Genomic DNA, 57,671 nt, shown 5'->3' with positions numbered 1-57,671 from the left:
TGCGTGTCGATGACTTTCTTTTTAAGGGTGAACAGGTTCTTTTGAAAGGTTTCGGTCGCGTCCAAAAACTCGATAAGTCGGCTGGCCACGGCGTTAAAAGCGCGGGCAATCACGCGGGTGGCGGCATCGGCGCGCAATTCCAACAAGGCGTCGAGGTTGCTGAAGATGACGTTCTTGATGAAGCGGTCTTTTTCTCGGCTCAAAAAACCGTGCAGGTCTTTGTGGATGAAGTAGTCAGCGTCTTGCCCTACGTAAAAGCGGTTGAGGTTTTTGTCGATTAGCAGCAGGGCTTGGGCGGTGGCATCGTCTTCCAGCGCTTTTTGTCGTTCAGGGGCGTTTTTGCCCATTGCTTTGAAGGCGTCTTGTTTGGACAGCGCTTCCAAGTAAGTGTCGACTGACAAGCGCAACTGGTTGATGCCTTTGACCTGCCCGCCTTCGGTTTTGTCGTGGTCGCGCCCCAAGTCTTTGAAGATGGGCTTGACGCCATCGGTGCTCTTTTGCCAGAGGTAGCGCTGGATGTCGGCACTGCCCGCTTCATGGCCCATGAGTGCCTGCATGACTTGCGGGTAAATCTCGGCCTTGGGTGTACCAGCCTTGGCCAGCTGAAAGCTCACCACACATTCGCCGTCTTGCTCGGCCACGCCGACCAGCTTGTAAAGCTTGATGTCTGCGTCTTTGTTGTTGTTTTGGGCGGTGGCTTCGCCATCGCCACCGGCCTGCAAACGAAACACCAGCTTCTTGCCCAGCACGTCCATCCGCACTTCTGGGAAGCTGTTGGCGGTTTTGATGTAGTAGCAGTCCTTGTGTTTGTAGTGAAACATCGTGTCCGTGCCGTCGTAGTCGGCCTCGTAGGGCACTTTGAAGGCGCTGTTGGCGCGGCTGTTGTAGCCAAAATCGCCGTTTTGGTAATACAGCTCAAAGAAGTTCAGCAGGTAGTTGTAGAGCTGGGCCTCCAGATGACTGGCACTGTGCTGCTGAGATTGCAGCCAGCGGTCCAGTCGCTCCATGGTCAACGTGAGTTTGTCGTCTTCTTCTGCTTGCTCAATGGCCTTGCGCAACACATCGTGCAACTTGGCGTCTTGCACATGGCCCAACACGTTGTCCCAGGCCTTGCGGGGCTTCGGCCCAAGGTGTTCGCAACGGTTGGCCAGCCATTGGCGTTCGTCTGCATCATCAGCCGAACGAATGGCGTCCAGCTCACGGGTGACGATGCTGCGCAAATCCTGCGGTCCATTGCCATTGATGAATTGCTCAATGTAAGTGCGTTTGAGGCGCAGGACCTTGAACAAGCCAAAGTCCAACTCGTTGTGGTCAAACTGGAACATTTCGCCCAGAAATGTTTGGAATTGGCTGAATGGGGTTTTTTCTTGTGTCATCTTTTTCTCTTCAATTGATTCAAGGCGCGATCAATCGCACCGTAGGAAAGTAGCTCGCATACCGCCGCACATCCCGCGTCAGCACGGGCAAGCCCGCCACCGCAGCATGTGCGCCAATAAAAAAGTCGGCCAGCACATTGGTTTTGGTGCCACCTTGCCTGCGGTATTGCACAAAGGCTTTGCCCGCCAAAAACAGCGCGGGCTTGGGTGTCTCGATCACCGGGATTTGCAAGTCAGCCAGCGTGGCGTCCAGCGCCTCCACGGTGCTGAAGGTCAGCGACAGTTCGGCGTAGATCACGGGGTTGATGACCAGGCGGTGGATTTGCGCCTGGGCGCGAAGTTGCGCAATGGACCAGTCGGCCCATGTGGGATCGTTTTCAAGCACGTCCACCAGGACGTTGGTGTCGACCAGCATGCGAAGTGACGGCTCAACCACGCAGCAAGGCCATCAGGTCTTGCGTTTTCCAGGCCACGTCGGCTTTGCCTCGGGCGGCTTCAAAGCGGTCAGGCTGGGGCTTGGCCTTGCGGGTGGCCTTGCCGCTGTCGGCTTTGTGCAGCACCACTTCGCCGTTGCGGTTGACGGCAAAGTCGATGGCGCTGCCTGGGGTCAAACCCATGGCATCGCGGATGGGCTTGGGGATGGTGACTTGGCCTTTGATGGTGAGGGTGGTGCTCATGCGAACTCCTGAAAGTCTTACTTGATTTTATGTCAGTAATACTGTCTTCAGAAGAAAGCCCGGCACGGTCACCCCGCTTGTTCGAAAGGTCTGCCCAATCCCTTGCCCATTCTTGAAGCTTGGGTCAGTCAATCAATGCGGGTTGTGCCAGCCGCGCATCCTCTGACAACAAATCAATCAAGTCCCGCGCAAAGTTGGGCAGTTCGTCGAAGTTGCGCACGCAAATTTGCATGGAACGGATGGCCCAGGCGTCTGACAGCGGCACCAGGCGGATGGCCATGCTGCGGGCGTGGCGGCGGGCAGCCGATTCGGGCAGCACGCCCACGCCCACACCGGCTTCGATCATGCGGCAGGCCGACTCGAAGCTGCTGACCTGAATGCGCACCTTGAGCGGCTTGTTGAGCTGCTCGCATTCGCGGTTCAAGAACCCATGCAGCGCGCTGGCTTCGTGCAGGCCCACATGGTCAAACTCCAGCGCGTCGATCAGCGGCATGCTGGGCAAGTCCGCCACAGGGTGCAGATGCGGCACCACCAGCACCAGGCTGTCGGAGCGATAAGGCAGGGTTTGCAGGTTTTCAGTGCGGACTGATCCGGCCACGATGCCGATGTCGGTCTTGCCGTCCATCACGGCGCGCACGATTTCGTTGGACAGTTTTTCTTGCAGATCGATGTTCACGTCCGGGTGCGTGGCCAGGTAGCGCTTGAGCACCTCGGGCAAGAACTCGCCCAGGGCGGTGGTGTTGGCGTACACGCGCAGGTGGCCTTTGATGCCGCTGGCGTATTCCTGCAAGTCGCCGCGCAGGTGTTCGATCTGGCCCAGCACCAACCTCGCCCGGTGCACAAAGGCTTGCCCCGGTGGCGTGAGCGTCACGCCCTGGCTGTGGCGGTTGAGCAGCTTGGCGCCGATGCTTTCTTCAAGGTTTTTGATGCGCGTGCTGGCCGCAGGCAGCGAGATGTGCGAAGCCTCAGCCCCCTTGGTGAGGCTGTTGGCTTCGGCCACCCGCACCATGAGACGCAAATCCACCAGATCGAAATGAACAGACATGGGGGGATTGTGCCAGTGGGGTGGGGTGGAGCGGCGACGCGGATGGGGGGTTTGGGTAGGAGCCCACCCCGTGGGCGATTCTCCGCATACCGCCACACCAAATCATCGCCCACAGGGGTGGGCTCCTACAGGGTCAGCAAAATCTGACGCGCCAGCAGCAGCACCGGCGGGTCGACCATCTTGCCGTCCACGCTGAACGCGCCGCCTTGGGCTTGCACCTCGGCCGCCAGCACGCGCTCGGCCCAGGCGCATTCGGCTTCGGTCGGGGCCAGGGCCTGGTGCACGCCCGCCACCTGCGCAGGGTGGATGCACAACTTGGCGCCAAAGCCAAAGCGGAGGCTGCGCTGCGCGTCGCGCGCCAGCACCTCGGCGTCGGTGGTGGCGGTGGTCACGCCGTCCACCGGGGCGGGCAAGCCTGCACGGCGCGAGGCCACGACCAACGCCACACGGATGGGGGCGAGTTCGGCTTCATCGGGTCCGCAGCTGAGCCCCAAATCGGCCTGCAAATCAATGTGCCCCAGCCCCAAGCGCAAGACGCCTTGTGCGCGGGCTGTGGCATCCAACTGCCCCACGCCTTCGGCGCTTTCAATCAAAGGCAAGACCGGCACGCCGCTGGCCATGAAAGCGTGTTCGACTTGCTGTGGGTTTTCGGCCTTGGGCAGCATGACCGCGCCCAGGCCAGGCAAGCCGCCCAGCGCAGCCAAGTCAGCTGCGTGCCAGGGCGTGCCGGCCGGGTTGACGCGCACCAAGAGGCGTGCGCGCTCGGCCGCGTCAAAGCCCGACCAGGCGCTGAGCAGTGCCGTGCGTGCCGCGTCTTTGGCGTCCAGCGGCACTGCGTCTTCGAGGTCGATGATCACCGCATCTGCGCCGCTGGCCAAGGCCTTGGCAAAGCGCTCGGGGCGGTTGCCGGGCACAAACAAAAAACTGCGCGCGAGTGCAAGTGCCGAAGACTGTGCCTGTGTCAGCGGCGATGGCAGCCCGTGGGTGGGAGCCTGGGCGGCTTCTTGTGCAGACACTGGCCCGCTCATGACAGCAAAGCCCCCACCTTGGGCCAAGTGGCCACTTGCCAGAGCGCGTCCACGCTTTGGCGCATGGCTTCGGGCGTGGCACCGCCGCTGAAGGCAGCCAAGCGCAGGGCCTTGTCGGTGATCTCCTGACGCGAGAGCGTGTTGCCCGGGTCGCCCTTGGGCTCGTCCACGCGGCCGTGCAGCACGCGGCCGTCGGTGGTGGTGACGGTGACTTTACCGATCCAGCGTTTGGGGTAGGCGGTGTCCACTTCGGCGTCGAGCACCATGCTGACTTTGTCGCGCAGGGCCTGCGTTGGCTGGCTCAAAAAGTCGCGGTCGAATTCGGTCAGGCCTGCGTGGCCGTGCTGCGCCACCAGCGCCAGCACCGTGCCCATGGAGAACTTGCTCTGGTGCACCGTGGTGGGTTGCACCACCGGGCCGAGCACGTCGATCGCGCCTTGGTGCACATGGGTCACCACTTGGGCCAGGTCGTCGAGCTTCAGGCCATTCGTCTGCATGACATGCAGCAGCGCATCGGCCGCCGGGTGGGTGTGGCGGCAGCTGGCGTGGTACTTGAACGAGGTCTCGGCCGTGGCCCATCGCGTACCCAAGCCGTCCACCAAGCGGCTCGGGTCGGCGTCGCTCGACATGCCCACAGCCATGCCCTGCGGGCCTTCCAAAATTTCTGCAGCGCCCGTGAAGCCGTCTTGGGCCAAGTAGGCTGACATGAGGCCCGCTGCGGCCGCGTGCGCGGTGTGCAGTTGCTTGCTGTCGGCGGCGGTGCGCAAGAACTCCCACAAGCCCGCCGACTGCGTGCCGGCCGAGCCCAGCGCGTGCTGCATTTGCTGTGCGTTCAGGCCCAGCAGGTGGCCCACGGACGCTGCTGCGGCCAGCGTGCCTGCGGTGCCGGTGGTGTGGAACACGCGGTAGTGCGAGCGCCCCAAAAATTCACCCACACGGATGCCGACTTCGTAGCCGACCACCGATGCGGCCAGCAGTTGCTGGCCGCTCGCGCCCAGGGCTTGGGCCACCGCCACAGCAGGCGAAAACACCACCGTGGCCGGGTGGAACACCGAGCCGTTGTGCACATCGTCTTGCTCGGCCACATGCGAGGCGGCCGCGTTGGCCATGGCGGCCAAATACGGCGTGGTGCGTGCGCCGTTGATGATGACTTCGGACGGGCCTTGTGCAGGACCCATGGCCTGCGCAAAGCGGGTGATGGTCTCCACCGGGCGCGAGCCGTGCCCGGCCACGGCCGAGCCGAACCAATCGACCAGCAGGTCTTCGATCTTGCGGACCACCGGCTCGGGAATGTCCTCGAAGCGAAGGCCTGCGGCAAAGGCGGCGAGTTGGGCGGTGTTGGATGTCGTGTTGTGGGTCATGGCTGTCTCCTTGTGTTTTGTCTCAAATGGCTTGGCTGATCCCTGTCGGGGCTAAAGCCGCCGACCTACGGAAAACCACAGGCCTCGCCCTGTAGGTCGGTAGCTTTAGCTCCGACGTTTGTGGGCTTCGGCACAGAGTCAATGTCGGGGCTGAAGCCGCCGACCTACGGAAAACCACAGGCCTTGCCTTGTAGGTCGGTAGCTTGAGCTCCGACGTTTGTGGACTCCGGCACAGAGTCAATGTCGGGGCTGAAGCCGCCGACCTACGGGGGGGATTCATAGACCGCTTAACTCAAATGGCCTTTGCATCGCGCAAGGCCTGCACCGCCGCATGGTCCAGCCCCAGCTCGCGCAAGATGGCTTCGGTGTGCTCACCCACGGCGGGTACGGGGTCCATGCGGTAGTCGTAGCGGTTGTTGCGCCCGGGCGGCAGCAGGGCGGGGATGTCGCCCGCAGGTGAGCCCACCTTGTGCCAGCGCTCGCGCGCCTTGAGCTGCGGGTGCGCCCAGACACCGGCCATGTCGTTCATGCGGGCGTTGGCAATTTGCGCCTGGTCCAGCCGCGCCTCGACCTCGGACGTGGTCATGGGGGCAAACACGCCCAAGATGATTTGCTTGAGCTGCGCTCGGTTGACGTTGCGCAAGGCGTTGGTGCAAAAACGCGGATCGTTGGCCAGAGCGGCATCGCCCAGCACCACTTCGCAAAACACTTTCCACTCGCGTTCGTTTTGCAGGCCCAACATCACGGTGCCACCGTCGCCCGCCGCAAACGGGCCATAGGGATAGATGCTGGCGTGTGAGGCTGCGCTGCGTGGCGGCGGAGTGGCACCGTCGTAGGCGTAGTACAGCGGGTAACCCATCCACTCGGCCAGCGCTTCGAGCATGGACACGTCGATGTGGCTGCCCTGGCCGGTTTTGCCGCGCAGCACCAGGGCCGACAGGATGTTGGTGTAGGCGTACATACCGGCCGCAATGTCCGCAATCGAGTTGCCGGTTTTCGACGGGTCTTCGGGCGTGCCCGTGATGGACAACATGCCCGCCTCGCTCTGAATCAAGAGGTCGTAGGCTTTTTTGTCGCGGTAGGGGCCGTCTTCGCCGTAGCCCGAGATGTCGCACACGATCAACTTCGGGTGTTTGGGGCTGAGCGCCTCGAACGACAAACCCATGCGTGCAGCCGCGCCGGGCGCGAGGTTTTGCACCAGCACGTCGGCGCTTTGCAGCAGGCTGTTCAGCACGGCCATCGCGTCGGGGTTTTTGAGGTCCAGCGTCAGGCTTTCTTTAGAGCGGTTGGTCCACACAAAGTGCGAGGACTGGCCGCAAACCCGCGTGTCGTAGGCGCGGGCAAAGTCGCCTGCGCCGGGGCGTTCGATCTTGATGACGCGTGCGCCCAGGTCGGCCAGTTGCCGCGTACAAAACGGCGCGGCGATCGCGTGTTCGAGAGAGACGACGGTGATGCCGTCCAGAGGTCTTGTCATGTCGATCCAGCCTCAAGATGATGGAATATGGTGAAGTGCGTTTCTTGCACACCGGTGCGCGCGTCCCCATAGGAGCCCACCCCTGTGGGCGATGGTTTGCAGGGCGTGTGCCACGCCTTATCGCCCACGGGGTGGGCTCCTACATGAAGAGGCGGCATGCGGTGTTCTTGCAAAACTTCTAAGCGTTGGATCGATGTTCGTGCATGGGTGCGATTGACAATGCAAAGACCTGGCCACCCGTAGGAGCCCACCCCTGTGGGCGATGGTTTGCAGGGCGTGTGCCACGCCTTATCGCCCACGGCGTGGGCTCCTACATGAAGAGGCGGCATGCGGTGTTCTTGCAAAACTTCTAAGCGTTGGATCGATGTTCGTGCATGGGTGCGATTGACAATGCAAAGACCTGGCCACCCGTAGGAGCCCACCCCTGTGGGCGATGGTTTGCAGGGCGTGTGCCACGCCTTATCGCCCACGGGGTGGGCTCCTACAAATTCAATGTTGTTCATCGGCAGCGGCTGAGCACTCGTACTTAGAACGAACGTGGCAGCCCGAGGATGTGCTCGGCCACGTAGCTGAAGATCATGTTGGTCGAGACCGGGGCCACCTGGTACAGGCGCGTTTCGCGGAACTTGCGCTCGATGTCGTACTCGCAAGCAAAACCAAAGCCACCGTGCGTTTGCAGGCAAACGTTGGCCGCTTCCCAGCTGGCCTTGGCCGCGAGGTACTTGGCCATATTGGCTTCGGCCCCGGCGTTTTGCATGGCGTCGATTTTTTCGCAGGCCTTCCAGCGCATCAGGTTGGCCGCTTCCAGCTCAATGAAAGCGTCGGCAATCGGGAACTGCACGCCCTGGTTTTGGCCGATGGGGCGGCCGAACACCACACGGTCTTTGGCGTATTTCGTGGCGCGGTCGATGAACCAGTAGCCGTCGCCAATGCACTCGGCGGCGATCAGGGTGCGCTCGGCGTTCAGGCCGTCGAGCAAAGTCTTGAAGCCTTTGCCTTCTTCGCCCAAGAGCGCGTCTTCGGGGATTTCTAGGTTGTCAAAAAACAGCTCGTTGGTCTCGTGGTTGACCATGTTCAGGATGGGCCGCACGGTCAGACCGTTGCCAATGGCCTGCTTCAAATCGATCAAGAAGCACGACAGGCCCTCAGACCGCTTGGTGACCTGGTCGGCGGGCGTGGTACGGGCCAGCAGAATCATCAGGTCACTGTGCTGGATGCGCGAGATCCAGACCTTCTGGCCGTTGATGACCCAGCGGCCGTCTTTGCGCACGGCGGTGGTCTTGAGTTTGGTGGTGTCGCTGCCCGTGGTGGGCTCGGTCACGCCCATGGACTGGATGCGCAACTCGCCCGTGGCGATCTTGGGCAAGAGCGTGTTTTTCTGCGCCTCAGAGCCGCTGCGCACGATGGAATTCATCACGTACATCTGGCCGTGGCACGCGCCCGAGTTGCCGCCCGAGCGGTTGATCTCTTCCATGATGACCGAGGCTTCGGCCATGGTCAGGCCCGAGCCGCCGTACTCCTGCGGAATCAGCGCGGCCATCCAACCGGCTTTGGTTAGGGCGTCGACAAACTCTTCGGGATAAGCGCGTTTTTCGTCGACCTTGCGGTGGTATTCGTCAGGGAACTGGGCGCAGAGGTCGCGCACGGCGTCGCGGATGTCCTGGTACTGGTCGGGTGCGTGCATGGTGGTGATGGTTATGGATTTTCAAAAATGGATGCGCGTGCAGCTTCAGGCCAGCGTGGCTTGCGCCTGCATGGTGAGCCAGCCTTCGTGGTCGGAGGCCCACAGCTCAATCGTCTTGCGATCGGCAGACGGCCGCCCGTTCAGCCGGAAGGGGTGCAGGTCAAACGTGGGGCGCACGGCGCGAAACTGGAACGAGGCCACACGCGCACCGGGCACTTGCCTGCGCACCAGGTCCACCAGCAAAGTCGCAATGAGTGGGCCGTGCACGATAAGGCCGGGGTAGCCTTCTTCTTGCGTCACATAGCTGCGGTCGTAATGGATGCGGTGACCATTGAAGGTGAGCGCCGAATAGCGAAACAGCGACACCGGATCGGGCACGAACTCGCGTTGCCAGGGCGCACCCATCTCGGCTGCGGCGGGCGGCACTTCGGGGGCACCCGGCACAGCGGCTGCGCGGTAAACGATGTCGTGCGTTTCGGTCAGGCACAGGCCTTGGGCGTTGTGGAAGGCGTGTTCAACCTCGACAAACAGCAGGTCGCCCGTGCGGCCCGCCTTGTGCTTGACGGATGCGATGCGCGAATGCTTTTGCGCGGCGTCGCCCACGCGCAGCGGGTTGTGGGTGTGCCACTGCAGCCGTCCACCGGCCCACATGCGGCGCGGCAGCGGCACGGGCGGTAAAAAGCCCCCGCGCAAAGGGTGACCATCGGGGCCGATCTGGCTTTGCGGGGCTTGCGGCAAAAAGTACAGCCAGTGCCACAGCGGCGGCACTTCGCTGCCTGCGGCTTGGCGGGCGTCATCGCGATCAAGCAGGGCGCTTTGGCCGCGCAACGAAGCGGCCACGATCTCGTCGGTCAGCGTTTCGCTGCGGCCTTCCCAGCTGCGCAGGTGCGCGACTTGGGCGGCGTCAAGGGTGGTGGCTGTGTTCATGCTTGTATCTTCTCGCAGATCTGAAGCTGCCTGAGTCTGAATGGGTCTGTCTTTGTGAAAGCCCATCTTTGGCGAACATGAAGGGCGCTGCCAGCCTGTGCAAGCATCCCTCTGTGTCGAAGTTCCACCCTCTGGCCAATGGCTTGTGTTGTGCGCAGGCCCATCGCGGCAGGGCCGACCTGCGCATTACCCCTTGTCCGTAGGTCGGTACTCGCAGAGTCCGACGCTGTCTGTTCACCGACATCGCCAGCGCGTGCCTGCGTGCTGGGCTGACACATGTCGGGGTCTTCGACCGCCGACCTACGAAGGCATGGGCGGTCTTGTAGGTCGGTAATCGCTGAGTCTGACGCTGTCTGTTCACCAGCATCGCCCGCGCGTGTTTGCGTGCTGGGCTGGCACATGTCGGGGTCTTCGACCGCCGACCTACCAAGGCATATGGGGTTTTGTAGGTCGGCACTCGCAGAGTCCGACGCCGTCTGTTCACCGGCATCGCCAGCGCGTGCCTGCGTGCTGGGCTGACACATGTCGGGGTCTTCGACCGCCGACCTACCAAGGCATATGGGGTTTTGTAGGTCGGCACTCGCAGAGTCCGACGCTGTCTGTTCACCGACATCGCCAGCGCGTGCCTGCGTGCTGAGCTCACACATGTCGGGGTCTTCGACCGCCGACCTACGAAGGCATGGGCGGTCTTGTAGGTCGGTAATCGCTGAGTCTGACGCTGTCTGTTCACCAGCATCGCCCGTGCGTGTCTGCGTGCTGGGATGACACATGTCGGGGTCTTCGACCGCCGACCTACGAAGGCATGGGCGGTCTTGTAGGTCGGTAATCGCTGAGTCTGACGCTGTCTGTTCACCAGCATCGCCCGTGCGTGTCTGCGTGCTGGGATGACACATGTCGGGGTCTTCGACCGCCGACCTACGAAGGCATGGGCGGTCTTGTAGGTCGGTACTCGAAGAGTCCGACGCTGTCTGTTCACCAGCATCGCCCGCGCGTGTCTGCGTTCGTGGCTGACACATGTCGGGGTCTTCGACCGCCGACCTACGAAGGCATGGGCGGTTTTGTAGGTCGGTACTCGAAGAGTCCGACAACTGCCTTATATCCGCAGCGCATGAACGAGCGGCAAGGGGCATCATGCGCATGTCGGGGTCTTCGATCGCGGCCCGACAAGGGCGCATTTGAGGGCCGAGACCATGGCTGATGTTTCACACCTGGCTGTACTGCTCGACCAGCTCGCGCTTGAGCACTTTGCCGCTCAGGGTCATGGGCATTTCGGGCACTTGCACCACCACCGATGGGCGCTTGTAGGGTGACAGGTGTTCATGGGCGTGGGCCTTGAGGGCCTGCAGGTCCAGCTGCACGCCAGGTTTGGCTTCGATGAAGGCCAGGATGTCTTCGTTGCCGTCGGCCGCTTTGCGACCCGCCACTGCGGCACGCTGCACACCGGGCCAGGCGAGGAACACCGCCTCGACCTCGCCGGGGTACACGTTGAAGCCCGAGCGGATGATCATTTCTTTCAGGCGTCCGACCACCTGCAAAGCACCGTCGGCGTCTTGTCGGCCCAAGTCGCCGCTGGCGTACCAGCCGCCGGGCTTGATAACTTGCTCGGTGATCTCGGGGTCGCGGAAGTAACCCGGCATCAGGCCCACGCCACGCATCCAGATTTCACCAGTCTCGCCTGCGCTCAGGTCTTTGCCTTGCGGTCCGACGATGCGCAGCTCGGCCCCTTCGACCAGGTAACCGGCGCTGGTGTCGTCGCGCCACTCGCCCCGTCGGCACAGCGTCAACGCGCCTGCGTATTCCGACAGGCCATAGCCGTGGTGCAGGGGTTTGCCAAAGCGTGCCTCAATGGCTTTTTTGACGCTCATGTCCAGCGGCGCAGCGCCTGTGTAAACGTAACGCAGCTCGGGCGCTGCGGGGTGATCGATGCCCTGCGCATCGAGCCAGGCCAGCAGGCGGGTGAACATGGCGGGCGGACCTTGCAGCTGCGTCAGGCCCTGGTGGGCCAGTGCATCAAACACATCGGCCGGGTCAAACTGGCTGCGCATGAGCAAACCGGCCCCAACGTGCAGCGAGGCCATGAGCACCGTGCCCAGACCGAAGATGTGCGTCATAGGCAAATAGGCGTACGAGCGGTCGGCAGGCGTCAGCTGGCGTGACTGCGCCGAGACCTTGGCAAACTGCAGCAGGCCCGCGTGCGTGAGCATCACGCCCTTGGGCTGGCCGGTGGTGCCCGAAGTGAAAATGATGGCCGCCACGCGCTCGGCCAAGTCGCCCGTTTGAGCTGTAGCTTCAGGCGCGGCCAAGGTGCGTTGCAACGCCGGTTGCACGCTGGCACGCGTGTCGTACTGCTGCGCGTGCTGGCGCGCCGCGGCAGACACGCCCACCGTGAAATACAGCACGCGGGCATCGGCCTTGGCGGCAAAGCCCGCGAGTTCCGACGCGGTCATGCGCGCATTGACCCCACAGGCCCAAGCCCCCACGCGGCTGCAGGCCAGCACCAGCGCCACATGCTCGGGGCAGTTTTCGGCGGCCACCAGCACACGGTCGCCCACACGCACACCCGCTTCGCGCAGTTCGTCTTCCAGCGCATCGACCTGCTGCGCCAGCTGGCCCAGCGTCATCACCCGGTCGTGCATGAACAAGAAAGGGTGATCGGGTGACTGCGCGACGCGCTCGTCAAACAGGTGGTGAATGCGCGTGTGGGGTGAGGTCAATTGCACAGCCATGTTTTATTCGAAGGTCATGCCTTTGGTCACTTCGGCCCACAGCGCGTGTTCACGGCGCATGCGATCGGCCAGGTCGGCGGGCTTGGCATTCCAGATCACGTAACCCTGGTCCACCCAGCGCTTGTTCAGCTCGGGGTCTTGCAGGGCGCGGGCCGTGGCGGCGGTGATTTTTTGGCTCACTTCTGCGCTCATGCCCAGCGGGCCATACAGGCCATACCAGCCGCCCACGTCGTAATCACGAATGCCCAACTCGGTCATGCTGGGCAGCTGCGGCAGGGCGGGGTTGCGCTCTTTGGAGGTCACCGCCAAAGGCTTGACCTTGCCGCCGTCGATGTGGGCCTTGGCCCCGCCCACGATGTCAAACATCATCTGGATCTGCCCGCCCATCACATCGGTCATGGCCGGGGCGTTGCCCTTGTAGGGCACATGGGTCATGTTGATGCCCGCACGGCGTGCAAACAGCTCGCCGCTCAGGTGGTTGGATGCGCCCATGCCGGCCGAGCCATAGGCCAGTTTGCCGGGATTGGCTTTGCCAAAGGCCACCAACTCAGGCAAGGTTTTGAAGGGCTGGTTCTGGTTGATGACCAGCACGTTGGCATAGCTCAGGATGGTGGCCAGCGGGGTCATGTCCTTGAGCGGATCAAAAGCCATGGCCTTGAGCACATGGGGACTGATGGTCATGGTGGGGCTGGCGGCATAGAAAATTTCCAAGCCATTGGGCGCGGACTTGACCACGCTGTTACCCGCCACCGCGCCGCCCGCACCGGGCCTGTTTTCCACGATCACGGGCTGACCCAGTTCGCGGCTGAGCACGGGTGCAAACACCCGCGCCGATGAATCGACGGGCCCGCCTGCGGCATAGCCCACGATGAGCTTGACGGTGGGGCCGGTGCTTTGGCTCTGAGCCCAAGCTGAAGCGCCCAGTCCGGTCATGGCTGCGCACAATGCGCTGACCAGAGCTCGGCGGGCAAGAAGATGTTTCAAAGGGTTCATGGCGTGTCTCCTGTTGTGGTGGTTATCAAAGTTGTGAGCAGCGCAAGTCTGCAAAGTGCTTGTGCTTGTGCTTATGCTTGTGTTTGTCCATGCAAGGCATCGTGGGAGCCAGCCCTGCTGGCGATCTGTCTTGGGTGGTCCGCAGGCCATCGCTTGCAGGGCAAGCTCCCACGCATGCGCCTGAACACCGACTCCTGTGGCAACTTGGCAAAGGCCACTTTGTCTTGCAGCTTGGAGGTGTCGATCTCGCTCATTCGGTCTTCCTCAAGCCTGTGCCCAGCGCGAAGCTTGCTGCAGTTGCTGGCGGCAGTCGGCCACCATGCGCTCGATCAGGTCGGCGCAGGTGGGTACATCGTCGATCAGGCCAATCACTTGGCCTGCTGCGACCACGCCACCGTTGACGTCGCCCGATTGCAGGGCCTGGTTGCCACGCTGGCCTGCGACCAGGTGGCGGATGTCTTCAAAGCTGCAACCGCCTTCGCGGTTTTCGGTGGCCACCACTTCTTGCGAGACGGCGTTGCTCCAGGCCCGCGTGGTGTTGCGCATGGTGCGGAACATCAGTTTCGTATCGCGCTCGGTCGCGCCCACCAAGGCTTGTTTGATGTTGTCGTGCACCGGTGCTTCTTGTGTGACCAGAAAGCGGGTGCCCATGTTCACGCCTTCGGCGCCCAGCGCCAGCGCAGCGGCCATGCCGCGCCCATCGGCAATGCCGCCCGAGGCAATGACCGGCACGCGCAAGGCCTGACAAGCCAAGGGAATCAGCACCAGGCCCGGCACATCGTCCTCACCGGGGTGACCCGCGCATTCAAAGCCGTCGATGCTGACCATGTCCACCCCATTGCGCTCGGCGCTCAGGGCGTGGCGCACCGAGGTGCACTTGTGCACGATGGTGATGCCCGCGTCCTTCATGCGGCCGATGAAGTCCTTGGGGCTGTTGCCTGCGGTCTCCACGATCTTGACGCCGCTGTCGATGATGGCCTGCAGGTACTCGGCATACGGAGGCGGGTTGATGGAGGGCAAGATGGTGAGGTTCACACCAAAGGGCCGATCGGTCAGCGTGCGGGTGCGGGCAATCTCGTGCGCCAGTGCCTGCGGTGTGGGCTGGGTGAGCGCCGTGAGCACGCCCAGCCCCCCGGCGTTGGACACGGCCGAGACCAGCTCGGCCTTGCCCACCCACTGCATGCCGCCTTGCAAGATGGGGTAGCGGATACCCAGCACCTCGGTCACGCGTGTTTTCATGCAGACATCAATTCAGCGTGATCTTGGCGTCGCGGATGATGCGGGCGTACACGTCGGCATCGCTTTTCACGACCTTGGCAAAGCTGTCCGTGGTTTCACCACCCGGAATCAGACCCATGGCTTCGATCTTCTCGCGCACATCGGGCAGCTTGAGGATGCGCTGGGTTTCTGCCGAGAATTTGTCGATCACCGTCTTGGGCGTTGCTCCGGGCAAGAACAAACCGAACCAGCCCATGGGTTCGTAAGAGTTGAGGCCTTGCTCTTTGAGTGTGGGCACATTGGGCAGCCACGAAAGGCGATCGGTGCCGGTCACACCCAGCAGCTTGAACTTGGGCAGGTGCTGCTTGGACGAACCGGCATCGAGGAAGGCCGAGGACAACTGACCGCCGATCATGGCGGTGACCAAGGGCGCGCCCCCTTGGTAGGGCACATGCGTCAGGTCCAGCCCCGACTGCAGGTTGAGCAATGCGCCTTGCAGGTGGGCCGAGGTGCCCGGGCCATAAGAGCCAATGCTGTGCTTGCCGGGGTTGGCCTTGACCAGGCTGGTGAACTCGGCCAGGTTGTTGACCGGCAAGGTGGGCGATGCGGCCAGTACGCTGGGGCTGATGGCCACACGGCTGATCGGCGCAAAGTCCTTGATCGGGTCGTAGGGCAACTTCATCAAGGTCATTTGCTGCACCAGCGCCACGATGCCAAACAACACCGTGTGGCCATCGGCCGGGGCCTTGGCCACCAGGTTGTTGCCAATGGTGCCGCCTGCGCCCGGCTTGTTTTCCACCACCACGGTTTGCTGCCAGGACTCCTGCATTTTTTGCGCGACCATGCGCGCCAGCACATCGGTGGCCCCGCCAGCGGGGTAGGGCACGATGAACTTGATGGGCTGGCTCGGGTAAGCCGACTGGGCCTGGGCCAGGGCGCTGCCTGCGCCCATCACGGCCAAACTGCTGAGCGTGGCCAGGGCCATGCGGCGGGTGAAGGTCTTTGTCATGTCTTGTCTCCTCGGTGGTTTTATGGTGGAAAAAGAATCAGATTTGCTCAGCCGCGTGCTTCACGCACCATGTTGCGGCCAATGATGATTTGTTGTATCTGGGTCGTACCCTCATACAGGCGGAACAAACGCACATCGCGGTAAAAGCGCTCGATGCCGTACTCGGACAGGTAACCCGCGCCCCCCAAAATCTGCACCGCCCGGTCGGCCACGCGGCCGCACATCTCGGACGCGAACATCTTGCAGCACGAGGCTTCGGTCGAGACGCTGCGGCCTTCGTCGCGCTTGCGTGCGGCGTCGATCACCATGCACTCGGCGGCATACAGCTCGGCCTTGCTGTCGGCCAACATGGCCTGCACCAACTGGAACTCGGCAATGGGCTGGCCAAACTGCTTGCGGTCGATGGCGTAGCGCAGCGCGTCGTCCAGGATGCGCTGAGCCACGCCCACGCACACGGCGGCCAAGTGGATGCGGCCTTTTTCGAGCACCTTCATCGCGGTCTTGAAGCCCTGGCCCTCTTGCCCACCGATCAGGTTGGCGGCGGGCACGCGCACGTTGTCAAACATCACGTCGCAGGTATGGGCGCCTTTTTGGCCCATCTTCTTGTCGTTCTTGCCCAGGCTGATGCCGGGCGATTGGGCGTCGACGATGAAGGCCGACACGCCGCCCGCGCCTTTGTCGGCCGGGTTGGTGCGCGCCATGAGCGTGAAGATTTTGGAGTGCGGCGCGTTGGTGATGTAGCGCTTGGTGCCGTTGACCACGTAGTGGTCACCGTCCTTGATGGCGGTGGTGCGCAGCGATGCCGCGTCCGAGCCCGCATCGGGTTCGGTCAGCGCAAACGAGGACGACAACTCGCCCGTGGCCAGCTTGGGCAGGTAATAGGCTTTTTGTGCTTCGGTGCCGTCCATCAGGATGCCTTGCGAGCCAATGCCCACCGTGGTGCCGATCACCGAGCGAAATGCAGGCGAGGTCTTGCACAGCTCAAACAGCAGGCGCGCCTCTTCTTCCATGGTCAGCTCCAGGCCGCCATAGGACTCGGGAATGGTCAAACCAAACAAGCCCATCTCGCGCATCTCTTGCACGATGGTTTCGGGGATCTCATCGGTGTCGGCCACTTCGTTCTCGGCGGGCACCAGCCGCTCGCGCACAAAACGACGCACGGAGTCGAGCAGGGCTTCAAAGGTTTCGGTATCTCGGATCATGGCTTGTGGGTGATGAATTTACAAAGTCTCAAAAGTGCCGAGGATGGCCGTGGACTGGCTCGACAGCGTGCCGCCGTTGCCGTGGGCCAGCGCGGTCTGCACGCCGGGCACTTGGCGCTCGCCGCCTTCGCCGCGCAACTGGCGCACAGCTTCGATCACGGTGAAGATGCCGTACATGCCCGGGTGCGTGCACGACAGACCGCCGCCGTTGGTGTTGACCGCCAGGCGGCCACCGGGCGCGATCGCACCGCCTTCGACAAATGCGCCGCCTTCGCCTTTTTTGCAAAAGCCCAGGTCTTCCAGAAAAAGCAAGGTGTTGATGGTGAAGGCGTCGTACAGCTGCACCACGTTCATGTCGGCGGGCATGAGGCCCGCCATGGCAAAGGCTTCGCGCCCCGACTGGCTGGCCGAGGTGACGGTGAGGTCGTGCATGGACGAGACCTGGCGGTTCCAGTTGGCGGTGGCGTTGCCCAACACGTAGACCGGCTTTTGGGGCAGGTCGCGCGCACGGTCGGCGCGCACCAGCACAAAAGCGCCGCCGCCGTCGGTCACCAAACAGCAGTCACGCACGGACAAGGGGTCGGACACCATGCGGGCCTTGAGCACGTCGTCAATGGACAGCGGCTCGCGCATGAAGGCTTCGGGGTTGCGCTGCGCCCAGGCGCGTGCGGCTACGGCCACTTCGGCCAGCTGGCGGCGGGTGGTGCCGTACTGGTGCATGTGCCGCTGCGTGGCCAGCGCGTAGGCGCTCAGCGGTTGTATCGGGGCGTAGGGGGTTTCGTAAGGCTGCGGGTCCATCACGCGGCGGGCCTGCGCGATCTCGGCACGGCCAAAGGTGCTGGTGCGCTGCGTGCTGCCGTAGCACACCAGCACCGCGTTGCACTGGCCCGACTGCAAAGCCATCATGGCGGGCAAGAGGTGCGCCACAAAGCTGGAGCCTCCGAGCATGGTGCCGTTGATGTAGCGGGGGTTGATGCCCAAATACTCGGTCACCGGCATCGGCCACATGGTGGACAACACACTGGCGGTGCACAGGCCGTCGATGTCGCTCATCTTGAGTCCTGCATCGGCCACCGCGGCGTGTGCGGCACAGGCCAACACTTCCATCTCGCTAAAACCCGTGGCTTCGCCACAGCCAAAGGTGGCCACGCCCGCGATGGCGGCGCTGCCGCGCAAGGCCTTGAGGCCGGTGGACGAATGCACCGCTGCCGATGCGGCCGGGCCACGGGGCACGGGCTTGGCCGAGGCAGCCGCAGTGCTGACCGGGTCAAACACCACCACGCCTTGGCCTTTGTCGACCTCCACACGGGCCTGCACCCGCTGGCCCACCTGCACGGCGTCAACAGGGTCCATGTCCACGCGGGCCATCAAGCGCACGCCTTCGTCAAGGTCGATCAGGCAGACGTTGTAGTCGCCACCCGCGTCGGGCTTGCGGCGCACCGTGGTGACCGAATACACCGTGCCCAGGCCCGTGGGGGCCACCAACGCCACATGGTTGCTGCCGCAGTGCGGACAGACCTCACGCGGAAAGTAAATGTGCTGACTGCAATCACCGCACTGCTGGATCAGAAAGCGGCCTTCGGCCAGGGCGGCTTGGTGCTGCGCAAACACGCCTGAATTTTTGATTTCTGAACGCATGGTCATCGCCTCAGATCGGGTCCCAGCTGAACACGTCGCCCGAACGCTCCAGGTCAAAGAAACTGGACTTGAGGGCGGGCATGGCTTGGTCCAGCACCGACTGCGGCGTCCAGCCCTCGCTGCGGTGCACCGAGCGGATGGGGCGCGGCTGGCTCATCAAAAAGATTTCGTTGTTGCGCACGGCAAAGACCTGGCCATTCACATGGGCCGAGGCGTCGCTGGCCAGGGCCACGGCCATGGGCGCGATCTTGGCGGGCGTCATCTGCTTGATGCGCTCGACGCGGGCTTGCTCTTCGGGCGTCTCGGTCGGGATCGAACCGATCATGCGGCTCCAGGCGAAGGGCGAAATGCAGTTGGAGCGCACGTTGAACTTTTGCATGTCGAGCGCGATCGACTTGGACAGCGCGGTCACGCCCAGCTTGGCCGCCGAGTAGTTGGCCTGGCCAAAGTTGCCCACCAGCCCCGAGGTCGAGGTCATGTGGATGTAGTTGCCGCTTTCCTGCTCCTTGAAGTGCGGAGCGGCAGCGCGGCTGACGTAGAAAGCGCCGTACAGGTGCACCTTGAGCACGGCGTCCCACTCGTCCATGCTCATCTTGTGGAAGAAGCGGTCGCGCAAGATGCCTGCGTTGTTGACCACCACGTCGATGCGGCCAAAGCTGTCGATGGCCGTCTGGATGATGCGGGCCGCGCCTGTGGCATCCGACACGCTGTCGGTGTTCGCCGCTGCCTGACCGCCCATGGCTTGGATTTCGTCCACCACTTTTTGTGCGGGGCCTGCATCCTGGCCTTCGCCCGACACCGACGCGCCAATGTCGTTGACCACCACCTTGGCGCCTTCACGCGCCATGGCCAGCGCAATGTCGCGGCCAATGCCGCCGCCTGCGCCGGTGACCACGACCACCTTGTCCTGGACCAATCCTGTACTGCTCATGTGTTCTCCTGGGGAAGCTCGGGGTGCGCACCCGTCATGGGCGGCATCACCACCGGAGGGTTGATTTATATCTTGCTGTGCCCACAGATTTTGAACAATCTGCGATTGCCAAAGCGGGGCTTTCGGATTCCAGAACTCAGGGAATGCCCTTGGTTTGCTGTGAAACGTCGGACTCTGCGAGTGCCGACCTACAAAATGGCGGTTCGCAGGTCGGCGGTCGAAGACCCCGACATGGGCCTGCGCCGAAACCCATAACGTCGGACTCTGCGAGTGCCGACCTACTGAATGGCGGTTCGTAGGTCGGCGGTCGAAGACCCCGACAGGGGCCTGTGCCCAAACCCCTAACGTCGGACTCTGCGAGTGCCGACCTACAGGATGGCGGTTCGCAGGTCGGTGGTCGAAGACCCCGACAGGGGCCTGTGCCCAAACCCATAACGTCGGACTCTGCGAGTACCGACCTACTGAATGGCGGTTCGTAGGTCGGTGGTCGAAGACCCCGACAGGGGCCTGTGCCCAAACCCCTAACGTCGGACTCTGCGAGTGCCGACCTACAAGATGACATGTCTCACACTTCAATGTGCCATTCAATAGCATTTATTTGTATAGACAACAAGATGGTGCATGCACTGATGCTTGGGGTGGACTGCGGGCGCATGATGTGAGATGCTGTTGCAGTCCATTGCTGTGAAAGGGTTCATGTGAATGTGCTGCACGGTTTTTCTTGAGTCCATCCTGTCTATACAAGTACAGCTGACGGCCTTACCCTGAGTCTTCGGTTTTCGGCCACGCATGCTTCAAACCTGCTGGTCGTGGTCAACACAAGGAGTTCCTTCATGCGCAAATCCCCTGTCAAATTCGCATCGCTGATCCTGGCCGGTGCCTTCGCCGCCACGTTGGCGGTCCCCGCCCAGGCCCAAGAGGTCAAGCTCGCTTTGGGCATGTCCGGCTGGACCGGCTTTGCCCCGCTGACCCTGGCCGACAAGGCCGGTTTGTTCAAGAAACACGGCCTGGATGTGGAGCTGAAAATGATCCCCCAGAAAGACCGCCACCTGGCCCTGGCTTCCAAGGCCATTCAGTGCGCGGCCACCACGGTGGAAACGCATGTGGCCTGGAACACCAATGGCGTGCCCATCGTGCAGATTTTCCAGATGGACAAGTCCTTTGGTGCGGACGGCATCGCGGTGCGCGGCAACATCAACAACTTTGCCGACCTCAAGGGCAAGACCATTGGCGTGGACGCCCCCGGCACCGCGCCTTTCTTTGGCCTGGCCTGGATGCTGAGCAAAAACGGCATGAGCCTGAAAGACGTCAAGCTCAGCACCTTGTCACCCCAGGCAGCCGCACAGTCCTTTGTGGCCGGTCAAAACGACGCCGCCATGACCTACGAGCCCTACCTGTCCACCGTGCGTGCCAACCCGCAGGCGGGCAAGATTTTGGCCACCACACTCGACTACCCCATGGTCATGGACACCGTGGGCTGCGCCCCCGAGTGGCTCAAGGCCAACCCCAAGGCCGCACAAAGCCTTGCCAATGCTTACTTTGACGCGCTGGAGATGATCAAGGCCGACCCGGCCAAGTCCAACGAGATCATGGGCGCGGCCGTCAAGCAAACCGGCGAGGCCTTTGCCAAGTCCTCGGCTTTCCTGCGCTGGCAAGACAAAGCCGCCAACCAGAAGTTTTTTGCAGGCGAGCTGCAAAGCTTCATGAAAGACGCTGCCACCATCTTGCTGGAGGCCGGTGTGATCCGCAAAGCACCGACCGACTTCAACGCCATGTTTGACACCAGCTTCATCAAGTAAAGCCATGGCCACCACACACCCGACTTCGACACGCCCGACCACCGTGCGGCCACGCCGCCGCGCACTGGCCCCGCTGGAGCCGGTGCGTGCGCAGTCGCGGTGGGTGCTGGGCATTGGTTTTTTCATCCTGTTCTTTGCCGTCTGGGCGTTTTTCACGCTGGGCGGTTATGTGTCGCCCACCTTTTTGGCCAGCCCGGTGACCATGGTGCAAGAGGCGGTGCTTTTGTTCACCGAATTCAACTTCATGTTCGACATCGGCATGACGATCTGGCGCGTGCTGGCCGGCTTCATTTTGGCCAGCCTGATCGCCGTGCCGCTGGGCATTGCGATGGGGGCGCACAAAGGGGTGGAGGCCTTCCTCGAACCCTTTGTGTCGTTTTGCCGCTATTTGCCTGCGTCGGCCTTTATTCCTTTGTTGATCCTTTGGGCGGGCATTGGCGAGTTGCAAAAAGTGCTGGTGATCTTCATCGGCTCGGTCTTCCAGATCGTGCTGATGGTGGCGGTGTGTGTGGGCGCGGCCCGGCGTGACCTGGTCGAAGCCGCCTACACCTTGGGGGCCAATCCGGCGGGCATCGTCAAGCGTGTGTTGATTCCGGGTGCTGCGCCCGAGATCGCTGAAATTTTGCGACTGGTGCTGGGCTGGGCCTGGACCTATGTGATCGTGGCCGAGTTGATCGGCTCGTCCTCGGGCATTGGCCACATGATCACCGACAGCCAGGCGCTCTTGAATACGGGGCAGATCATCTTCGGCATCATCGTCATCGGCCTCATTGGGCTGGTGTCTGACTTTGCGTTCAAGGCGCTCAACCGCCGCCTGTTTGCCTGGAGTTCACTGTGAGCAGCCAACTGTCCATTCAAGGCGTCTCGCGCGTCTTCACTTCGCCCAAAGGCCAAACAACCCAGGCGCTCACGCCGGTGGATTTTGAGGTGCGCGAAAACGATTTCGTCACCATCCTCGGGCCATCGGGCTGCGGCAAATCGACCTTGCTGCGCATCGTGGCGGGGCTGGACCAGCCCACCACCGGGCAGGTGCTGCTGGACGGTGCACCGGTACAAGGCCCGGGGGCCGACCGGGGCATGGTGTTTCAGAGCTACACGCTGTTTCCGTGGCTGACCATCGAGCAAAACATCCGCTTTGGCCTGCGCGAACGCGGCATGCCCGAGCGCGAGCAAAAAGAGCGGGCCGACTACTTCATCGCCAAAGTGGGCTTGCGAGGGTTTGAGCAGCACTTTCCCAAGCAACTTTCGGGTGGCATGCAGCAGCGCACCGCGATTGCACGGGCGCTGGCCAACGACCCCAAAATTTTGTTGCTCGACGAGCCCTTTGGCGCCCTGGACAACCAGACCCGCGTGTTGATGCAAGAGCTGCTCTTGGGCATTTGGGAGTCGGCGCAAAAAACCGTGCTGTTCGTCACGCACGACATCGACGAAGCCATCTTCATGGCCAACCGCGTGGCGGTGTTCAGCGCCCGGCCCGGCCGCATCAAGACCGAGCTGGCGGTGGACTTTCCGCACCCCCGGCATTACACGATCAAGACCTCGCCCGAGTTCATGGCCCTCAAGGCGCGGCTGACCGAAGAAATTCGTGCCGAAGCCATGGCCACCGATCTGCACTGAGTCGGCTTTCACGTTGCTTTGAAACCGACGCCCTTCATGACCCGCCTTGATCCTTCTCCCGCCCAGTTGGCCGCACACATGGTGACTGACAAGGCCACTGACACGGCCAACGAAAAGGCCAACGCCCACCGCCCGCACAAAGCGCGTGCGGCGCGGCCGGCCTCGGGCGATGTGGCCTTGTTCCAGCAGGTCAAGGACCACATTGCCCGCCAGATTCAGGACGGCACACTGCGTGCGGGTGACCGCCTGCCGTCCGAGCACGAACTGGTGGCGCAGTTTGGCATCTCGCGCATGACCGTCAACCGGGCCTTGCGCGAGTTGGTGACGCAGGGGCGCATCGTGCGCGTGGCCGGTGTGGGCAGTTTTGTGGCCGAACAAAAACCGCAGTCCAACTTGCTGCAAATCGTCAACCTGGCCAGCGAAATTCGCCAACGCGGCCACGACTACGCCTGCCAAATGCTGGTGGTCGAACGTGTGGCCGCCACCCTGGAAGTGGCCGCCGCCCTGAATGTGCGCACCGGCGAGTCGGTGTTCCATTCGGTGTGTGTGCACCTGGAAGATGGTGTGCCCATTCAGCTCGAAGACCGCTTTGTCAACCCGCAGGTGGTGCCCGACTTTGCGCAGCAAGATTTCACGCAGCAGCAGCCGTCCGAGTTTTTGGTGCGCACCGTGCCGTTTGACGAAATCGAACATGTGGTCGATGCGGTGCTGCCCACGCCCGAGCAAGCGCAGCGCCTGCAGATGGATGCGGCTGAGCCCTGCTTGCTGCTCACGCGCCGCACCTGGACGCAAGGCGTGCCGGTGACCTTGGTGCGCTGCCTGCACCCGGCCAGCCGCTACCGCCTGGGCAGCCGTTACAGCGCCAGTGGCAACCCGATGTCGACCTGATGCCTGCACGATTCATAAGGCCTTTGATGTTTGCGCGTTTTCTCCCCCGTTTCACCCGAGTAGCCTCCCCTGTAGGAGCCCACCCCGTGGGCGATGGTTTCAGGGGGCGTGTGCCACGCCCATCGCCCACAGGGTGGGCTCCTACAACAAGACTCCTGCGACAGGCCTTTCGCTCAAGACTTCAACAGGCTGGCTGAATAAGCTGGTCATGACCCATCCCTTCAGCACCCAGCACATGACACACACATTTTTGAACCTCATTCCCGGCCAGGTGCCTTTGGCCGATTGGTGCGCCATTTACCGGGGCGCTACGCCCGTGCTGGACACGGCTTGCGCCACGGCGATTCAAGCCAGTGCCGACAGCGTGGCCCGCATCGTGGCCAAGGGCGAGCCGGTGTACGGCATCAACACCGGCTTTGGCAAGCTGGCCAGTGTGCGCATTCCGGCCGAAGACTTGGAAACCCTGCAACGCAACATCGTGCTCTCGCATGCGGCGGGTGTGGGCGAAGCCACGCCGGTGGCCATCACCCGTTTGATGATGGCGCTCAAAATTGCCAGTCTGGCCCAAGGCGCTTCGGGCATTCGCCCGGCCACGCTGGCGTTGCTGGAGGCCATGCTGGCCAAGGGCATCATCCCGGTGGTGCCCGGGCAAGGCTCGGTTGGGGCCTCGGGCGATCTGGCACCGCTGGCGCACATGACCGCCGTGATGATCGGCGTGGGCGATGCCGACACGCCCCAAGGCCGCATGCCCGCCCAACAGGCGCTGGCCAGCGTGGGCCTGACCCCGGTGACGCTGGGGCCCAAAGAAGGGCTGGCCCTGCTCAATGGCACGCAGTTTTCCACCGCCAACGCATTGGCCGGTTTGTTCGAGGCCGAGCGCCTGTTCCAGTCGGCGCTGCTCACCGGTGCTTTGGCCACCGATGCGGCCAAAGGATCGGACGCGCCTTTTGATGCCCGCATCCACCGCCTGCGCAAGCACCGGGGGCAAATCGCCACCGCAGAGGCCTTGCGCCAGTTGCTCAGCGGCAGCGCCATCCGCGCCTCGCATTTGCAGGGGGACGAGCGCGTGCAAGACCCGTATTGCCTGCGCTGCCAGCCGCAGGTCATGGGCGCGTGTTTCGATGTGCTGCACAACGCCGCCCAGTTGCTGGAGACCGAGGCCAATGGCGTGTCTGACAACCCGCTGATCTTCAGCGACACCGACGAATCGCTGTCCGGCGGCAACTTCCACGCCGAGCCGGTGGCCTTTGCCGCCGACATGATCGCCATGGCCATTTGCGAAATCGGCTCTTTGGCCGAGCGGCGCATCGCCATGCTGGTGGACCCGGCGCTGTCGGGGCTGCCCGCATTCCTCACACCCAAGCCGGGGCTCAATTCGGGCTTCATGATCCCGCAGGTCACAGCGGCGGCGTTGGTGTCAGAAAACAAGCAACGCGCCTACCCGGCCAGTGTCGATTCCATCCCCACCTCGGCCAACCAGGAAGACCATGTGTCCATGGCCGCGCACGGTGCACGCCGCCTGCTGCCCATGGCCGACAACGCCATGGCGGTGATCGGCATCGAATGGATGGCTGCGGCCCAGGGCTGTGACTTTCATGCGCCGCTGCACACCAGTGCGCCCTTGGCCAGCGCCATGGCATTGCTGCGCACACGCGTAGCGCACCTGAGCGACGACCGCCACATCCAGCCCGACATGCAAGTGGCCATCGACATGGTCAAAAGCGGTGGCTTGCTGCAATGCGGCTCGGGCCTTGATTTGCCCGGCCTGCGCTGAACGCCTTTTATGTATCCATTGCTCATCCTCAAGGAGACCCCATGACCCCCTCCATCGACCCCCGCCTGGACCCGACCCGCGTGGTGCGTGCGCCGCGTGGCAGCACGCTCACTTGCAAGAACTGGGTCACCGAAGCCGCTTACCGCATGGTCCAGAACAACCTGGACGCCGAGGTGGCCGAGAACCCGCAAAGCCTGGTGGTGTACGGCGGCATTGGCCGCGCCGCCCGCGACTGGGCCTGCTTTGACCAAATCCTGGCTTCTCTCAAGGACCTGAACGAAGACGAGTCCTTGCTCATTCAATCGGGCAAACCGGTGGGCGTGTTCAAGACGCACGCCAATGCGCCGCGTGTGCTGATTGCCAACTCCAACCTCGTACCCAAATGGGCCAATTGGGAACACTTCAACGAACTCGACCGCAAGGGCCTGTTCATGTACGGGCAAATGACGGCGGGCTCTTGGATTTACATCGGCACCCAAGGCATCGTGCAAGGCACGTTCGAGACCTTTGTGGAAGCCGGTCGCCAGCATTACAACAACGACTGGACCGGCCGCTGGATTTTGACGGCTGGTTTGGGTGGCATGGGCGGGGCACAGCCTTTGGCCGCCACGCTGGCCGGGGCCTGTTCGCTCAACATCGAATGCCAGCAAAGCAGCATCGACTTCCGTTTGCGCACCCGCTATGTGGACAAACAGGCCAAAGACCTGGACGATGCCCTGGCCTTGATCGCACACCACACCGCAGCCAAAGAGGCGATCTCGATTGCCTTGCTGGGCAACGCGGCAGACATCCTGCCCGAGCTGGTGCGTCGGGCCAAAGCAGGTGGCATGCGCCCCGATCTGGTGACCGACCAGACCTCGGCGCACGACCTGATCAACGGCTACCTGCCCCCGGGCTGGACCGTGGCGCAATGGAAAGCCGCCCAACACGACCCCACACAACACGCCCGCCTGAAGGCCGAAGCTGCACAAGGCTGCGCCACCCAGGTGCAAGCCATGCTGGACTTCCAGGCCATGGGCATCCCCACCGTGGATTACGGCAATAACATCCGCCAGGTGGCCTTTGACCATGGCGTGAGCAACGCGTTTGATTTCCCTGGCTTTGTGCCCGCCTACATCCGCCCCATGTTCTGCGAAGGCAAGGGCCCGTTCCGCTGGGTGGCCTTGTCGGGTGACCCCGAAGACATCTACAAAACCGACGCCAAGATCAAGGAACTGTTCCCGAACAACACGCACACCCACCGCTGGCTCGACATGGCGCGTGAACGCATCAGCTTTCAGGGCCTGCCTGCACGCATCTGCTGGCTGGGCTTGGGCGAGCGGCACCTGGCAGGTCTGGCCTTCAACGAGATGGTTCGCACGGGCGAACTCAAAGCCCCCATCGTGATCGGGCGCGACCACCTGGACACTGGCTCGGTGGCCAGCCCCAACCGCGAGACCGAAGCCATGAAAGACGGGACCGACGCCGTGAGCGACTGGCCGCTGCTGAACGCTTTGCTCAACACCGCAGGCGGCGCCAGCTGGGTCAGCCTGCACCACGGCGGCGGCGTGGGCATGGGCTATTCACAACACTCGGGCATGGTCATCGTGGCCGACGGCACCGACGCGGCGGCCGAGCGCCTGGCGCGTGTGCTGGTCAACGACAGCGCCTCAGGCGTGATGCGCCACGCCGATGCGGGTTACGAGCTGGCTGTGGCCACCGCCAAAAAGCAGGGGCTCAAGCTGCCCATGATCAAGTGATGTGCTTATTGATCCGGCCCCATAAAGTCTTGCGCAACAGCCAAGTGATGGATTTTTTGTAGGAGCCCCCCCTGTGGGCGATGGGCGTGGCACACGCCCTCATCTTTGCCCTGCAAACCATCGCCCACAGGCTGGGCTCCTACAAATCAACGCGTGGCTGAAGAACACAGGGGCTATTCAAACTTCATATGACACTGCACAGATTCACCGTTACGGATTTACCGGCCATGCCCTGGAAGAACGGCGGCGGCGTCACACGCGAGATCGTCTGCCTTCCACCCGGTACTGGCATGAACGATTTTGACTGCCGCGTGAGCATTGCGCACATCGCCAACGATGGGCCGTTTTCGGCGTTTCCGGGCGTGGACCGGGTCATCACTTTGCTCAGCGGCGGGGGCGTTCATTTGCAAAGCGACGATGGACAGGTGGATCTCCGGCTGGATGTACCGCTGGCGCCCTTTGCGTTTGCGGGCGAGGTGCCCATCCATGCCCGTTTGCTGGCTGGCGACTGTCACGATTTCAACGTCATGACCCGGCGCAGCGCGTGCAGCGCTTCGCTGCAGGTGTTGCGCAGTGCCTGCGATTGGCCTGTCGCATCGCAGGGCTTGTTCATGGCGGTGCAAGGGCTCTGGCAACTTGAAGGCGAGCATGCGCAAACGCTCACGCCACAGCAAGGCCTGTGGTGGACTGAAGTTTGTCCAGCGTGGCGCTTGCAACCACAAGGCGATGATCCGGCACTGCTGGCCTTGACACTTCACTTTCACTGAACATGAGCCCTTCACTGTCCCCTGATTCATGGCCCTGCGCCGACGGCGTTTGGCACCACCTGCAACTGGCCCCTGAGGCCTTGCGTGCAGGTACACCAGCCGTGCCAGATGCGGCCATCGTGGTCGCGCAAGGGGCCATCGCCTGGGTGGGTGCGCACGCCGATTTGCCAGACACTTACCGGCCACTGCCCTCACACGACGGCCAAGGCGCCTTGGTCACGCCCGGCCTGGTCGACTGCCACACGCACCTGGTGTACGGCGGCCAACGCGCCAACGAATTTGCCATGCGCCTGGCCGGAGCCAGTTACGAAGAGGTGGCGCGTGCGGGGGGCGGCATTGTGTCCAGCGTCAAGGCCACTCGCCAGGCAAGCGAAGACGACTTGTTCGACGCGGCCGTGCCGCGTTTGCAGGCTTTGCTGGCCGAAGGTGTGTGCGCCATCGAGATCAAATCAGGCTATGGCCTGAGTCTGGAACACGAACGCAAACAACTGAAAGTGGCCCGGCGTTTGGGCGAGGTGTTTGGCGTCACGGTGCGCACCACGTTTTTGGGCGCCCATGCGCTGCCTCCCGAATACGCCGGGCGCAGCGACGACTACATCCGTCTGGTGTGTGAAGAGATGATGCCGACGCTCGCTGCCGAAGGCTTGGTGGACGCGGTGGATGTGTTTTGCGAAACCATTGGCTTCACGCTGGCGCAGACCGAGCAAGTCTTCCAGGCCGCGCAAGCGCTGGGCTTGCCGGTCAAGCTGCATGCCGAGCAGCTGTCGGACATGGGTGGCTCGGCGCTAGCGGCACGCTTCGGGGCGCTGTCGTGTGACCACATCGAACACCTGAGCGCAGAGGGCATCGCCGCCATGCGGCAAGCGGGCACGGTGGCGGTGCTCTTGCCCGGCGCTTACTTCACCCTGCGTGACACGCACATGCCGCCCCTTGCAGCGCTGCGTGCTGCTGGCGTGCCCATGGCCGTGTCCACCGACCACAACCCGGGTACCTCGCCTGCTTTGAGTTTGCTGCTGATGATGAACATGGCCTGCACTTTGTTCCGCTTGACGGTGCCCGAAGCGCTGGCGGGCGTGACACGCCATGCGGCGCAGGCACTGGGCCTGCAGGCCACTCATGGACGAATAGCTGTCGGCTGCCCCGCCAATTTCGTGCTTTGGCCTTTGGGCGATGTGGCCGAGCTGGCCTATTGGCTGGGCCAACGCCCGGCCTGCAGCGTGGTGCGCCAGGGCCGTTTGGCAGTCGACGGCATGAGCGTGCAGCGGAGTGCGACATGAACGATCGCAGCCTGTTTGCCGAACACGCCTTGTTGCCCACGGGGTGGGCGCGCGATGTGCTGTTGTCGTGGAACGCCCTAGGTGTGATCACGGGTGTGAAGGCGCAGGCTACTTGTCCGGCAGGCACCTCTCGCATCGCAGGCCCCGTCTTGCCCGGTATGCCCAATTTGCATTCGCACGCGTTTCAAAGGGCGTTTGGCGGTCTGACCGAATACCGGGGGGCCACGCAAGACAGCTTTTGGAGCTGGCGCAGCCTGATGTACCGGTTTGCGGCGGCCATCACCCCCGAACAACTGGAAGCCATTGCCACGGGTTTGTATGTCGAGATGCTGGAGGCCGGTTACACCAGCGTGTGCGAATTCCATTACGTTCACCACGACCAAGATGGCCGTCCTTATACCGACGATGCGTCCTTGTCGATGTGTTTGCTGCGAGCCGCTGCCCGCACAGGCATGGGCCTGACTTTGTTGCCTGTGCTGTACCAGACCAGTGGTTTTGGCGCGGCCCCGCCCAGCGAGGGCCAGCGGCGCTTCATCCGCTCGACCGACAACATGCTGGCCTTGCTGCAAAAGCTCAAACCCTTGTGTGAAGCACAGGGTGCGCGCTTGGGCTTGGCACCCCATTCTTTGCGCGCCGTGCCGCCAGACAGCTTGCGCGAAGCCCTGGCCGGTTTGCACGCCCTGGACACCACAGCCCCGGTGCACATCCACATTGCCGAGCAAACCGCCGAGGTCGATGCCTGCCTAGCCTGGAGCGGCCAGCGCCCGGTGCAGTGGCTGCTCGACCACGCACCCGTGGATGCCCGCTGGTGCCTGGTACACGCCACCCACATGAGTGCCGAGGAAAGCACCCGCGCCGCCCGCACGGGCGCGGTGGCGGGCCTGTGCCCCAGCACCGAAGCGAATCTGGGCGATGGCATTTTTGATGCGCCTACCTGGCTGCAAGCTGGTGGGCGCTGGGGCGTGGGCTCGGACAGCCACGCTTGCGTCAATGCCGCCGAGGAGCTGATGCTGCTCGAATACAGCCAGCGCCTGGCCACACGCCAGCGCAATGTACTGGCCAGTGTGGCACAGCCCTCGGTCGCCACATCGATGACACTGTCGGCTGTGGCAGGTGGCGCGCAGGCCAGTGCGCGACCGGTGGCCGGGTTAGCCATGGGCCAGCAAGCTGACATGGTGGCGCTCGATGCGCAACACCCCCTGCTGCGTGATCTGCCCACGCCCGAGGCCATGCTGTCGGCCCATGTGTTCGCCAGCCACCGCCAATCGGCCTTGCAACAGGTGTGGGTGGCGGGCCGTGTACAGGTGCAATCGGGCCGCCATGTTTTGTACGACACGGCCCTGAATGACCTGGTGGCCGCTCGTCAACAACTGCTGGAGAAGACGCCATGAGCTTTCAGACCACCGAGCCTGCTTTCCACTTTCGCCAGGGCACACGCCCTTTGCTGATTTCCATGCCGCATGTGGGCACACATGTGCCGCCTGCGCTGGCCGCACGCTTGACCGACGAAGCCCGGCGTGTGCCCGACACCGATTGGCATCTGGAGCGCCTGTACGACTTTGCCGACGCGCTGGGGGCCTCGGTGCTGGTGGCCACGCATTCGCGCTTTGTGATCGACCTGAACCGGCCGCCAGACGGGGCCAGCCTGTACCCCGGGCAAAGCGTGACGGGCCTGTGCCCGGTGGACTTGTTCGACGACCAAGCGCTGTATCGCGACCCGGCTGATGTGCCGGGCGAAGCTGAAATCACCGAGCGCCGCGAAGCCATCTGGCAGCCTTACCACACGCAACTGGCCCAAGAGTTGGCCCGCATCAAAGCCCAGCACGGCGTGGCTGCCTTGTGGGATGCGCACTCGATCCGCTCGGTCGTTCCGCGTTTTTTTGCAGGCCGCTTGCCCGACCTGAATCTGGGCACCGCAGACGGCGCCAGCTGCTCTCCTGTGCTGGCCGAGCAGCTGCTGGCGATCGGTCAGGCGGCACAGGGTTACACCGCCGTTCTCAATGGCCGCTTCAAGGGAGGGCACATCACGCGCCAATACGGCAATCCGGCGCAGGGCATTCACGCCGTGCAACTGGAAATGACCCAGTGCAGTTACATGCAGGAAAGCTGGCCCTTTGACTACTTGCCCGAGGTGGCGGCTGGTGTGCAGCCGCATGTGCGGCGCATGCTGGGGGCTGTGCTGGCTTTTGTGGAAACCACCTCCGCATGACCACCTCCCCGTAGGTCGGTACTCGAAGAGTCCGGCGGTGGTTTCACCCGACCAGAGCGTCAAGCGCTCTCAAGTCACAATCTAGCCCCTTGTGACGACACACACCAAACACACTTTCCGGCATGCACACCCTTGAACAACTGCGCAGCGGCGCACTGGCGGGCACGCGTCGCCTCGATCTGTCTTGTGGCCTGACCGAAGTGCCGGACGAGGTTTTTGCCTTGGCCGACACGCTGGAGGTGCTCAACCTGAGCGGCAACCGCCTGCGCGATTTGCCACACCAGCTGAGCCAATTGCACAAGCTGCAGGTGCTGTTTGCGTCAGACAATGACTTCACCGCGCTGCCCGAAGTGCTGGGCGATTGCCCGGCTTTGCACATGGTCGGCTTCAAGGCCAACCGCATTGCACAAGTGCATGCCGCCGCGCTGCCGCCCGCTTTGCGCTGGCTGACCCTGACGGACAACGCCATCGGCCAGTTGCCCAGCGAATTGGGCCAACGCCCGGCTTTGCAAAAGCTGATGCTGGCGGGCAACCAACTCACCGCGCTGCCCGATAGCCTGCAGGCAGCTCAAAAACTGGAGTTGCTGCGCGTTTCGGCCAACCGTCTGGAACGCGTACCCGGCTGGCTGGTCGAACTACCCCGCCTGGCCTGGTTGGCACTGGCGGGCAACGCCATGGGCTGGACATTGCCGGGGGTGCCCGACTTGCCAACAGTGCCTTGGGCTGCATTGACGCCGGGCGAGTTGCTGGGCGAGGGCGCTTCGGGCCACATCTACCAAGTGCTGACCACGGGCTGGCCGCAACCCTTGGCGCTCAAGCTGTTCAAAGGGGCGGTGACCAGCGACGGCCTGCCCGAAGACGAACTGGCAGCCTGTCTGGCAGCGGGCCAGCACCCGAGCCTGACCACGCCGGTGGCACGGCTCACGGACCACCCCACGCAAGCCCGGGGTTTGCTGATGCCGCTGATTCCCGCCGCACACATCAATCTGGCGGGGCCGCCCAGCTTGCAAAGCTGCAGCCGCGATGTGTACCCGCCGGGCTTTCAACTCACATCCGCTTTGGCCTTGGGCATTGCCCACGATGTGGCCCATGCGCTGGCGCACCTGCACCAGCGTGGCGTGATGCACGGCGACCTGTATGCGCACAACATCCTGATGGACCCGGTGCACGGACAAGCCCGCTTGGGTGACTTTGGCGCGGCCACGCGATTGCCCAGGGACCAGAAAGAGCTGCAACAAAGCCTGCTGTCGCTGGAGGTGCGGGCTTTGGGGTGTTTGCTGGAAGAATTGGCCCTTGCGGCGCAGCCCCCATCGCCAGCCACTGCCATCACACCTTGGCATCACGAGGCAGGCACGTCCTCAACAGCAGACGATTCATCAGCCGACGCAGCCGTCCAAACCCTGCAATCACTGGCCCGTGCCTGCCTGTCAGATCAGCCGCGCCATCGGCCCACTGCGGTGGAGGTGGCGCAAGCCCTCCAAACCCTCAAGCCTTGACGATCGTGACTTGGTTGAGCTGGGCCTGCGCCTTGACCAGCGAGGGCACCATCTCACTGCCATAGCCCAAAGCCACGGCCGTGTTCAGGGCCTGGTGCACGCTGGTGCCAATCATCGAGGGCACTTTTACGCTCTCGGTCAGGTGCGAGTAGTAACGCAAATCCTTGGCCGCGTTGTTCAGCTCGAACTTCATCGCGCCGTAGTCGCCCTGCAGGGTTTTGCTCATCAGCTGGAACAGGCCCGAATTGACGCCGCCGGCCGAGATGACCTGCACCAATTGGTTCAGGTCCACGCCCGCCTTGGCCCCCACCGCAAAGGCCTCTGCTGTGGCGGTGCAAATGGCCTGCGCCACAAAATTGTTGAGCAACTTGATGACATGGCCTGCGCCCATCTCACCCACATGGAACACGTTTTCGCTGTAGGCGCGAATCACAGGCTCAATGCGGGCGAACACCTCGGGCGACGCGCCCACCATGGAGTTGAGCTTGCCCGCCTCGGCTTCGATGGGCGTGCGTGTGAGCGGCGCGTCCACATAAATCACGCCTTGCGCGGCGCACAGCGCGGCCAGGCGGCGGGTGGACTCGGGCTCGCTGGTGGACGTGTCGATGACGATCAGGCCCGCGCGCGCCTTGGACAAAATGCCCCCCGGACCAGCCACCACCGCCTCGACCTGGGGCGAGCCGGTCACACAAATGAGCACCGCATCGCATGCCGCCAAGTCGGCGTAACCGCCCACCTGGCGGGCACCTGCGGCCAACAAGTCCTGCACGGGCGCGGTGCGCTGGTGCACCGAAATCGACAAATCAAACCCCTTGGCCCGGATGTTTTTGGCCATGCCATGGCCCATCAAACCCGAAGCGCCGACAAATCCGATGTGTTGCATATGAGTCTCTGGTGTGTGGTGAATAGAGACAACCATTCTGGAAGAATGCGCAAGATGGGGCTGTCGCCTGTGCAGCCGGGGACGGCCCTCAGTGCGCCTGAAATCAAGCGTTCAGGTCAGCACTTGCAATCCGTGTTTTTGCACAATGTCCAGCAGCTTCAAGGCCATGCCGCTGGGCTGCTTGTTGCCGGTTTCCCACTTTTGAATCGTGGATTCACTGGTGTTGAGGTACAGGGCGAAGACCGGTTGACTCACATGCTCACGCTCACGCAATTGTTTGATTTGATCGGGTGCCAGCAAGGGGGGCGTGACCAAGCAAGAAGCATCAAATTGACGCATGGTGGCCTTGTCGATCCCGCCGACTTTGAGCAAGGCTTTGGCCGATGCGTGGGCTGCCTGCAGTGCATCGCTTTTGTATTTGGGTTTAGGCGTCATGACATATCTCCAGAAAATCACCTTCATCCAGCAATTGCTGAACCTGCGTTGAGGTCAGTCCTTTGTAGGCTTTGACCAGTGTGCGAAAAGCCATCAGCTCACTTTCATCAATGTTGTCTTTGTCTTTCTTGGCAAACAGAAACTCATAAATCCAAAAGTGCCCACTGTGCGCCAAGATGATGGAGCGATGTCGGTTTTCATCCAATCGTTTTTTGTAAACACCACCACCCAAATCGACCATTTGACCTTGGCCGATCTGTGTCACAGCTTTGCACAATTGCGCATCTGAAATTTTGGCCTTGCGTGCTTGTTTGTGAAACCATGCCGTCTTGAAAGTACGTGTCATTTGGTGTCCGCTCCCTGCTTAAAGTGTAGCACCAGGTGAGGTAATTGGGGTGGCTCAATGGCACTCACAACGCCAGCGCCGTCGTGTTCTTGACCTCTTCCATCACCGCGTAGGTGCGCGTCTCGCGCACGCCGGGCAGCTGCCACAGCACGGTGCCCGCAAATTCGCGGTAGGCGTTCATGTCGGCGGCGCGGGTCTTGAGCAGGTAGTCAAAGCCCCCGGCCACCATGTGGCACTCCATGATTTCGGGGCGCACCTGCACCGCCGCCTTGAATTGCTCGAACACATTGGGGCTGGTCCGGTCGAGCAGGATTTCCACAAACACCATCATCCCCGCACCCAGTTTGAGCGGGTTCAGCCGCGCCTCGTAGCCCAGGATGAACCCTTCGCGCGTGAGGCGCTGCACCCGCGCCAGCACCGCCGTGGGCGACAGGGCCACGCCTTCGGCGAGCTTGAGGTTGCTGATGCGGCCATCGCGTTGCAGCAGGTCCAGGATGCGGCGGTCGGTGCGGTCAATGTCTGGGCTTGAGGGGTTCATGCTTCACATTATTTATGGGATGGCCTTGATTTTGGTGAACTATTCGCCCAATTGATCGGGTGATGGCGAAACATGCCAAGCCAAAAAGTTTTTCTTCATGCTTTGTTCATCTGAGGTTCATGTAGGTGCATGCCACCCCGTCACAATCGGTGCATGTTTGGTCGACGTCTGAGTCTGGCGCTGGTTTGTCTGGCCTTGGCCGCTTTGCTGCAAGGGGCACTGGCGTGGTGGGCGATTGAATCGGCTTCAGCGCAAGTGACCCGTGGAAGGGTGGCCAGTGACCTGGTCAAAGGGCATTGGCAATTGGCCGCCAGCAAGCAGCGTCTGCGCAGTTGGACCTCACAAGCCTTGTTGCTGCCCAACGCCAATCCGGCCGAGCGTGACGCACACATCAGCGACATGCGCAAAACCCTCGACAGTTTGCAAGCCTTGACCCAAAAGGCCTTGGCTCTGGACACGGACGAAGCGCGTGCGCAGCGCGACTGGCGTGATCGGCAAGACACCCTGGCGATGCTGCGGCACAGCGTGGACGAACTGGATGTCGCCTTGCGCACTGTGCGCCCATTGCCTGCTGACGCCGACCCCGCCGCCACCTGGGATGCGTTCAAACGAACGTTCGACACCTCACAAGGCCAAGATTTGCGAGAGCACGTCAGGCAAACCATTGCGCGCGAGCAAGCTGCCGAAATGCGTGAACGCAACGCCGCCGACCGCGCCCTGCTGCAACTGGCAGGGGGTGTGCTGCTGGCCACTTTGGCCATTGCGCTGCTGGCCGCCACTTTTGCGCTGTATTTCGCCCAAGCACTGCGCAGGCCGCTGAACAACCTGAACAGTGGTGCGCAAGCCCTGCAGCGAGGAGAACTTCACCACCGCATGGACGAGCGCGGGACCGACGAGTTTGCCGCCGTGGCCCACACACTCGACACCATGGCCGTGGAGTTGCAGCAACACCGCGAGCGCGAAACACAAGCCCGGCACGAACTGGAGCGCCAGGTGAATGCCCGCACCGCCGAGCTTCAAGAGGCTTTGCATGCTCTGCAGCAGGTGGATGCGTCTCGCCGCCAGCTTTTTGCCGACATCAGCCACGAACTTCGCACGCCCACCACCGCCATCCGCGGTGAGGCCGAAATCGCGCTGCGTGGTAAAACCAAGACCAGCGACAACTACCAGGACAGCCTGCGCCGGATCGTGGAAATTTCTACCCAGCTGGGGCAAGTCATTGACGATCTGCTCACCATGGCCCGCAGCGATGCCCATGCCTTGTGGGTGCAGACCCAGGCCCTGCCTGTCGCTGCGCCGGTGAATGAAGCGCTTGCGCAGGTGCAGGCCCTGGCCCAGCAGCGGCGGGTGTCGGTGGTGTGGGACAACATGGCTTCGCCGGACTTGACCGTGTGGTGCGACGGCCCCCGTTTGCGTCAGCTGATGGTCTTGCTGCTGGACAACGCGATCCGCTACTCGAATGAAGGCGCTCAGGTGAGCTTGCAGACCTCGACCGATGGGAAAGACTGGCACGCCCATGTGGTCGACCAGGGCATTGGCATCTCGGCCGACGAACTGCCTCGCGTGTTCGAGCGGCACTTTCGCGGTGAGCAGGCACGCCGCCATCGGGCCGATGGCGTGGGCCTGGGCCTGTCTTTGGCGCTTGCGCTGGCCGAGGCCCACGGTGGAACACTCGACATCGCCTCGGTCGCCGGACGGGGCACCACCGTCAGCTTGAGCCTGCCCCTGAAGCAGAGAGAAAACGCATGAACATTCTGGTGGTGGAAGACGACCGCCGCGTGGCCGACTTTCTGGAGCGCGGCTTGCGTGCCGAAGGCCATGTGGTGCATGTGGCCCGCAATGGCCCCGACGGCTTGGCGCTGGCGCAGCGCGCACACCGCGAACGCCAAAGCGCCGACCCGCCCACGGTGGTGCTGCTGGATGTGATGCTGCCGGGCCTGAGCGGGCTGGAGGTGTGTCAGAGCCTGCGCGCGGCCCGGGTGGGCCTGCCCATCCTCATGCTCACCGCCCTGGGCACGGTGGAAGACCGGGTGGCAGGTCTGCGATTGGGGGCGGACGATTACCTGCCCAAGCCCTTTGCATTTGAAGAGCTGCTGGCCCGCATCGACGCCTTGGCCCGGCGTGCCCACAGCGAACCCCAGCTCAAAGCGGAGGCCTTGCAAGTTGACGATCTCTTGCTGGACCTGACCACCATGCGCGCTCGCCGGGGCGAAAAGCCGCTGGACCTGACCGCCCGCGAACTGGCTTTGCTGGAGTTGCTGATGCGTCACCCCGGGCGTTTGTTCAGCCGAGAACGCATTTTGGCCAATGTCTGGGGCACGCATGAGGACCCGCTCACCAATGTGGTGGATGTCTACATCCGCCGCCTGCGCAGCAAGATTGACGAGGGGCAGGGCCGCGCCCTGATCCACACAGTGCGTGGCTTGGGGTATCGCTTGGAATGATTCATCTGCCGTTCATGTGACGTGCACTTTCGTGTTCATGTGGCGCTTGCACACTGCCGATGTGGTCAATCAAAGGCCCACACAAAGTGTTTGAACGTCAACAACAGGAGAAACCTCATGAACGCAACTTTCACCCCCCGCCGCACCTGGCTGGCTCTGGCTTTGAGCGCCCTGTCCGCTTCGGCCATGGCCTTCACCCCCACCGTGGTCAACACCAACATCACCGAAGCCGATGTGAAAGCCGCGCAGGACGCCTGGGGCAAGGCCCTGATCCAGATCAGCGACGACTATGCCAGCGGCGGTCTGCCCAAGGCCAAGGCCACCGCCAACGCAGTGCTCGATGCCGCATACGGCTACAACATGGGTGTGGTGCTGTTCAAGCCCACGCTCACCCATGGCCAGCAAACCTTCCGCACCACCAAAGCCGGGGCCTTGGCCTACTTTGTGGGCGATGACAAGACCTTTGCCAGCGACAGCGGCTTTGCCCTCAAAGGCTGGAAAAAATACGAATACCGCAATGCCGGTGTGTTCATCAACGGCGACATCGCCTTGACCCAAGGCCATGTCATCCTGACCAACAAGGATGGCCAAGTCACCACTGTGGACAAAACCTGGGCCTTCAAGAAAGACAACAAAGGCCAGCTGCGCATCGTGCTGCACCACTCGTCCTTGCCGTTTCAGCCAGGCAAGTGATCGCGTCTTTCGCGCATGTCCCGAGGTGGCTTCTGGGCCCACCCATGGGACATGGCCTGATCGGATGGCACGGCGTCAACCCGTGTCGCTCGGATCGCTGTTCATATGTATTTTGTTCATCAATCTGATTGATATTTAGTGAAATATTCAGCGACAGATCCGGATGATGGCGATTCATGTTAGCCATGAACGCACCGATCACCCCCACTGCCCTGCCCACGGGCGCCTACTTCACCCCCGGCGGCCCTTTGCACCAGCGCAGCACCCTGCGCGAAGCCATCGCCCGAGCCACCCGCCTGCCTGAAGCGCAGGCCCTGGCCCCCTTGCTGGCCGCCGCCCGCATGAGCGGCGCCCAAGCCGAACGCACCGACGCGCTGGCCCGCCAGATGGTGAGGGGCATGCGCGAAGGCCCGCAACTGGGCGGACGCGCCGCACGCGTGCAAAGCCTGATGCAGACCTACGCGCTGTCCAGCGAAGAAGGCGTGGCCCTGATGTGCCTGGCCGAGGCGCTGCTGCGCATTCCCGATGCGGCCACGCGCGACGCGCTGATCCGCGACAAGATTGGCCAGGGCGACTGGCACCAGCATGTGGGCCGCAGCCCGTCGTTGTTTGTGAACGCCGCGTCCTGGGGCTTGCTGCTCACGGGCAAGCTGGTGGCCACGCACAGCGAAGGGGCCATGCTGACTTCGCTCACCCGGCTGATCGGCAAGAGCGGCGAGCCGCTGATCCGCCAGGGGGTGCAACTGGCCATGCAGATGCTGGGCGAACAGTTTGTGACCGGCGAAACCATTGACGAGGCCCTGCACCGCGCCCGCGCCATGGAAGCGCAAGGCTTTCGCTATTCGTATGACATGCTGGGCGAAGCGGCCCTGACCGAAGCCGACGCGCAGCGTTACATGCAGGCCTATGAAAACGCGATCCACGCGATTGGCCAAGCATCCAACGGCCAAGGCGTGGTGGACGGACCCGGCATCTCGATCAAGCTGTCGGCCCTGCACCCGCGCTACAGCCGTGCCCAGCACCAGCGGGTGATGGATGAACTGTTGCCACGGGTGTTGAAGCTCACCGAGTTGGCCCGGCATTACGACATGGGCCTGAACATCGACGCCGAAGAGGTGGACCGCCTGGACATCTCGCTGGACCTGCTCGAAGCGCTGTGCCAGGCCCCCAGCCTGCAGGGTTGGAATGGCATCGGCTTTGTGATCCAGGCCTACCAAAAGCGCTGCCCCTTGGTGATCGACTTTGTGGTGGACTTGGCACGCCGCACAGGCCACCGGCTGATGATCCGCTTGGTCAAAGGCGCGTATTGGGACAGCGAGATCAAACGTGCCCAACTGGACGGGCAAAGCGACTACCCGGTCTACACCCGCAAACACCACACCGACGTGTCTTACCTGGCCTGCGCCCAAAAGCTGCTGGCCGCGCCGGAGGCGGTGTACCCTCAATTTGCCACGCACAACGCGCACACTCTGGCGGCCATTGTGAGCATGGCCCAGGACATGCACGGCGGCTACGCGCCGGCCCAGTACGAGTTTCAGTGCCTGCACGGCATGGGCGAACCGCTGTACCGGCAGGTGGTGGGCCGAGCGAGCGCCGCCGGGCCGTACCAAGGCGCGAGCACCCCCTCGGGGGGCAGCGGGCTACACGGCGTGAGCCTGCGTGGGGGCCAACAGTTCTCGCGCCCTTGCCGCATCTACGCCCCGGTGGGCACGCACGAAACCCTGCTGGCTTACTTGGTGCGCCGTCTGCTCGAAAACGGGGCCAACAGTTCATTCGTGAACCGCATGGGCGACGCCAGTGTGACCATCAGTGATCTGGTGCAAGACCCGGTGGCACGCACCGAAGAAGACGCCCAGCGCGAAGACAGCAGCCCCGGCCAGCCCCACCCGCAAATCGCGCTGCCCGCGCAGCTGTATGGCGCGGCCCGTCGCAACTCCAGCGGGCCAGACCTGGCGCACGAGCCCACACTGCGCCAATTGGCCGCAGACATGCAAGCGCAGGTGCAGCCTGTCACGGTGACGCCACTGACCGCATCACCCGCCGCAGGGGGTGCCATCCACACCCTGCGCAACCCTGCCGACCACAGCGATGTGCTGGGCACGGTGCAATTTGCCAGCGCGGCCGATGTGGAGGCTGCGCTGCAAGCCGCGACTGACTTTGCCCCGGCATGGGCCGTGACACCCCCCGCGCAACGCGCCGCCTTGCTCGACCATGCGGCTGATCTGCTGCAAGCCGATGCACCCCGCGTGATGGCCCTGCTGGTGCGCGAAGCAGGCAAGACCTGGAGCCACGCCGTGGCCGAGCTGCGCGAAGCGGTGGACTTTTTGCGCTACTACGCCGCACAGGTGCGCCGCGACTTTGACCCCGGCACCCACACGCCGCTGGGCCCGGTGCTGTGCATCAGCCCCTGGAATTTTCCGCTGGCGATTTTTGTAGGGCAGGTGGCTGCCGCGCTGGCTGCAGGCAATCCGGTGCTGGCCAAACCGGCCGAAGCCACCCCCGCCATCGCCGCGCTGGGCGTGCAAACACTGTGGGCGGCGGGTGTGCCACCAGCTGCTGTGCAGTTGTTGCCAGGCCGGGGCACCGAAGTGGGCATGCAGCTGGTGCGCGACGCCCGCGTGCAAGGCGTGCTGTTCACCGGCTCCACCGAGACCGCCCGCGTGCTGCAAGCGGCGCTGGCCGAGCGCCTGAACGCGCATGGCCAGCCTGTGCCCTTGATCGCCGAGACCGGCGGGCAAAACTGCATGGTGGTGGATTCGTCGGCCCTGCTGGAGCAAGTGGTCACCGATGCTGTGGCCTCGGCTTTTGAGGCGGCCGGTCAGCGCTGCTCGGCCCTGCGCGTGCTGTGTGTGCAGGGCGATGTGGCCGACCGCCTGATCGCCATGCTGCAAGGCGCAATGGCCGAGATCACCCTGGGCACGCCCGCGCAACTGAACGTGGACATGGGCCCGGTGATCGACGAGCGGGCGCGCTTGGGCATCGAAGCACATGTGAGCGCCATGCAGCAGCGTGGCTGCCGAGTGCACCGCATGGCCCGCAAGGCGCCGGATGAGACGAACGCGTGGCCCATCGCAGGCGCCCACCCCGTGGGCGATCAAACACCTGTCGGGGCTGAAGCCACCGACCTACAGACACACGGCTTTGTAGGAGCCAGCCCTGCTGGCGATCAGCCGCTTGCGGACCACAAGCCATCGCTTGAAGGGCAAGCTCCCACAAAATCCTCGTGGCCCATCGAAGAAGCCCACCCCGTGGGCGATCAAACGCCTGTCGGGGCTCAAGCCACCAACCTACAGACACATGGCTTTGTAGGAGCCAGCCCTGCTGGCGATCAGACGCTGGCGGACCACAAGCCATCGCTTGCAGGGCAAGCTCCTACAAAATCCATGCAAAGCGCAACACCTGAAAGGTCAAAAAATTTCAACGCCTTGCCCGCAGGCACCTACATACAACCCACGCTGATCGAAATCGACCGCATCGCCCAATTGCAGCGCGAAGTGTTTGGCCCGGTGCTGCACATCGTGCGCTATGCACGCAGTGAACTGCCCGAGTTGCTGCATAGCATCCACGCCACCGGCTACGCGCTCACACTGGGCGTGCACTCGCGCATCGAAGAGAGCATCGCGCAAGTCATTGACCACAGCCACGCGGGCAATGTCTACGTGAACCGCAACATGGTGGGCGCGGTGGTGGGCGTGCAGCCCTTTGGCGGCGAAGGCCTGTCGGGCACCGGCCCCAAGGCGGGTGGGCCGCTTTACCTTTTGCGATTGTTGGCACGTTGCCCGCAGGACGCCGCCTTGCGCAGCGTGCAGGCCTGCGGCGCGGCAGCGCTGCCTCAGGCCACCCCTGCGCTGCAAGCCCTGCACGACTGGGCGGTGGCCCAAGGCCGTTTGCCGCTCGCACATGTGTGTGCGCAATTTGCCGCGACCAGCCCAGCGGGTCTGCAAGCTACCTTGAGCGGCCCCACGGGTGAGCGCAACATCTACCGTGTGCAAGCCCGTGCGCGGGTGCTGTGCCTGACGGGCGAACAGCCCGGGGCCGATGCCGACCGGCTGACGCAATTGGCCGCCGTTCTGGCCGTCGGCAGCCGCGCCGTGTGGCCCCTGTCCCCGCAGGCGCTGCATGCACAGCTGCCTGCTGCGGTGCAAAGCCAGGTGACGCTGGAAGACTCCCACCATGGCCAGCCGGTGGATGCGGCCCTGCTGCACGGCGAAGCCACCACCACCCTGCACTGGCAAGCACAACTTGCCCAGCGCCCGGGGGCCATCGTCACGCTCACGGCCCTGCGCCCGGGGGACACCGCCGTGCCACTGGCGCGCCTGGTGAGCGAGCGCAGCATCAGCACCAACACGGCAGCGGCTGGGGGCAATGCCAGTTTGATGACCTTGAGCGTTTGAGCCAAGTGGGCTTTGTCACGCAGGCGGCAAAGCCCCCACATGGGCATGGCTACCATCGCGCATGCACCTGACCGCCTCATCCCCCATCCAATCCCTCGCAGACATTCACCGCATCGAGGCCACCCCCCTGGCCCAAGCCATGCCCTGGGCCAGCACCTACGACCTGATTCGTGCCAGCGCACAGGTCCACGCCCATCAGCCCGCCCTCACGTTCTTGGACAGCGGACAGGTCGGTGGCCCCGCCACCACCTGGACCTACAGTGCGCTTTTGCAGGGTATCCACCAAACCGCCAATTTGCTGTTCACCTTGGGCCTGCGTTCGACCGATGTGGTGGCCGTCTTGTTGCCCGGTGGGCTGGCATACCACCTGGCCTTGTGGGGCGGCGAAGCGGCGGGCATTGTGCAGCCGCTCAACCCGCTGCTGAGTGAGGACAAGCTGGTGTCTTTGCTGCAAGCCAGTGGTGCACAGGTGCTGATTGCTCATGGGTTGGACGACGACAGCCAACTGCGCAGCAAAGCCCTGCGCCTGCAAGCCCAATGCCCCACCCTGAACACCGTGCTGCTGGTCCACCCGGATGGTGGGGCGTTGCCTGCGGGCGATGCGATGCCTGCGGGCGTGCAAGACTTTCACGCCGCACGCGCTGTGCACGTGGGTGATCGGCTCATCAGCGGCCGTGTGTTCCAGCCCCAAGACACCGCCGCTTACTTTCACACTGGCGGCACCACGGGCGCGCCCAAGCTGGCCCGCCACAGCCATGGCGCGCAGGTCTTCACCGCCTGGGCCAACGCGCAGATGCAGGGCTTTCAAAGCAACGACGTCACCATCAACGGTTACCCGCTCTTCCATGTGGCGGGCGTCTTGCCCGGCGCTTTGTGTTCGCTGGCGGTGGGCATGCACATCCTCATTCCCACGGCCAGCCTGTTTCGCAACCGCGAGGTGATTCAGAACTACTGGCGGCTGGTCGCGCACCACGGCTGCACCCTCATGTCGGGTGTGCCCACCGTGCTGGCGGCCTTGGCCGCTGTGCCGCTGAACGGTGCCGACATTTCACGCCTGCGTGCGGTGCGCACCGGAGCAGCACCGCTGCCGCCCGAGCTGGCGCAACGCTTTGCGCAAACGTTTGGCCTTCAGATCAACGAAAGCCTGGGCATGACCGAAACCGCAGGCCTGAGCACCGTGGCCCCACCGGGCCTGAGCGCACCGGCTGGCTGTGTGGGCTGGCCACTGCCCCACGCGCAAGTGCGCATCGCGGCCTTGAACAGCGACGACCAGGCTACAGGCCAAGAACTGCCCGCTGGCGAAAAAGGCATGGTGCTCTACCGTGGCCCCAATTTGTTTTCCGGCTATCTGGACGCCGCAGAGACAGCCCGCAGCTTCACGGCAGACGGCTGGCTCATCACGGGCGATGTGGGCTTCATCGACACACAAGGCCGCCTGCACCTGTCGGGCCGGGCCAAGGACCTGATCATCCGCAGCGGCCACAACATCGACCCCAAAGTGATTGAGGACGCACTGGGTGCCCACCCGGCTGTGGCCTTGTGCGCCGCCGTGGGCGCGCCCGATGCGTATGCGGGCGAGCTGCCCGTGGCCTTCGCCACGCTCAAACCCGGCGCACAAGTGAGCGCCGAAGAACTGCTGGCCTTCACCGCCCAACGTGTGGACGAAGCCCCCGCCAAGCCCAAAAGCATCACCCTGCTCGAACGCATGCCGGTGACCAATGTGGGCAAGATTTACAAACCCGAGCTGCGCACCCTGGCCACGGGTGCCGTGGTGCAAGCGCTGGTGGATCAGGTTTACACGGGCGCCCCCCACACCCGCCCCCGCGTGAGCGCACAAGGCGACCTGCCCGTGAGCGTGACCGTTCACCGCGAAGGCCACCCCGACATGCACCGCGAGCTGCAAGCCCTGATCGCCGAACTGCCCGTGAAGGTGCAGTGCTTGAGCGAACCTTGAGGTCTGGCCACCGTGAGCCAGGACGGCATCTCCAGCGTCAGCCTGGGTGGCTGTGTGCCTCCACCTTTCATCAGCAACATTTTCTAGGGTAGTTGCGGTGGGCGACGGGCCTACGCGAGGGGCTGGCGCTGAATTTCAATGCATGTATTTTTGAGATCTTTCGCTGCGCTAGGTCAATTTTTCTATCTCATCCGATACAGCCTTGCTAAAGAGATCGGCCAACAAATTCAACTTTTCATTCACTTCAGCGGGAATAGATGACGGCGATACATGGGTGACCAAACGGTGCAACTCCCCTTTTCTAAGCAGCATCTGTCCACCCATTGAAACGGCAAGGCGGCGGAAAAATTCTTCAGCAAACGTGCTGAGTTTGAGTCGTTCGGTTTTGGCTTCCCACAACACACGGGCAATTTCAGCGTTCGCGTCGACCCAAGCGTCAAAATCTGCACGAACACCGTCAAACACTTGCTCCAACACCAACTGTGTGAGTACATCATCCACGGCTTGATGTATGTGCTGGGCAAACAAGTCATCGCTTGGGTATTGCTCCTTTGCATATCGACGCAAAAGTTCCGGCGTGATGAAATAGTTTTCAGCTTCATAACGCTTCCAATAAACAATTTGCAACGCGTCATCCCGCTGGCTTTGCCGGTTACGCCCGTCGTTATCAAGAATCGCCAGACCTTTGAGCTGGGGCAGAAGGTTGCGCAAGCCATTGAAATGTTGCCGGGGCGTGATGCCAAATCCACCTTCCACGCGCTCAAGTTCGGCTTCTATGTCCTGCCCCGGATAGTTGTTTTGGACATAAAACGAATTGATTCGTTCATCCCAAACGGTCGCTACAGGATGCTTGAGTTGTTCAGCAAGTGCGCGCAACATGTCCACATCTGTACCCCCCTCGACGTAGAGCACATAACCCCGCTCACGCGCCTTGACGTAGTGTTCGGCACCAAAATGTTTCAGGCTATTTCGGATATCGTGTTTGCCAGCCAAATCATCAGCTCGACCATCCAACAAAAGTGTCAGATTGTTGTCCAGTGCCTCTTCCAAAATGACTTCGGAATGGGTGACTAAAACAACTTGAGACCCGTTTTGACTAGCGATATCGCGCAACAACACATAAATCTGTTTTTGCCGCAGGATCTCCAAATGGGCATCTGGCTCATCCACCAGCAAAATGCTTTTTTTGTGTGAATACAGATAAGCGAATATCAACAGCATCTGTTGAAAGCCCCTGCCAGACGATGAGACATCCAATGTTTCTTTCACCCCAGGCTGCCGATATTGCAACTCAATGCTGCCGCGTGTCGTTTCAGAGGGCTCCAACAGCTCGACATTGAACAAGCGGTGCATCAAGTTGGCAATGCGTTGCCAATCCTCTACGGAAGAACGAACCACCATCAAGCACAAATTGCGCAACACTTGCGCCGTCTGCCCTTGTCCTAACAGAACATCAATGCGTCCAGGTTGCAACAACGGTTCCTCGGTTTCCAAGCCCGACATTGGGTAGAGCAATTCAACCTTGAGCATGGCAGCATGCTGAATCAACGCCATGTCGCCAATGATGGAAGGGTCTGGTGTGCAATACACCAGCTCATCACCTTGATTGCGAAAACGCATGGGCAATGCAAGCACTTTTCCTTTGAACTCTACACCCACGGTAATCACCAATGCGACATCCTTGGTGCCCGTACGTACCTGAGTGTTGTGCCAGAAAAAACGTGTGCGTTGCACAGGGACAGCGACAATGTTCAAACGGTTCAGCCCTGTGGCTGTCCGCTCCTTGGCGGAGGAGTCTTTGCGTGTGTCGTACCAGGTGCGAACAGCTTGGGACCACAGTGCCAGCGCCTGGATGGCACTGGTCTTGCCGCAATTGTTCGGGCCAATGAGGACGGCTGGATGCGCCAATTCGATGCGTTGACGTTCCCCAAAACGTTTGAAGTTTTCAATTTCAAGATAGTGCAGTAAACGCATGGCCTCTGTTCTCGTTGGGATTTTTGAAGTCTCGTACGTCGATGTTGAGCGCTACGGATGCACTTTTCAACTCAAGTGCTTGCCAATGATCCCTGCCAACTCGAACATGGTGGCGCTGTCTTTGCCAAACACCGCTTGCAGCTTGCTGTCGGCCTTGATGGAGCGCTTGTCGGCGGGGTCTTGCAAGTTGTTGGCCTTGATGTAGTCCCAGATTTTTTTGACCACTTCGGTGCGGGCATAGCTACCGTCTCCAATCACGGCCATCAGGGCGGCGCTGGGCTTGAGGGTGCCGACTGCGGCCTTGCGCGGCGCTTTTTCTGCAGCGGGCTTGGCGGCTTTTTTGGCAGCGGGGGCTTTGGCGGTTTTGGCGGCCGTCTTGGTGGCCGCTGCTTTGCCAAAAGGCGTTTTCTTGGCGGCCGTCTTGCGCGGCGGGTATTTCTTGCCGCCTTCGCGCGGCTCGAACTCAAACGTCACTTTGCCCTCTTCGGGGTTCCAGGCCAGCATGGCCTTGAAGCTGCGGCGGGTGCGGTTGCTGACGAACTTGTCGAGCACATCGGTTTTGCCGTTGGTCAACAGTTTGACGACCTGCTCGCGCTCCACCGGTTGCTGCAAGATGAGTTTGCCGGTCTTGAAGTCGCAGCTGGGCGTCGGTTGCTCGTTCGTGGGCACGGCTTTGCTGCACAGGTAGTTGCTGCCGTGCTCGTGCACCGGGCTGCCGCACTTGGGGCAAGCGCCCAAGGCCTCGTCGCTGAACTCGACGATCTCGCCGCTCTCTTCGTTTTTCTTGTCGTCACCAAAGTCGAATTCGAGCTTCCAGTTTTTCTCTTCTTCGTTGTACTTGAGCGCCATTTCGGCCACAAAGGGCCAACCGGCCTTGGAGCGGAAGCCGTCCAGCGGCCCGATCTTCTTGTCGCGCATGAACTGCTCGACTTCGGCCGGCTCGAAGGTGCGGCCGGCAGGCGACTTGCCAAACGAGAAGCCACAGCCGTCGCTGGCCCCATCGGCGCCATTGCAGGTGTAGCGGCGGTAGTTTTCCTTGACCACGCCGCCGCAGTTGGGGCATGGGGTGCTCAGCGTGGCGTAGTCGCCTGGCACGGTGTCGCGGTCGTACTCTTTGGCCTTCTTGACGATGTGCTCGGTCATGGCCGCGATCTCGGCCATGAAGGAGGCGCGGCTCAATTTCCCTTGCTCCATTTGCGCGAGCTTGTATTCCCACTCGCCGGTCAGTTCGGGCTTGGAGAGTTCTTCCACCTGCAGGCCGCGCAGCAGCGTCATGAGCTGGAAGGCCTTGGCCGTCGGGATCATCTCGCGGCCTTCGCGCAGCATGTATTTCTCGTTGATCAGGCCTTCGATGATGGCGGCGCGGGTGGCTGGCGTGCCCAGGCCTTTTTCCTGCATGGCTTCGCGCAGCTCGTCGTCATCGACCATCTTGCCCGCGCCTTCCATGGCGCCCAGCAAGGTCGCTTCTGAATAGCGGGCAGGGGGGCGGGTCTTCAAACCCTTGGCCTCGACCGACTCCACACCGACCTGTTCACCCGGCTGCACCGGCACCAGGTTCTGGCCCTTGTCACCGTCTTTGGCGTCTTCGACTTCGGCGGCAGCTTCCTTGCCGTAAATCGCCAGCCAGCCCGGCTTGACCAGCACCTTGCCCACGGTTTTGAAGCTGTGGCCGGCGGCCACGCTGATGCGGGTGGTGACTTGGTATTCGGCGCTGGGGAAGAACACCGCCATGAAGCGGCGCACCACCAGGTCATACAGCTTTTGCTCGGCCTCGGACAAGCCGCTAGGCGCTTGCAGCGTGGGGATGATGGCGAAGTGGTCCGAGACTTTTTTGTTGTCGAACACACGCGGGATCTTGCGAACGTAGTTGTTGTTCAGTGCCGTGAGCGCGTGCGGGGCCAGGTGGCGCATGCCGCTGTCGGCCAGCATTTCAAAGGTCTGTTTGGCCACGGGCACGTAGTCTTCGGGCAGGTGGCGCGAGTCGGTACGGGGGTAGGTCAGGGCCTTGTGGCGTTCGTACAGGCTTTGGGCCAGCGCCAGCGTGGTCTTGGCCGAGAAGCCAAACTTGCCGTTGGCCTCGCGCTGCAAACTGGTCAGGTCAAACAGGCCGGGGCTCGCTTGTGTGGTGGGCGTGGCCTCTTCGGTGACGGTGGCTTTTTGGCCGCGCACGGCGTTGACGATGGCTTGTGCCTCGGCAGCGGTCCACTTGCGGTCGGCTTTCTTTTCGGCGTCTTCTTCTTTACGCCACTTGGGGTCGAACCACTTGCCCGGATAGGTGCCTGCGGCGGCGGCGAATTCCGCGTGGATTTCCCAATAGTCGCGGCTCACGAACTTGCGGATTTGCTCTTCACGCTCGACCACCACGGCCAGCGTGGGCGTTTGTACCCGGCCCACGGTGGTCAAGAAGAAACCGCCATCGCGCGAGTTGAAGGCGGTCATGGCGCGGGTGCCGTTGATGCCCACCAGCCAGTCGGCTTCAGAGCGGCTGCGGGCGGCGTCGGCCAGGCCCTGCATTTGCTGTTCGCTGCGCAGGCTGTTGAAGCCGTCGCGAATGGCTTGCGGCGTCATGGACTGCAACCACAGGCGCTTGACGGGCTTGTTCAGCGGCTTGGCGCCGCCTGCGTACTGCTCGATCAGGCGGAAAATCAACTCACCCTCGCGGCCCGCGTCACAGGCGTTGATGAGGGCGCTCACGTCCTTGCGCTTGGCTTGCCTGACCACGGCAGACAGGCGGCTCTTGGTCTTGTCCACAGGCTTCAAGTCAAAGTGCGGCGGAATCACGGGCAGGTTGGCAAAGCTCCATTTGCCGCGTTTCACGTCGTATTGCTCGGGGGCCTGGATCTCCACCAAATGGCCCACCGCGCTGGTCACCACATAACTGTCGCTCTCAAAGTGGTCCTCGTGCTTTTCGAACTTGCCCGCCACCGGTGTGAGGGCCCGAACAATGTCTTGGGCCACCGAAGGCTTTTCTGCAATTACCAAAGTTTTCATGTCTATACAATCCGTTGTCTCGCGTGTGCACGCGCGCTCGCACACATGCACGCCTGGGCGCGCTCACGCGCACGCCCACATGAATTCACCATAACAAATTTTTCAACGCCGTGGCCAAAACACCTGCCCCTCGATCCGCCTCGCCATCCGGCAAACGCATCCAGGTTCGCCGCTCCGGCGTGCACGGCAAGGGCGTGTTTGCCTTGCAGAACTTGGCTGAAGGCGAGACCCTCATTGAATATGTGGGCGAGGTCATCAGCTGGGACGAGGCGCAAGACCGCCACCCGCACGACCCCAATGACCCGAACCACACCTTCTACTTCCATGTGAACGAAGACCGGGTGATTGATGCACTGCACGGCGGCAATTCTTCGCGCTGGATCAACCACAGCTGCGACCCCAACTGCGAGGCCGACGAAGAAAACGACCGCATCTTCATCAAGGCCCTGCGCAACATTGCAGCCGGTGAAGAGCTGAACTACGACTACGGCCTGATCATCGACGAGCCCTACACCCCCGAACTGCTGGCCGAGTACCCCTGCTGGTGCGGCGCCAAAAACTGCCGGGGCACGCTGCTCTCGCCCAAGGAACGCGAAGACACGCCCGAGATTCCCAGCCAGAAAAAGAAGAAGGCCAAGCCCAAAACGGATGCCAAAGCCAAGTCCAAGGTCGACGCAACATCCAAGTCAAAAGGGGATGCCAAACCGAAGACCGAGGCCAAAGCCCAGAAGAAGCTGGCAGACAAAGTCACCAAAAAGCGCTGAGCTGCCCTTGCAATCTTGCCGGTCGTCTTCTCGTCATTGACGCCTTTCGCCCTCATGGGATTGCCACGCTGGCTGCGAAATGACGAATAAACATGAAAACTGCGATGACGCCACTCGATAGCCCCACCGCCTGGCCTGCCGAAGCCATTTGGGAGCAGGTTTTCCCGCTTCTGCCAAATTTCACGGTGGAAATCCTGCCGGAAATTGACTCCACCAACAGCGAACTCATGCGCCGCGCCCGAGCCGGGCAGCACGAACCCACGCTGCTGGTGGCCGAACGGCAGAGCGCAGGCCGAGGCCGCATGGGCCGCGTCTGGCAAAGCCAGGCGGGTGATTCGCTCACGTTTTCGCTGAGCCTGCCCATGTCCCCCAAAGACTGGTCGGGGCTGAGTTTGGCTGTGGGACTGAGCCTGGCCGAAAGCCTGCATGCCGAGGTGGGCCTCAAGTGGCCCAATGACCTGTGGTTTAAGGCCCGCAAGCTTGGCGGCATCCTGGTGGAAGCGGCCAGCATGGGTGGCCGCAGCCAGGTGGTCATCGGCGTGGGGCTGAACATCCGCCCCCGGCCCGCCGAAGGCCTGAGCACTGCGCCTGCCGCCTTGACGGAATTGTTGCCTCAGCTCACCGCACCGGCTTGCCTAGCGCAGGTGGTGCCGCCCTTGATCCGGGCGATGCTGGACTTTGAACGCACGGGTTTTGCCCCCTTGCAGTCACGCTTTGAAGCGCGTGATGTGCTCAAAGGCCAGCGGGTTCACACCAGCGATGGCCTGCAAGGCCTGTGCCTGGGCCTCACCCCCGGGGGTGCGCTACGATTGCAAACCGATTTGGGCGTGCAGGAGATCCACAGCGCCGAAGTCAGCGTGCGACCCTTGCCCAAGGACACTTCTTCATGATGCGCTGGTTGTTTGGAATTTTGCTGCTGTGCAACGCCGTCGTGCTGGCCTGGGAGTGGGATGCGTTTAAACGCTGGGGTTGGGGTCCCAACATCCAGCGTGAACCCGAACGCTTGCTTCAACAAATCAGGCCTGATGCCGTGACCATCACCTTGCCGCCACGCCCGGCTGCCAGCGAGTCCGCCACTGCACCGGGCCCTGGCCTGGAGGCTTCAGACCCTTCGCCCGCCGAGGCGTCCCAAGATGCGGGCTCAGTGCCAGCGTCCCCAGCGGCATCGCAAGAACTCACCACATCAGCAGCCACACCGACTGCCACCCCTTCATCTGCGCCATCCACCACGCCCACCCCGGCCGCTGCGCGCTCTGATGCCAAAGCCGCCCGTTAACCCCTTTTGGAGACCTCTGCATGAGTCTGAAACTGTATTTCGCCCCGGGCGCCTGTTCGTTTGTGCCGCATGTGCTGCTGGAAATGAGCGGCACCGCCTTTGAACCCAACATGGTCAAGCTGCACAAAGGTGAACAAAACAGCGAGGACTACAAAGCCATCAACCCACGCGGGCAGGTGCCTGTGCTGGTGCACAAGGGTCAGGTGGTCACGCAGATTGTGGCCATCGTGCTGCACCTGGACCAGATTTTTCCGGATGCGCATTTCCTGCCCACCGAGCCCATCGCCCGTGCGCAGGCCCTGTCGACCCTGGCCTGGATGAACAACACGGTGCATCCCACCTTCACCCACATCTTCATGCCGCAAAAGTTCTCTGACCAGCCCGATGTGCAGGCAGCGCTGAAAACCTACAACACACAAGTGTTTCGCGGCATGCTGGGCGAATTGCAGTCACTGGTCCAGGCTGCTGCGGCCCAAGGCCAGAGCTGGCTGACCGGTGAACACTTCAGCCCCTTGGACGCCTACAGCCTGACCCTCACGCGCTGGGGCACTCTTGCAGGCATTGCGCCCGAGGTGCACCCCGAGCTGTGGTCCTTTGTGCAAAAGGTGGCGACCGTGCCCGCTGTGGCCCGTGTCATGGCGCGTGAACGCCTGCAGCTGAACATGAGTCCTGCCGCCTGAGCAGGTCAATTGGGACTTTGCGAGAGATTCTCGATCACCTGGCAGCTTGGCGGGCGGCGCAGCTGCCCTGACAGGCAAGGCCTCACTCCGCTCAGGCGGGCGGACGATAGAAATTGACAGGCAGTCCTGGCACATCCACCCGGGTAGAAAAAATGCAACCGGCCAAGGGGTAACGGGCCAATTCTGCGTCGCTGCGCCCTTGCCGGGAGGTGGTGATGAACAGGGTTTGCAGATCCGGGCCACCAAAGCAAGGCATGGTCGGGCAGGGCACGGGGGTGTCGATTTTGGCCAGGACTTCGCCCTGGGGCGACAGTCGCACCAGGCGCTGGCCTTCGTATTGGGCTGACCAATAGGCGCCTTCGGCATCCACGGCGGCGCCATCCGGGCGCCCCCCATAAGCCGACTGGCCGGGCTGACCCCAGACCCAGCCTGCCGGTTTGCTGGCAAATTGATGGAACACCCGCTCCTTGCTCACAGCGCCGCTGCTCGCCTCAAAGTCCCAGGCTCGCACGCAGTGCGCGGCGGTGTCGGCCCAATACAGGGTGCGGGCGTCGGGTGACCAGGCCAGGCCGTTGGCGGTGGTGGCACCATGCGCCATGGCCTGCAGATGGAGGCCTTGCATTGCATACAAAACCCCCAAGGCCTGGTCACGCGGCTCGTACATGCTGCCCGCCCAAAATCGGCCTTGCGGGTCGCATTTGCCATCGTTGAAGCGCAAACGGCCCGTGTCGTAGGGCGCGGCTGCCAGGGCTCGCAAGGGACCGCCCCATTCACGGGCCAGGTAAATGCCGTCACGCAGGGCCAACACCAGACCGCCGCTTTGCACCGGCGCGATGCAGCCAGGCTCCTGGCCCAGAGGCCAATATTCCACGGGTCCTTTGGTCTGATCGCCTTGAACTGACACCCTTGCAGCGCGACAGCCAGGAATGTCCACCCAGTACAAGCGCTGCTCATGCGGGTGCCAAAACGGCGATTCGCTCAGACCGTCGGGTGTGCGGCTCAGGGCGTTCCAAACGGGCGAAAGCTGGAGGGTCATGGTGTGTACAGGTTGGGGGTTTGGAGGGGCTTCATTTTCCACCGGCCATTCGCGCTTCATGTGCCTCATCCGATGCCGTACCCCAAAAGAATCTCCCGCCTTGATGGCCCCATGTTCATTGGCCACTGTATGCCAACTCTTTCATAGGAACAAAAACAGACACTTCTGGACTTTTTCGATCATAGACATGACTCATGTCATGTCATTCAGGGTTTATAGGGGGTGTCAATCGGGCGAACTTGATACATGGTCGTGAATGTTCATCACAACACCGCTTTGAGGAGACATCAATGAGCGTGAATTTCCAGGTCAACGGCAAGCCCGCCAAGGCCACGTCCGAATCAGACACCCCTTTGTTGTGGGTGCTGCGCGATGAGCTGGGCATGACCGGCACCAAATTTGGCTGTGGCGCGGCCTTGTGCGGCGCCTGCACTGTGCACGTCAATGGCCAGGCCGTGCGCTCTTGCCAAACCCCCTTGAGCAGCGTTGCGGGCAAAAAAGTGGCCACGGTAGAAGGCCTGTCCAAGAACAACACCCACCCCTTGCAAGTGGCCTGGATCAAGCACGACGTGCCCCAGTGCGGTTACTGCCAGTCGGGCCAGCTCATGAGCGCCGCCGCCTTGCTGGCCAAAAACAAGAACCCGAGCGACACCGACATCGACAACGCGATGAGCGGCAACATCTGCCGTTGCGGCACCTACCCCCGCATTCGCGCCGCCATCAAAGATGCCGCTGCCACGATGCGCACAGCCTGATAAGCCGGAGACCTCACATGATCGATACACAAACTTCCCGCCGCTCCTTCCTGAAAGCCGGTGCCGCTGCTTCGGGTGGCTTGTTGATGGCCCTGCACCTGCCCGGCACCCTCGGCCAGGCCATGGCCGCAGGCACCCTGCACACGCCCAACGCCTGGGTCCACATTGCTGACGACAACAGCATCACCATCCTGAGCTCTCACTCCGAAATGGGGCAAGGTGTGCACACCGCCATGCCCATGCTGGTGGCCGAAGAGCTGAATGTCGAGATGAAACAAATCCGCGTGGTGGATGCCCCTCCCGGCGCGGCCTATGTGAACGCCTTGCTGGGCGCTCAAATCACGGGCGGATCGACCTCGGTGCGTGGCGGCTGGGAAAAGCTGCGCGTGGCAGGCGCCCAGGTGCGCGAGATGCTGATTTCTGCCGCCGCTGCCCAATGGAACGTGGACCGCAGCCAGCTCAAGGCCGACAAAGGCATGGTGCTCGGCCCCAATGGCAAGAAGGCCACTTATGGCGCTTTGGCCGCAGCCGCTTCCAAGCTGCCCGTGCCCGAGAAACCACCCATCAAGGACCCCAAGGATTTCCGCCTGGTGGGCAAGCGCACCCCGCGCGTGGACACACCCGCCAAGACCAACGGCACCGCCGAATTCGGTATCGACGTCAAGTTGCCCGGCATGGTCTACGCCACTGTGCAGCAGTGCCCGGTCATTGGCGGCAAGGTCAAGAGTTTTGACGCAAACCATGCCAAGGGCATGCCCGGCGTGCAGGCCGTGGTGCAGATCAGCGATGGCGTGGCCGTGGTGGCCGACTCGTGGTGGCGTGCCAAGAAAGCCATGGAAACCGTCAAAGTGCAGTGGGACGAAGGCGCAGGCGCCAGCTTGAGCACCGCCTCCATCATCGACGGCACACGCCAGGCGGCCAAGTCCGGCAAAGTCATCGAGATCACCAAGCCCCAGGGCGATGTGGCCGCCGCCCTCAAGGGTGCAGCCAAGGTGGTCGAAGCCGAATACGTTTCGCCCATGCAATCGCACTCGCCCCTTGAGCCGATGAACTTCACCGCCCATGTGCAAAGCGACAAGATCCTGCTGATCGGGCCAACGCAGTTCCAGCAAGGCGTTGTCGGTGCCGTGGCTGCCGCGCTGAAGGCCCAGCCCGAAGACATCACCCTGAAAACCACCTACTTGGGTGGCGGCTTCGGTCGTCGCCTTGAGTTGGATTTTGTGGTGCAGGCTGCGGAAATCTCCAAAGCCGTGGGCAAGCCCGTCAAACTGGTGTGGACACGCGAAGAAGACATGATGCATGACTACTACCGTCCTGCCGGTGTCAACCAGCTCAAGGCCGGTCTGGACGCCAACGGCATGCCGGTGGCGATGCACTTCAAAGTGGCTTCGCAATCGGTCACGCAGCGTGCCTTCGGCCTGCCCAAGGACACGCTGGACCCCTTCATGGCTGAAGCCGCTGTGACGGGCTACAACATCCCCAACACCCAGCACGACCTGGTGATCCATGACACCGGTGTGCGCGTCGGTTACTGGCGCGCTGTGAGCCACAGCATGAACGCTTTTGCCAACGAAAGCTTCATTGACGAGCTGGCCAAAGCCGCAGGTCAAGACCCTTATGCCTACCGCATGAAGATGCTCGCTGGCAAACCGCGTTATGCCAACGTGCTGAAACTGGCCGCCGAAAAAGCGGGCTGGGGCCAGCCGCTGCCCAAAGGCCATGCCCATGGCATTGCCTTGATGGAAGGCTATGACAGCTACCTGGCCGAAGTCGCCGAAGTCAGCCTGAACAAGGACGGCAGCGTGCGTGTGCACAAGGTCACCGTGGCCGCTGACGTGGGCCACATGGTCAACCCCGACACGGTGGAAGCGCAGTTGCAGTCCAGCATTGTGTTTGGCGTGGGTGCGGTGCTCAAGCACCAGATCACCATGGCCAATGGGCGCGTGCAAGAGACCAACTACAACAGCTACGAGCCTGTGCGCATGTACGAATCGCCGCAGATCGACATCGTGCTGGTCAAGAGCACCGAAAAGCCCGGCGGCATTGGCGAGCCGGGTACGGCGGTGGCAGCCCCCGCCATTGCCAACGCGGTGGCCGCTCTCACAGGCAAGCGCGTGCGCAGCCTGCCCATCACGGCCGACGCACTGCGCACCGCTTGAACCCATTAACGGGCTCATGAGACTTGAAGCGTCAGCTCTGAGGTAACGGCCCCGCCTGGGGCCGTTCAGATGGGCGCACAAATGGGTGCGCTGTCATGGGTGTCTTTCGATGCATTCAGGCGTGCATTCATGGCGGCGTAGTCGGGCATCAGGAAAGGTTGTAAGAGCAACTTCAGTTTCTTGACCTGAGGTGACCCGTTGAAGGGCGGGCCACCGAGGCCAGGCCCGCCACCAGCCCCAGCACAATCATCAGAAACACCGAAACTCTTCTGTCCAGGCAAAGGACTGGTCAGTGGAAAACCGCACCAACACCTTGGCAAAAGTGATGAGCGAAAGCAGCCCCATCACGATGACCGTGAGCCCGTCTACGATTTTCTGAAACACACAGGGAGCCTCATCAGGTTCATCAGCAGCCACCTCGGCGGGCGCTTGCTCGGGCAAATGGGTCATAGGAATACAGACCAATTTGACAACTCATTGACCTTGGCACCCCTGCCCACAAGCCTCCAAAACAAGGTGGAAAACGCCCCTCGGGGAATAGGGATTACCCCATGCAAAAAGCCCGCAGACCGAAGTGCAGCGGGCTTTTGAGTTGATGCATAACAATCGTCCTCAACCAGCAAGTCAAGACGTTCACAGCCCACCGGCAAGGGCAATTCACGATGAACCCCCTGAGCAAAAACTTGCAAACTTAGTGCCTAAGCATCTATACCCGTCTGTTGTGCAGTGTAGATTAATTCATTGAGTTGATCATCAGCATGCAAAATGGTACCCCGGTATCTAGCAGTTTCGTAATTTTTTTGAACGGTGTAGGTTGCAGGCGATGACGAAGTAATGCTAGGAGCCTGGCACTCGGCACACATTTATAGCTCTGACATTGGAGTAACTATGTACTCAATTTCAGCTACAGTATTGATAACGTAAACGCGTGACACTTGCGGAACCAATGTGCATAGTTAGATTTATCCGACTACGCCTGATTTATCCAAACAACTTGCAATGTCTATTGCATCAAGCCCAATTAAGGGAGAGTAAAAATTTTAAATACTTTCGTATCTCGTCCAAACTGGGCTCCACTTGTGATCGAACAAAGACTTTCTGATTTCTACCAGTTGCTTGAAGACTCTGACTTCAAGGTCAACACTATTGGTAAAAGTCAGGCCCCACTAGCAGGCTGCTGAAATACTCAACGATTCAGAGGGGCCACCTTGCCCCGAAGATGCATTTTCAGATTTTCATTTCGCATTTTGAAATTCCAGTGGTTTGGAACGCTTCAAAACCGCGTTTTGACGCACCTATCCCTGCTTTTTTCGCTCATCGGGCACCTTGCAGACGCACCTGTTCCAGCGTGCGCAGTCGCGTGAGGTTGTAGGCCGTCATCGTCAGCACAAACATCTGATCGACTTTCTCCAAACCTCGCACCAACACCWGSCGCATGTGGCCCACAGTCTTAGCCCAACCAAAGCCTTGTTCGATGCGCGTGCGTTTTTCCCG

Annotated in this window: 47 protein-coding genes and 2 pseudogenes (1 of these 49 running past the window's edge); 22 read left to right on the top strand and 27 right to left on the bottom strand. The window is 62.3% G+C overall.

The window, feature by feature from the left end; all coding sequences use genetic code 11:
- From AMM33_RS17795 to AMM33_RS17710, 18 genes and pseudogenes are all read right to left on the bottom strand, one after another.
- A protein-coding gene (locus AMM33_RS17795; RefSeq protein ID WP_090142614.1) for a site-specific DNA-methyltransferase crosses the window boundary here: on the bottom strand, positions 1-1,376 show its 5' portion. 2,071 nt of this gene lie to the left of the window's left edge; 1,376 of the gene's 3,447 nt are visible here — the first part of the coding sequence; the start codon lies at positions 1,374-1,376; its stop codon lies beyond the left edge, outside the window.
- A gap of 19 nt (positions 1,377-1,395) precedes the next feature.
- The gene (locus AMM33_RS17790) at positions 1,396-1,791 is read right to left on the bottom strand and encodes a type II toxin-antitoxin system VapC family toxin (RefSeq protein WP_090142613.1); all 396 of its coding nucleotides are present in this window, start codon (positions 1,789-1,791) and stop codon (positions 1,396-1,398) included.
- A 13-nt stretch (positions 1,792-1,804) separates the two neighbouring features.
- Positions 1,805-2,053, bottom strand: coding sequence for an AbrB/MazE/SpoVT family DNA-binding domain-containing protein (locus AMM33_RS17785; RefSeq protein ID WP_090142612.1), 249 nt, complete (start codon positions 2,051-2,053; stop codon positions 1,805-1,807).
- A gap of 124 nt (positions 2,054-2,177) precedes the next feature.
- A complete protein-coding gene (locus tag AMM33_RS17780; protein WP_090142611.1) occupies positions 2,178-3,098 on the bottom strand; it encodes a LysR family transcriptional regulator in 921 nt (306 codons plus the stop codon).
- Positions 3,099-3,223: 125 nt separating this feature from the next.
- Complete coding sequence (locus AMM33_RS17775) at positions 3,224-4,063, bottom strand: HpcH/HpaI aldolase/citrate lyase family protein (protein WP_228768219.1); 840 nt, start codon at positions 4,061-4,063, stop codon at positions 3,224-3,226.
- Between the two features lie 59 nt (positions 4,064-4,122).
- On the bottom strand, positions 4,123-5,487 hold the full coding sequence (locus AMM33_RS17770; protein ID WP_090142609.1) for an MmgE/PrpD family protein: 1,365 nt from the start codon (positions 5,485-5,487) through the stop codon (positions 4,123-4,125).
- A 292-nt stretch (positions 5,488-5,779) separates the two neighbouring features.
- Entirely contained in the window at positions 5,780-6,961 is a 1,182-nt protein-coding gene (locus AMM33_RS17765) for a CaiB/BaiF CoA transferase family protein (protein ID WP_090142608.1), read from the bottom strand.
- A gap of 526 nt (positions 6,962-7,487) precedes the next feature.
- A complete protein-coding gene (locus tag AMM33_RS17760; protein WP_194945545.1) occupies positions 7,488-8,645 on the bottom strand; it encodes an acyl-CoA dehydrogenase family protein in 1,158 nt (385 codons plus the stop codon).
- A gap of 45 nt (positions 8,646-8,690) precedes the next feature.
- A complete protein-coding gene (locus AMM33_RS17755; RefSeq protein WP_090142606.1) occupies positions 8,691-9,572 on the bottom strand; it encodes an HTD2 family dehydratase in 882 nt (293 codons plus the stop codon).
- 1,202 nt (positions 9,573-10,774) lie between these two features.
- Positions 10,775-12,298 (bottom strand): class I adenylate-forming enzyme family protein, encoded by a 1,524-nt coding sequence (locus AMM33_RS17745; RefSeq protein WP_090142604.1) that lies wholly within the window; start codon positions 12,296-12,298, stop codon positions 10,775-10,777.
- Positions 12,299-12,301: 3 nt separating this feature from the next.
- Positions 12,302-13,291 (bottom strand): Bug family tripartite tricarboxylate transporter substrate binding protein, encoded by a 990-nt coding sequence (locus tag AMM33_RS17740; protein ID WP_090142603.1) that lies wholly within the window; start codon positions 13,289-13,291, stop codon positions 12,302-12,304.
- 71 nt (positions 13,292-13,362) lie between these two features.
- Complete coding sequence (locus tag AMM33_RS17735) at positions 13,363-13,545, bottom strand: hypothetical protein (RefSeq protein ID WP_090142602.1); 183 nt, start codon at positions 13,543-13,545, stop codon at positions 13,363-13,365.
- 10 nt (positions 13,546-13,555) lie between these two features.
- On the bottom strand, positions 13,556-14,530 hold the full coding sequence (locus AMM33_RS17730; protein WP_090142601.1) for an NAD(P)H-dependent flavin oxidoreductase: 975 nt from the start codon (positions 14,528-14,530) through the stop codon (positions 13,556-13,558).
- A gap of 7 nt (positions 14,531-14,537) precedes the next feature.
- On the bottom strand, positions 14,538-15,518 hold the full coding sequence (locus tag AMM33_RS17725) for a Bug family tripartite tricarboxylate transporter substrate binding protein (protein WP_090142600.1): 981 nt from the start codon (positions 15,516-15,518) through the stop codon (positions 14,538-14,540).
- 47 nt (positions 15,519-15,565) lie between these two features.
- Entirely contained in the window at positions 15,566-16,720 is a 1,155-nt protein-coding gene (locus AMM33_RS17720; protein WP_090142599.1) for an acyl-CoA dehydrogenase family protein, read from the bottom strand.
- A gap of 18 nt (positions 16,721-16,738) precedes the next feature.
- Positions 16,739-17,923, bottom strand: coding sequence for a thiolase (locus AMM33_RS17715; RefSeq protein WP_369802471.1), 1,185 nt, complete (start codon positions 17,921-17,923; stop codon positions 16,739-16,741).
- 111 nt (positions 17,924-18,034) lie between these two features.
- Positions 18,035-18,358 (bottom strand): annotated as a pseudogene (locus AMM33_RS22540) (Zn-ribbon domain-containing OB-fold protein); the annotation flags it as partial.
- Between the two features lie 10 nt (positions 18,359-18,368).
- Positions 18,369-19,289 carry an SDR family NAD(P)-dependent oxidoreductase gene (locus AMM33_RS17710; RefSeq protein WP_090142598.1) on the bottom strand — a complete coding sequence of 307 codons (921 nt, stop codon included), beginning with the start codon at positions 19,287-19,289 and terminating at the stop codon, positions 18,369-18,371.
- An 833-nt stretch (positions 19,290-20,122) separates the two neighbouring features.
- Here AMM33_RS17710 and AMM33_RS17705 point away from each other — a divergent pair.
- The 11 genes from AMM33_RS17705 (at position 20,123) to AMM33_RS17655 (ending at position 32,855) form a co-directional block, all read left to right on the top strand.
- Complete coding sequence (locus AMM33_RS17705; RefSeq protein ID WP_090142597.1) at positions 20,123-21,088, top strand: ABC transporter substrate-binding protein; 966 nt, start codon at positions 20,123-20,125, stop codon at positions 21,086-21,088.
- 4 nt (positions 21,089-21,092) lie between these two features.
- Complete coding sequence (locus AMM33_RS17700) at positions 21,093-21,926, top strand: ABC transporter permease (RefSeq protein ID WP_090142596.1); 834 nt, start codon at positions 21,093-21,095, stop codon at positions 21,924-21,926.
- Positions 21,923-22,705 carry an ABC transporter ATP-binding protein gene (locus AMM33_RS17695; RefSeq protein ID WP_194944653.1) on the top strand — a complete coding sequence of 261 codons (783 nt, stop codon included), beginning with the start codon at positions 21,923-21,925 and terminating at the stop codon, positions 22,703-22,705. The genes AMM33_RS17700 and AMM33_RS17695 overlap by 4 nt, the downstream gene beginning before the upstream one ends.
- 36 nt (positions 22,706-22,741) lie before the next feature.
- Positions 22,742-23,593 carry a histidine utilization repressor gene (gene hutC / locus AMM33_RS17690; RefSeq protein WP_228768214.1) on the top strand — a complete coding sequence of 284 codons (852 nt, stop codon included), beginning with the start codon at positions 22,742-22,744 and terminating at the stop codon, positions 23,591-23,593.
- Positions 23,594-23,828: 235 nt separating this feature from the next.
- On the top strand, positions 23,829-25,367 hold the full coding sequence (gene hutH, locus AMM33_RS17685) for a histidine ammonia-lyase (protein WP_090142638.1): 1,539 nt from the start codon (positions 23,829-23,831) through the stop codon (positions 25,365-25,367).
- A 41-nt stretch (positions 25,368-25,408) separates the two neighbouring features.
- The gene (gene hutU / locus AMM33_RS17680; RefSeq protein ID WP_090142595.1) at positions 25,409-27,106 is read left to right on the top strand and encodes a urocanate hydratase; all 1,698 of its coding nucleotides are present in this window, start codon (positions 25,409-25,411) and stop codon (positions 27,104-27,106) included.
- Positions 27,107-27,294: 188 nt separating this feature from the next.
- On the top strand, positions 27,295-27,873 hold the full coding sequence (locus tag AMM33_RS17675; RefSeq protein WP_090142594.1) for a HutD/Ves family protein: 579 nt from the start codon (positions 27,295-27,297) through the stop codon (positions 27,871-27,873).
- A gap of 2 nt (positions 27,874-27,875) precedes the next feature.
- Entirely contained in the window at positions 27,876-29,150 is a 1,275-nt protein-coding gene (hutI, locus tag AMM33_RS17670) for an imidazolonepropionase (RefSeq protein WP_090142593.1), read from the top strand.
- Positions 29,147-30,541 carry a formimidoylglutamate deiminase gene (locus AMM33_RS17665; protein WP_090142592.1) on the top strand — a complete coding sequence of 465 codons (1,395 nt, stop codon included), beginning with the start codon at positions 29,147-29,149 and terminating at the stop codon, positions 30,539-30,541. Before hutI ends, AMM33_RS17665 begins: the two co-directional genes overlap by 4 nt.
- Positions 30,538-31,359 (top strand): N-formylglutamate deformylase, encoded by an 822-nt coding sequence (hutG, locus tag AMM33_RS17660; RefSeq protein WP_090142591.1) that lies wholly within the window; start codon positions 30,538-30,540, stop codon positions 31,357-31,359. Before AMM33_RS17665 ends, hutG begins: the two co-directional genes overlap by 4 nt.
- Before the next feature lie 122 nt (positions 31,360-31,481).
- Positions 31,482-32,855 (top strand): leucine-rich repeat-containing protein kinase family protein, encoded by a 1,374-nt coding sequence (locus AMM33_RS17655; protein ID WP_090142590.1) that lies wholly within the window; start codon positions 31,482-31,484, stop codon positions 32,853-32,855.
- Here the strand turns inward: AMM33_RS17655 and AMM33_RS17650 are convergent.
- From AMM33_RS17650 to AMM33_RS17635, 4 genes are all read right to left on the bottom strand, one after another.
- A complete protein-coding gene (locus AMM33_RS17650) occupies positions 32,845-33,738 on the bottom strand; it encodes an NAD(P)-dependent oxidoreductase (protein ID WP_090142589.1) in 894 nt (297 codons plus the stop codon). The two genes, AMM33_RS17655 and AMM33_RS17650, sit on opposite strands and share 11 nt — an antisense overlap.
- Positions 33,739-33,849: 111 nt before the next feature.
- On the bottom strand, positions 33,850-34,173 hold the full coding sequence (locus AMM33_RS17645; RefSeq protein WP_090142588.1) for a helix-turn-helix domain-containing protein: 324 nt from the start codon (positions 34,171-34,173) through the stop codon (positions 33,850-33,852).
- The gene (locus AMM33_RS17640) at positions 34,163-34,519 is read right to left on the bottom strand and encodes a type II toxin-antitoxin system RelE/ParE family toxin (protein WP_090142587.1); all 357 of its coding nucleotides are present in this window, start codon (positions 34,517-34,519) and stop codon (positions 34,163-34,165) included. Before AMM33_RS17640 ends, AMM33_RS17645 begins: the two co-directional genes overlap by 11 nt.
- Positions 34,520-34,583: 64 nt before the next feature.
- On the bottom strand, positions 34,584-35,057 hold the full coding sequence (locus AMM33_RS17635; protein ID WP_053173213.1) for an Lrp/AsnC ligand binding domain-containing protein: 474 nt from the start codon (positions 35,055-35,057) through the stop codon (positions 34,584-34,586).
- A gap of 153 nt (positions 35,058-35,210) precedes the next feature.
- Here AMM33_RS17635 and AMM33_RS17630 point away from each other — a divergent pair, with 153 nt between their 5' ends.
- The 5 genes from AMM33_RS17630 (at position 35,211) to AMM33_RS17605 (ending at position 44,542) form a co-directional block, all read left to right on the top strand.
- On the top strand, positions 35,211-36,806 hold the full coding sequence (locus AMM33_RS17630; protein ID WP_194945544.1) for a sensor histidine kinase: 1,596 nt from the start codon (positions 35,211-35,213) through the stop codon (positions 36,804-36,806).
- On the top strand, positions 36,803-37,501 hold the full coding sequence (locus AMM33_RS17625) for a response regulator transcription factor (protein WP_090142585.1): 699 nt from the start codon (positions 36,803-36,805) through the stop codon (positions 37,499-37,501). Before AMM33_RS17630 ends, AMM33_RS17625 begins: the two co-directional genes overlap by 4 nt.
- Positions 37,502-37,618: 117 nt before the next feature.
- Entirely contained in the window at positions 37,619-38,194 is a 576-nt protein-coding gene (locus tag AMM33_RS17620; RefSeq protein WP_090142584.1) for a phosphoribosyl-AMP cyclohydrolase, read from the top strand.
- Between the two features lie 185 nt (positions 38,195-38,379).
- Positions 38,380-42,588, top strand: coding sequence for a proline dehydrogenase family protein (locus AMM33_RS17615; protein ID WP_228768213.1), 4,209 nt, complete (start codon positions 38,380-38,382; stop codon positions 42,586-42,588).
- A 61-nt stretch (positions 42,589-42,649) separates the two neighbouring features.
- On the top strand, positions 42,650-44,542 hold the full coding sequence (locus tag AMM33_RS17605) for an acyl-CoA synthetase (RefSeq protein WP_090142583.1): 1,893 nt from the start codon (positions 42,650-42,652) through the stop codon (positions 44,540-44,542).
- Between the two features lie 168 nt (positions 44,543-44,710).
- Here the strand turns inward: AMM33_RS17605 and AMM33_RS17600 are convergent, their stop codons facing one another.
- Both AMM33_RS17600 and AMM33_RS17595 read right to left on the bottom strand, forming a co-directional pair.
- Complete coding sequence (locus tag AMM33_RS17600) at positions 44,711-46,516, bottom strand: ATP-dependent nuclease (RefSeq protein ID WP_090142582.1); 1,806 nt, start codon at positions 46,514-46,516, stop codon at positions 44,711-44,713.
- Between the two features lie 66 nt (positions 46,517-46,582).
- Complete coding sequence (locus tag AMM33_RS17595; protein WP_090142581.1) at positions 46,583-49,507, bottom strand: DNA topoisomerase III; 2,925 nt, start codon at positions 49,505-49,507, stop codon at positions 46,583-46,585.
- Between the two features lie 110 nt (positions 49,508-49,617).
- Here AMM33_RS17595 and AMM33_RS17590 point away from each other — a divergent pair, with 110 nt between their 5' ends.
- The 4 genes from AMM33_RS17590 (at position 49,618) to AMM33_RS17575 (ending at position 52,227) form a co-directional block, all read left to right on the top strand.
- The gene (locus AMM33_RS17590) at positions 49,618-50,271 is read left to right on the top strand and encodes an SET domain-containing protein (RefSeq protein ID WP_090142580.1); all 654 of its coding nucleotides are present in this window, start codon (positions 49,618-49,620) and stop codon (positions 50,269-50,271) included.
- A 104-nt stretch (positions 50,272-50,375) separates the two neighbouring features.
- A complete protein-coding gene (locus AMM33_RS17585) occupies positions 50,376-51,161 on the top strand; it encodes a biotin--[acetyl-CoA-carboxylase] ligase (RefSeq protein ID WP_090142637.1) in 786 nt (261 codons plus the stop codon).
- Positions 51,158-51,547: a hypothetical protein gene (locus AMM33_RS17580; protein ID WP_194945543.1), complete on the top strand. Its 390-nt coding sequence runs from the start codon at positions 51,158-51,160 to the stop codon at positions 51,545-51,547. Before AMM33_RS17585 ends, AMM33_RS17580 begins: the two co-directional genes overlap by 4 nt.
- Before the next feature lie 20 nt (positions 51,548-51,567).
- Complete coding sequence (locus tag AMM33_RS17575) at positions 51,568-52,227, top strand: glutathione S-transferase family protein (RefSeq protein WP_090142578.1); 660 nt, start codon at positions 51,568-51,570, stop codon at positions 52,225-52,227.
- Between the two features lie 91 nt (positions 52,228-52,318).
- Here AMM33_RS17575 and AMM33_RS17570 read toward each other — a convergent pair whose 3' ends face one another.
- Positions 52,319-53,263 (bottom strand): SMP-30/gluconolactonase/LRE family protein, encoded by a 945-nt coding sequence (locus AMM33_RS17570; RefSeq protein ID WP_090142636.1) that lies wholly within the window; start codon positions 53,261-53,263, stop codon positions 52,319-52,321.
- Positions 53,264-53,553: 290 nt separating this feature from the next.
- On the opposite strand from AMM33_RS17570, the gene AMM33_RS17565 reads away from it, so the two are divergent.
- Both AMM33_RS17565 and AMM33_RS17560 read left to right on the top strand, forming a co-directional pair.
- Positions 53,554-54,018 carry a (2Fe-2S)-binding protein gene (locus AMM33_RS17565; protein ID WP_090142577.1) on the top strand — a complete coding sequence of 155 codons (465 nt, stop codon included), beginning with the start codon at positions 53,554-53,556 and terminating at the stop codon, positions 54,016-54,018.
- Positions 54,019-54,035: 17 nt separating this feature from the next.
- Entirely contained in the window at positions 54,036-56,177 is a 2,142-nt protein-coding gene (locus AMM33_RS17560) for a xanthine dehydrogenase family protein molybdopterin-binding subunit (RefSeq protein WP_090142576.1), read from the top strand.
- 205 nt (positions 56,178-56,382) lie between these two features.
- On the opposite strand, the pseudogene AMM33_RS17555 reads toward AMM33_RS17560, so the two are convergent.
- A pseudogene (locus AMM33_RS17555) lies at positions 56,383-56,627 on the bottom strand (TRAP transporter small permease); the annotation flags it as partial.
- Between the two features lie 864 nt (positions 56,628-57,491).
- A partial coding sequence (locus AMM33_RS17550) for a transposase (RefSeq protein WP_194945542.1) occupies positions 57,492-57,671 on the bottom strand: 180 nt, incomplete at its 5' end.

Origin of the sequence: Limnohabitans sp. DM1 (assembly GCF_001269385.1) — a bacterium.
Classification (GTDB): Bacteria; Pseudomonadota; Gammaproteobacteria; order Burkholderiales; family Burkholderiaceae_C; genus Limnohabitans_A.
Note: the sequence above shows the minus strand (reverse complement) of the source record. Positions and strands in the feature narration are given on the sequence as shown.

Coding starts and splice junctions, on each gene's coding strand:
- AMM33_RS17765 (WP_090142608.1), bottom strand. CDS start 6,961: ATGACAAGACCTCTGGACGGCATCACCGTCGTCTCTCTCGAACACGCG.
- AMM33_RS17710 (WP_090142598.1), bottom strand. CDS start 19,289: ATGAGCAGTACAGGATTGGTCCAGGACAAGGTGGTCGTGGTCACCGGC.
- AMM33_RS17605 (WP_090142583.1), top strand. CDS start 42,650: ATGCACCTGACCGCCTCATCCCCCATCCAATCCCTCGCAGACATTCAC.
- AMM33_RS17595 (WP_090142581.1), bottom strand. CDS start 49,507: ATGAAAACTTTGGTAATTGCAGAAAAGCCTTCGGTGGCCCAAGACATT.
- AMM33_RS17665 (WP_090142592.1), top strand. CDS start 29,147: ATGAACGATCGCAGCCTGTTTGCCGAACACGCCTTGTTGCCCACGGGG.
- AMM33_RS17635 (WP_053173213.1), bottom strand. CDS start 35,057: ATGAACCCCTCAAGCCCAGACATTGACCGCACCGACCGCCGCATCCTG.
- hutU (WP_090142595.1), top strand. CDS start 25,409: ATGACCCCCTCCATCGACCCCCGCCTGGACCCGACCCGCGTGGTGCGT.
- AMM33_RS17725 (WP_090142600.1), bottom strand. CDS start 15,518: ATGACAAAGACCTTCACCCGCCGCATGGCCCTGGCCACGCTCAGCAGT.
- AMM33_RS17675 (WP_090142594.1), top strand. CDS start 27,295: ATGACACTGCACAGATTCACCGTTACGGATTTACCGGCCATGCCCTGG.
- AMM33_RS17785 (WP_090142612.1), bottom strand. CDS start 2,053: ATGAGCACCACCCTCACCATCAAAGGCCAAGTCACCATCCCCAAGCCC.
- AMM33_RS17650 (WP_090142589.1), bottom strand. CDS start 33,738: ATGCAACACATCGGATTTGTCGGCGCTTCGGGTTTGATGGGCCATGGC.
- AMM33_RS17570 (WP_090142636.1), bottom strand. CDS start 53,263: ATGACCCTCCAGCTTTCGCCCGTTTGGAACGCCCTGAGCCGCACACCC.
- hutI (WP_090142593.1), top strand. CDS start 27,876: ATGAGCCCTTCACTGTCCCCTGATTCATGGCCCTGCGCCGACGGCGTT.
- AMM33_RS17790 (WP_090142613.1), bottom strand. CDS start 1,791: ATGCTGGTCGACACCAACGTCCTGGTGGACGTGCTTGAAAACGATCCC.
- AMM33_RS17700 (WP_090142596.1), top strand. CDS start 21,093: ATGGCCACCACACACCCGACTTCGACACGCCCGACCACCGTGCGGCCA.
- AMM33_RS17735 (WP_090142602.1), bottom strand. CDS start 13,545: ATGAGCGAGATCGACACCTCCAAGCTGCAAGACAAAGTGGCCTTTGCC.
- AMM33_RS17705 (WP_090142597.1), top strand. CDS start 20,123: ATGCGCAAATCCCCTGTCAAATTCGCATCGCTGATCCTGGCCGGTGCC.
- AMM33_RS17580 (WP_194945543.1), top strand. CDS start 51,158: ATGATGCGCTGGTTGTTTGGAATTTTGCTGCTGTGCAACGCCGTCGTG.
- AMM33_RS17780 (WP_090142611.1), bottom strand. CDS start 3,098: ATGTCTGTTCATTTCGATCTGGTGGATTTGCGTCTCATGGTGCGGGTG.
- AMM33_RS17770 (WP_090142609.1), bottom strand. CDS start 5,487: ATGACCCACAACACGACATCCAACACCGCCCAACTCGCCGCCTTTGCC.
- AMM33_RS17615 (WP_228768213.1), top strand. CDS start 38,380: ATGAACGCACCGATCACCCCCACTGCCCTGCCCACGGGCGCCTACTTC.
- AMM33_RS17630 (WP_194945544.1), top strand. CDS start 35,211: ATGTTTGGTCGACGTCTGAGTCTGGCGCTGGTTTGTCTGGCCTTGGCC.
- AMM33_RS17620 (WP_090142584.1), top strand. CDS start 37,619: ATGAACGCAACTTTCACCCCCCGCCGCACCTGGCTGGCTCTGGCTTTG.
- hutG (WP_090142591.1), top strand. CDS start 30,538: ATGAGCTTTCAGACCACCGAGCCTGCTTTCCACTTTCGCCAGGGCACA.
- AMM33_RS17560 (WP_090142576.1), top strand. CDS start 54,036: ATGATCGATACACAAACTTCCCGCCGCTCCTTCCTGAAAGCCGGTGCC.
- AMM33_RS17760 (WP_194945545.1), bottom strand. CDS start 8,645: ATGCACGCACCCGACCAGTACCAGGACATCCGCGACGCCGTGCGCGAC.
- AMM33_RS17745 (WP_090142604.1), bottom strand. CDS start 12,298: ATGGCTGTGCAATTGACCTCACCCCACACGCGCATTCACCACCTGTTT.
- AMM33_RS17720 (WP_090142599.1), bottom strand. CDS start 16,720: ATGATCCGAGATACCGAAACCTTTGAAGCCCTGCTCGACTCCGTGCGT.
- AMM33_RS17585 (WP_090142637.1), top strand. CDS start 50,376: ATGACGCCACTCGATAGCCCCACCGCCTGGCCTGCCGAAGCCATTTGG.
- hutH (WP_090142638.1), top strand. CDS start 23,829: ATGACACACACATTTTTGAACCTCATTCCCGGCCAGGTGCCTTTGGCC.
- AMM33_RS17755 (WP_090142606.1), bottom strand. CDS start 9,572: ATGAACACAGCCACCACCCTTGACGCCGCCCAAGTCGCGCACCTGCGC.
- AMM33_RS17565 (WP_090142577.1), top strand. CDS start 53,554: ATGAGCGTGAATTTCCAGGTCAACGGCAAGCCCGCCAAGGCCACGTCC.
- AMM33_RS17575 (WP_090142578.1), top strand. CDS start 51,568: ATGAGTCTGAAACTGTATTTCGCCCCGGGCGCCTGTTCGTTTGTGCCG.
- AMM33_RS17730 (WP_090142601.1), bottom strand. CDS start 14,530: ATGAAAACACGCGTGACCGAGGTGCTGGGTATCCGCTACCCCATCTTG.
- AMM33_RS17640 (WP_090142587.1), bottom strand. CDS start 34,519: ATGACACGTACTTTCAAGACGGCATGGTTTCACAAACAAGCACGCAAG.
- AMM33_RS17600 (WP_090142582.1), bottom strand. CDS start 46,516: ATGCGTTTACTGCACTATCTTGAAATTGAAAACTTCAAACGTTTTGGG.
- AMM33_RS17655 (WP_090142590.1), top strand. CDS start 31,482: ATGCACACCCTTGAACAACTGCGCAGCGGCGCACTGGCGGGCACGCGT.
- AMM33_RS17740 (WP_090142603.1), bottom strand. CDS start 13,291: ATGAACCCTTTGAAACATCTTCTTGCCCGCCGAGCTCTGGTCAGCGCA.
- hutC (WP_228768214.1), top strand. CDS start 22,742: ATGACCCGCCTTGATCCTTCTCCCGCCCAGTTGGCCGCACACATGGTG.
- AMM33_RS17625 (WP_090142585.1), top strand. CDS start 36,803: ATGAACATTCTGGTGGTGGAAGACGACCGCCGCGTGGCCGACTTTCTG.
- AMM33_RS17645 (WP_090142588.1), bottom strand. CDS start 34,173: ATGACGCCTAAACCCAAATACAAAAGCGATGCACTGCAGGCAGCCCAC.